Here is a 56,545-nt window from a genome sequence, read left to right on the forward strand (position 1 = left end):
TGGGGGGGGGGGGGGGGGGGGGGGGGGGTCGGGTGGCGCGCGCCCCCCCCCCCCCTGTCCCGGCGCGACCCGGCGGCTGGCGGTGTGGGCCAGGCTGGCGATGAAGCCGGGGCCGCCCAGCGCCCACTGGCCAGACACCGCCTGGTCGATGCGTTGGGATTCCTCGCGCGACAGGCCGTCCTGCAGGCGCTTGCGGTAGTTGGCCTGGCGGTCGAACGGCGTATTGCCGCAGGCCCAGTAATCGGCGTGGTCCGACTGCCATTGCGCGGGCGGCGCGCTGGTGTTGCCGGTATGGCTGCTGGCCGAGGACCAGGGCCAGGAATCGGGATCCTGCGACGCGCCGCTGCGCACCGGATAGGTTTCCAGCCAGACCTGCGAGGGCAGGACCCAGGCGCCGGGCTCGAGCAGCGCGGAGCGGTAGCGGCCCGCGAAGACGCGGCCGCCGCGCAGGCGCGCCGCGAGGTTGCGGCCCAGCGTCTGCATCAGGCGCGGCAAGCCTTCCTCGTCGGCGGGCGTGGCCAGCAGCAGGATGCGATCGTTGGCGAGCAGCCAGGCGTGCACCGACACCCGGTGGCGTTGGGCGGACTCGCCCAGCCAGGTGGCCAGCTGATTCAGGATATCGGCCGGCGCGGGTTGCGACGGCGCTGCCAGGGGCTGGATGAAATTGGCTTGCACCAATTGGGGCAGCCCGGGGGCGTACAGGCGGGGCAGACGTGCCATAGTGTCAGCGCTTGCGCATCCGGAAGAACGGGATGTCTTCTCTCACGTATATAAATAGTGCCACGGTGGCCGCCGGTCAAGCCCCCTGATCACAAACTGGGCACGGAAGCCGGGATTTTTTGCAATGGTTCGTACCCAGACCGCGCCGCCCGTTCCGGGCGGCAAGCCCGCGTAAACGAGCACAGCCTGGGGACAAACCAGATGCCGGTCGTCCGTGAGGCGCAGGTTAACATTTGGCGACGGAACGTCGTACCGTGGATATACCCTAATCCCTAAGGATGTCCACGCCGCTATCCGGCCCGTCCACTCCCCCCCTTCCCCGGCCCGCAAGTCAGGGCGCATCTTTCAACCCGATTCCGGAGGACTCCCGCATGGCCGCCGCCTTGGAACTCATTTCCCAGCATCGCTGCTTCGGCGGCTCGCAGCGCTATTACCGCCACGACTCGGCGGAGATCGGCCTGCCGATGCGCTTTTCCGTCTTCGTGCCGCCGCAGGCCGAACAAGGCCCGGTGCCGGTGCTGTTCTACCTGGCCGGGCTGACCTGCACCGAGGAAACCTTCATGATCAAGGCCGGCGCGCAGCGCGTCGCCGCCGAACTGGGCGTGATGCTGGTGGCGCCGGACACCAGTCCGCGCGGCGCCAACGTGCCGGGCGAGGACGAAAGCTGGGACTTGGGCACTGGCGCGGGCTTCTATCTGGACGCCACCATGCCCGCCTGGAGCCGCCACTACCGCATGGACAGCTACGTCACCCGCGAGCTGCACGCCATCGCCACGGGCGGCGAATTGCCCGGCGACGCCGGGCGCGCCGGCATCTTCGGCCATTCCATGGGCGGCCATGGCGCGCTGGTGCTGGCCTTGCGCAACCCGGGCAAGTACCGCTCGGTCTCGGCCTTCGCGCCGATCGCCGCGCCCAGCCGCTGCCCCTGGGGCAAGAAGGCGTTCGGCGCCTATCTGGGCGACGACGTCCCGGCCTGGGCCGCTTATGACGCGTCGGCGCTGATGGCGCGGCTGCGCCAGCCTTTCCCCGGCGGCATCCTGGTCGATCAGGGCCAGGCCGATCAGTTCCTGGCCGAACAGTTGTATCCCGAGGTGTTCGAAGCCGCCTGCGCCCAGGCCGGTCAGCCGTTGACGCTGCGCCGCCACGAGGGCTACGACCACGGCTATTACTTCATCTCCACCTTCATCGAGGATCACATCCGGTTTCACGTCGAGCAGCTTGGAAAGCCGGCGGCCTGAAACCGCGCTTCTATACTGGTCGGCCTGCCGCCGCAGGCCGGCGCCGCGCCCGGTGCGCGGCGTTCTTGTCCTGATGAGGAACGCCTGATTTGATCAACGGTTTCGCTCCCTTCGCCTGGATCCTGCTGGGCGCCGTCGTGGTCCTGCTGCCGGGCCTGTTCATGCTGCTGGGCCGGGGCGGCCCGAAAGATGAGCGCGGTCGCCGCCTCTTCCAGTTCCGGCCGGTGCGGCGCCTGTTCGGGCTGATGCTGGTGGCGCTGGGCTGCGTGTCGGGCCTGTTGGCCCTGTCGCTGGTGCAGTTCTTCCGCCTGACCACGGACGCGCCCGTCGCGCGTCTCGAAGTCCGCCAACAGGGTGACGGCCAGTTCCAGGTGCGCGCGAGCGCGCCTGGCATCGGCGAGAAGCAATATGTACTGTATGGCGATCAGTGGCAGATCGACGCCCGCGTGGTGCGCTGGAAGCTGCCTGCCCTGATGGCGGGCGTGCCGCCGTTGTACCGGCTGGAACGGCTGTCCGGCCGCTATGGCGACGCCGCGCGCGAAGCTGCCGCCACGCGCTCGGTCCACTCGCTGGACGACTGGCCGGCGCCCGACCTGGGCTCGTTGAAGAAGAGCTTCCCGAACTGGTTTCCGTTCGTCGATGTGCAGTTCGGCAGCGGCGCCTACATGCCCTTGTTCGACGGGGCCCGCTACCAGGTCTTCCTGGATCCCCGGGGCGCGCTGTTCGCCCGCCCGGACGGACAGGCCACGGAGGAAGGGCTCAAGCGCCTGGGCTGGTGAGACTGAGCTTGCCCCCGGTCGCCACGGGCGGGCGGACGTCCCTCGCGACGTTCGCCTGCAAAAATAAATGGGGTCGCGTCAACGGGAGCGAAACTTTGACGCGCCGCAATAGTCGAATTAGCACTCCCACAACCAGAGTGCTAAGATCGAATCCATGTCGCTTTCCCTGAGCTTTCCGGAGACCTCCGCCATGAAGCAACCCAGTACCTCGTTGGCCGCTTCCGGCAACGCCCTGGCGTTGGCCATCGCCAATCCGGGCGCGCTGGGCACGATCGACGCGTACATTTCGGCCGTGAACCGCCTGCCGGTGCTGTCGGCCGAGCGCGAAACCGAGCTGGGCCGTCGCCTGCGCGACCAGGAAGACCTGTCCGCCGCCCGCGAGCTGGTGCTGTCGCACCTGCGCCTGGTGGTTTCCGTGGCGCGCCAGTATCTCGGCTACGGCCTGCCGCATGCTGACCTGATCCAGGAAGGCAACGTCGGCTTGATGAAGGCCGTCAAGCGTTTCGACCCCGAGCGCGGCGTGCGCCTGGTGTCCTTCGCCGTGCACTGGATCAAGGCCGAGATCCACGAATACATCATTCGCAACTGGCGCCTGGTCAAGGTCGCCACCACCAAGGCGCAGCGCAAACTGTTCTTCAACCTGCGCAGCATGCGCCCGGACGGCCAGACGCTGGACCCGGAACAGGTCGACCATATCGCGCAGGAATTGAACGTTCGCCGCGAGGACGTCAGCGAAATGGAAGTGCGCATGTCCGGCCGCGACATGTCGCTCGAAAACCAGGACGATGACGATGACAGCTACGCGCCCATCGCCTATCTGTCCGACGAAGGCCGCCAGGAGCCGACCCGAGTGCTGGAACGCGCCGCGCGCGACCACATGCAGAGCGCTGGTCTGAATGGCGCGCTCGATGCGCTGGATCCGCGCTCGCGCCGCATCGTCGAGGCGCGCTGGCTGCAGGACGACGGCGGCGCCACGCTACATGAGCTGGCGCAGGAGTTCGGCGTGTCGGCCGAGCGCATCCGCCAGATCGAGGCCGCCGCGCTGAAGAAGATGCGCGGCACGCTGGCTGCCTGAAGCCGCAATGCCAGACAAGCCCGGGGCCGCGCAAGCGGCCCTTTGCTTTTGCGGCAAGCCGATAGCGAGCCATCGCGCGAGTCTGCGCCTGATATCTATGGTCATCGTTGCATCAATAAATTGATACAACTTCGCTAAGGAATTTCACCAGATTGCCGAAACTTAATCGGGTGGGTCGCGCCTAACTTCATGTAGACCGCGAACTCCGGTTAGCAGTCTTGTCATCCGTCTCGGCTTCTCCTCTTTCCCCTCCCCTATGAGACGGATGCTTGCGGGGCACCTGTATATACCGGTGCCCCGATTTTTTTTGCGCGCGTGATTCGCAGCCGCGCACGGATCGCCCCACCAGGCGGTGCGTCATGGGCGGCGGTCGGCGTTCTTCAGGCGGCCCGCGCAGCCTCGGCGGCGTTCACGGCAGGTTCCTGCACCCGCCGCACGCCGGTCGCCAGCGAACCATCCTTGTACAGCTTGATCCATCGGTAGCCCGGCGCCTTGCCGTCGACCACGTGCCGGCCGTCGCGCACGCTGAACTGGAAGCAGGTCGAGGGCGTGGCCAGGATGCGCAGATTGTGCCGGCGACGATCGAATTCATGATGCACGTGGCCCCACAGCAGCACGCGCGCCTGCGGCCAGCGCGCCAGCAGCTGGAACAGGCGTTGCGGGTTGTCGATCATCATGGTGTCGTGCCAGTGCGTGATCGGCATGGCGTTGTGATGCGTGGCGACCAGCGCGGGCCGTTCCGGCGCCTCGGCCAGCGCGCTTTCCAGCAGGTCGAGCTGGCTGTCGGGCAGGTGTCCGCCGTTGGAGCCGGGCACGGTGGTGTCCAGGCAGATGACGCGCCACGCGCCCACGTCGGTCACCGGCTCGCTCCAGGCGGGCAACGCGCGGCGCAGCGTGTCGGGCGCGTCATGGTTGCCGGGCAGGCAGCGGATGCGGGCGCCGGCCAGCGCCGGGCTGGCCTGCAGCATGCCGGCCAGGCGTTGGTAGGCCGCCACCTCGCCGTCCTGGGAAAGGTCGCCCGTGGCCAGGACCAGGTCGGGACGCTTGTGGTCGGCCTCGATCTGGCCGAGCACCGCGCGCAGGCTGGCGTCGGTGTTCACGCCGAGCATTGACGTTTCGGCCTCGCCGAACAGATGGCAGTCGGTGAGCTGCACAAGCAAGGCGGGCGCGCCGTCGCGCGGCGCTTGGGACTGAGTGCGGACCAAGGGCCGCTCCTGCGTAGTTGGCACGGCTCTACATTATCCAAAAACCGGCGTCCGCGCGCGCGATGGTGTCGCCTCCGGACCGCTCAATCGTGAGCAAGCGTGAACTGCCTGACGGAACGGCCCGGAAAAACCGCTATTCTTGTCAAACTTCGCACACGCCTCACGATCTGGACGCGGCTTTACATGGATGTCGGTTTTCTCGTATTCGGCCTGGCGGGCCTGCTCACGCTGGTCTGCTTCATGCCGCCGCTGGCCGGCCGCCTCAAGCTGCCCTATTCGGTGCTGCTGGCCATCGTCGGCTGTCTGCTCGGCATCGTCATCCACCTGCATGGCTGGGCGCCCAGCTGGATCGGCGATTTCCTGGATTCCCTGGAACGCTTCGAGATCTCGTCCGAGACCTTCCTGATGGTGTTCCTGCCGGTGCTGCTGTTCGAGACCGCGCTGTCCATGAACGTGCGCCGGTTGATGGACGACATCGGCCCCATTCTCATGATGGCCATCGTGGCCGTGGTGGTGTGCACGCTGGTGGTGGGCGTCACGCTCGATGCCATCTCGTCCTACGGGCTGGTGGTCTGCCTGCTGCTGGGCGCCATCGTCGCCACCACCGATCCGGTGGCCGTGGTGGGCATTTTCCGCGAAGTGGGCGCGCCCAAGCGCCTGACCACGCTGGTCGAAGGCGAGAGCCTGTTCAACGACGCCGCGTCCATCGCCCTGTACTCCGTGCTGGGCGGCCATGGCGAACTCAGCGTTAGCGGCGTGTTCAATGATTTCGTGGTGCACTTCATCGGTGGCGGCGTGGCCGGTTTCGCCATGGGGCGGCTGGCCTGTTTCCTGTTCGCCTGGCTGCGCGGCTTCCCCACCGCCGAGATCACGCTGACGCTGACGCTGGCCTATCTGTCCTTCTTCATCTCCGAGCACTATCTGAACGTTTCCGGCGTGGTGGCCACGGTGATCGCCGGGCTGGTGGTGGGGTCCACCGGCCGCACCCGCATGTCGCCGACCACCTTCGAGTACCTGTCCAGCGCCTGGGAACAGTTCGGCTTCTGGGCCAATTCGCTGATCTTCCTGTTCGCGGCCATGCTGATTCCCAAGCTGATGGCCGCGGCCGATTGGCAGGAACTGGCGCTGGTGGCGGTGCTGTTCGTGGCCACGCTGGCGGCGCGCGCCATCGTGGTGTTCGGCCTGCTGCCGCTATTGGGGCTGACGCGGCTGGGCACCAAGGTGAGCCGGCCCTACAAGGTCGTGATGCTGTGGGGCGGACTGCGCGGCGCCGTGTCGCTGGCGCTGGCGCTGGCCGTGACCGAGCAGACCGGCGTGCCCGAAGAGGCGCGCCAGTTCATCGCCGTGGCCACCACGGCCTTCGTGCTGATCACCCTGTTCGTCAACGGCATCAGCCTGCGCCCGCTGATCCGCATGCTGGGGCTGAACCAGCTGTCGCCCGTGGAGCGCACCATCCGCAATCAGGCGCTGGCCGTGGCGCTGGAAGACCTGCAGGGCAAGACCGACGATCTGGCCAAGACCGAGCACATCGGCAGCGAGGTGCGCGATCGCATCCGCGCGGTGTTCGACGCCAGCCTGGCCAGCGTGCACGACGGCCAGGTGGGCCAGATGAGCGACGAGCAGCGCGTGGCCGTCGGCCTGGCGATCGTGGCGCAGCGCGAAGAGGAAATGTTCTTCGACATCCTGAAGGCGCAGATCGTGGACTGGCGCATGGCCGAATCGCTGCTGGCGCGGGCCGAGCGGCTGGAGGACGCCATCCGCCTCGGCGGCGTGGAGGGCTTCGAGAATGCCATCGTGGCCGACGTGCGCTATTCGACCGGCTTCCGGCTGGCCCTGCGCGTGCACTATCTGTTCGGTTTCCAGGGCTGGCTGGCGCATGAACTGGGGCAGCGTTTCGCCAACCTGATGAGCAAGCGTTCAGTGGCGCAGCGCCTGATCCTGTTCACCCGCGAGCAGATCACGCCGCTGCTGGGCGAAGAGGCCACGCTGCGCATCGTATCGCTGCACCAGCGCCGGCTGGACCTGATCGAGAACGCCATGCAGGCGCTGAACCTGCAATATCCCCAGTACGCGCAATGGCTGCAGGAGAGCTACCTGGGCCGCGTGGCGCGCGAGCTCGAGCGCATCCGCTACCGCGACATGCTGGAGCAGTTCCTGATCAGCGGCGAGGTGTACGCCGACCTGATGTCGCAACTGCAGAGCCGCTGGTCGCACATCGACCGGCACCCGCCGCTGGACATCGAGCTGAGCGCGGCCGACCTGATCAAGCGCGTGCCCCTGTTCGAAGGCTTGTCGGCCGATTCGCTGCGCGCCATCAGCAAGCTGCTCAAGCCGAGGCTGGCGTTGCCGGACCAGCGCGTGCTGACCAAGGGCCGCCATGGCGAGGAAATGTGCTTCGTGGCTTCGGGCGCCGTGGCCGTGCACCTGCCGGACAACACCATGATCGAGCTGGGCAGCGGCGAGTTCTTCGGCGAACTCGGCCTGCTGGGCGAGCAGCAGATCGCGCCCGACGTGACCTCGCTGGGCTATTGCAAGCTGCTGATGCTGTCCTCGCGCGATTTCCATGCCCTGTTGGCGCGCGACGAACACCTGCGCGAGCGCATCCAGGTCGTGGCCAAGCAGCGCCTGCGCGCGATCGAGGTGTGGAAGCAGTTCTCGCAGGCCTCGCAGGCCGAGGCGGCGGCGACGCCCGTGGCCGCGCCCGTCCCGGCGCCCAGCGCGGCGGCGGCCGCCGAAGCCGCCGAGGCGGCGGGCGAGGAGCGGCGCGAGGAAGCGGCGGCGAAAGTCGCGACGAAGGACGAGGCAAAGGACGTGACAGCCAAGGACGCGCGCGCGATCGGAAGCGAGGCTGTCGTGGTTCGGCAGGTCGATGGCGCGGAAGACGCGCGGCAGGCCACCGACCGGTCCGCACAGAGTGGCGCGACGCCGGGCGAACCCGGCCTGCAATCACGCTGAGTCAGGGCCGGCCCCGGCGTCAGCCCCGGCTCAGGCCGGGATTTCGCCGGCCGCCTGGCGGCGCAGAATGTCCTCCGCGATGACCAGGGCCGCTTCCAGCGTGAACTCGCCTTCGGCCAGCAGGCGCACCGCCTCGGCCACTTCGATGGCGCGGATTTCCATCACCTCGCCGTCGCGGTTGACGGGGCTGGCGTCGGCCGCCAGCACGCAGGTGCTGGTCAGCACGTCTTCGACCTGATAGCCCTCGGGCAGGCGGCGGTGGATGCGCAGGATGGTGCGCAGCGGCGTGCGGTTGATCAGGTCCGGCTCGTCCAGGCCGGCTTCCTCGCCGCACTCGCGCACCAGCGCGGCTTCCAGGTCTTCGCCGCTGCCGGCCAGTCCGCCGACCAGGGTGTCCCACATACCGGGATCCGTTGATTTGCTCAGGGCGCGGCGCGCCACCCACAGCCGGCCGTCGGGCGTCCAGGCGTTCAGGTGCACGGCCTTGGTCGGCAGGCCGAAGGGCCGCAGCGCGGTGCGCTCCATCACGCCCAGCTTGTCTTCGCCGGCGACCACGTCCAGCAGTTCGTCGCGCCAGCCGCGCAGGCAGTTGGCATCGCGCAACAGTATCGCGGCCCGTTCCAGCACCGCGTCCAGCTCGGGGCCGGGGGTCATGCCCTCGCCGATCCGCACGCTGTCGTGGTCCGTTTCGACATGGTCGGCGCCTTGCAGCGCGTCGGCCGCGGCGTGCGTGGCCCAGCCGCAGCGACGCCCCGCTATATACAAGGCGTGCGCCCCGTCGGGCGGGAGTTCCTGCGCGCGGGCGCGCAGCGCGGCATACAGGTCGGGCAACTGCTTGTGCATCTCGGAACCGTCTTGGATGAAGGTGCGGCTGATTTTATGCCACTGGCCCGCGCGGCCTCGCGGCGCGGCCATGGGGGCGGGTCCAACGAAATCAAGGGGATTAAATTACATCTGTTTGCGCGTCCGCTATAATCCGCCAGTTTCTTTATGATTCGAGTGGGAACGCGGGGCCGCAGCATCTCTCCCTGCCGATCCTTGCCATCTAATAATCGCGCGTAGTCCTGTTGCAGTGACATTCGTGCCACGAGGCGACAGCGGCCCTTGCGCCGTGTTTCGAGGTAAGCATGAAGAAGTGGAGAGGGATACTGGGGGCTTGTGCCATGCTGATTGGCGGCATGGCGGGTGCTCAGGTGCAAGACATGCCCGGCGGCCCGAAGGTCAATCAGCTGAACCTGCACGAAGGCGTGACTCAGATCGCGCGCGATGTCATGTGGCTGCACTGGATGCTGCTCACGATCTGTATCGTGATCTTCATCGGCGTCTTCGGAGTGATGTTCTACTCCATCTGGGCGCACCGCAAATCCCGCGGCCACAAGGCCGCCACCTTCCACGAGCACCTCGGCGTGGAAGTCGCCTGGACCGTCATTCCCTTCATCATCGTCATTGCGATGGCCCTGCCGGCCACCAAGACGGTGGTCGCCATGAAAGACACATCCAGCGCCGACCTGACCGTCAAGGTCACCGGCTATCAATGGAAATGGGGCTACGAGTACCTCGACGGCTCCGCTGCCGGCGTCAAGTTCCTCTCCACGCTGTCGACGCCGCGCGCCCAGATCGAGAACCGCGAGCCCAAGGGCCAGTTCTACCTGATGGAAGTGGACAACCACATGGTTGTGCCCGTCGACAAGAAGGTCCGCGTCGTGCTGACCGCCGCCGACGTGATCCACTCCTGGATGATCCCCGACTTCGGCGTCAAGCAGGACGCCATCCCGGGCTTCCTGCGCGACGCCTGGTTCCGCGCCGAACAGCCCGGCATCTACCGTGGCCAGTGCGCCGAGCTGTGCGGCAAGGATCACGCCTTCATGCCCATCGTCGTGGAAGTCCTGGCGCAGGCGGACTACGATAAGTGGGTTGAAGACCAGAAAAAGAGGATGGCGGCCTCGGCCGACGATCCCAACAAGGAGTGGACGGAAGCCGAACTGGTTGCCCGTGGCGAAAAGGTTTTCGCCGCCAATTGCGTGGCCTGTCACCAGGCCAACGGCAAGGGCATCCCGGGCAGCTTCCCCGCGCTCGACGGAGACAAGGTTGTGCTGGGCCCCAAGGCGGCCCAGATCAACACCGTGCTGAAGGGCAAGCCGGGCACCGCCATGGCGGCGTTCGGCGGCCAGCTCAACGATGTCGAAATCGCAGCGGTCATCAGCTATACGCGCCATGCCTGGAGCAACGCCGGCAAGGGGCAGGACCCGACGGTTCAACCGAAGGACGTGACGGCCGGGCGCTGATGCGCGCGCCGTCGCTGTTTCCCTCGCGGTCTGAACCGCTTTCCGTTTAGTCGAGATACCCTGACGTCCCCGCCTGGCGGGGGCGGCACTCAGCAGGAAGGAGTCCATCATGAGCAGCGTCACTGTAGACCACGTGTCCCCGGGCCACGGTCACGATGACCACCACCACGCCATGCCGACGGGCTGGCGTCGCTGGCTTTTCGCCACGAACCACAAAGACATCGGGACGATGTACCTCATCTTCTCGTTCTTCATGTTGCTGGAGGGCGGGACGCTGGCCCTGCTGCTGCGCACCGAGCTGTTCGAGCCGGGCCTGCAGTTCTTCCGGCCCGAACTGTTCAACCAGTTCACCACCATGCATGGCCTCATCATGGTGTTCGGCGCCATCATGCCGGCCTTCGTGGGCTTCGCGAACTGGATGATCCCCATGCAGATCGGCGCCTCGGACATGGCGTTCGCCCGCATGAACAACTTCAGCTTCTGGCTGCTGCCCGTGGCCGCCATCATGCTGACGGCCTCGTTCTTCGTGCCGGGCGGCGCCACCGCCGCCGGCTGGACGCTGTACGCCCCGCTGTCGCTGCAGATGGGCCCGGGCATGGACTTGGCCATCTTCGCCATGCACATCATGGGCGCGTCCTCCATCATGGGCGCGATCAACATCATCGTCACCGTGCTGAACATGCGCGCGCCCGGCATGACGCTGATGAAGATGCCGCTGTTCTGCTGGACCTGGCTGATCACAGCCTTCCTGCTGCTGGCCGTGATGCCGGTGCTGGCCGCCGCCATCACCATGGTGCTGACCGACCGCCACTTCGGCACCGGCTTCTTCAACGCCGCCGCCGGCGGCGACCCGGTGCTGTACCAGCACGTGTTCTGGTTCTTCGGGCATCCCGAGGTCTACATCATGATCCTGCCGGGCTTTGGCATCGTGTCCGCCATCGTGCCCGCCTTCGCCCGCAAGAAGCTGTTCGGCTACGCCTCGATGGTGTACGCGACCGCCGCCATCGCCGTGCTGTCGTTCATCGTCTGGGCGCACCACATGTTCACCACCGGCATGCCGGTGACGGGCCAGCTGTACTTCATGTACGCCACCATGCTGATCTCGATCCCGACCGGCGTGAAGGTGTTCAACTGGGTCGCCACCATGTGGCGCGGCTCGATGACCTTCGAGACGCCGATGCTGTTCTCGATCGGCTTCATCTTCGTGTTCACCATGGGCGGCTTCACCGGCCTGATCCTGTCGGTGGCGCCCATCGACATCCAGGTGCACGATACCTATTACGTGGTGGCGCACTTCCACTACGTGCTGGTGGCTGGTTCACTGTTCGCCCTGTTCGCCGGCGCCTACTACTGGCTGCCCAAGTGGTCGGGCCGCATGTACAGCGAAAAGCTGGGCAAGCTGCACTTCTGGTCGACGCTGATCTCGTTCAACGTCACGTTCTTCCCGATGCACTTCCTGGGCCTGGCCGGCATGCCGCGCCGCTATGCCGACTACGCCGCGCAGTTCACGACCTTCCACCAGATCGCCACCATCGGCGCGTTCTGGTTCGGCCTGTCGCAGCTGATCTTCCTGTGGACGGTGATCCGTTGCTATCGCGGCCGCGGCGAGCCCGCGCCCGCCAGCCCCTGGGAAGGCGCCGAAGGCCTGGAATGGACGGTGCCGTCGCCGGCCCCCTTCCACACCTTCGAAACTCCGCCCGAAGTGAAGTAAGCCGCAACGTTTTCAGGTAGCAGAGCCATGACTCCAGAGCAGCGCCGTCGCAACCGGATCGCAGGACTGATATTGGTGGTGTTCGTCGCCGCCGTGTTCGCGTGGACCCTGTTGCGCGGCTCGTCGCTGCTCACGGGCGTGGCGCTGCGCTAGGCGGTCCCATGAGCGACGACCTGCGCGACGCCTCCCAACGCAAGCTGAGCTTTCTGCAGACGCTGAAAGCCGTGGGCTGGGGGTTGTTCGGCGTGCGCAAGGGCGCGGGCTACCAGGAAGACAGCGCCAGGCTCAACCCGGTACACGTGATCGTGGCCGGGTTGCTGGCCGGAGCGGTATTCGTGGGCGTACTGATATTGATCGTGCGTTGGGCAGTCTCGAGCCTGACCTGACGGCAACGATTCCTGAAGCAATTCGAACCATCTGATCTGTACCAGGGAGAAAACCATGAGTGCAAGCCACTCGGTTCACAAAGAGGCACCCTACTACTACGTGCCCGCAGATTCGGGTCACCCCGTGCGCACGGCCGCCGCGCTGCTGCTCATGGGCCTGGGCGCCGCCGCCTGGATCAATTCCGTCAGCTGGGGCAAGTGGCTGGTGCTGGCGGGTTTCCTGTCCCTGATCGTGATCCTGTACTACTGGTTCGGCGACGCCATCCGCGAGTCCGAGGCCGGCCTGAACAGCAAGCGCATCGACAATTCCTACCGCTGGGGGATGAGCTGGTTCATCTTCTCGGAGGTCATGTTCTTCGCCGGCTTCTTCGGCGCGTTGTGGTACGTGCGCACGATCACCACGCCATGGCTGGGCGACCTGGATCACAAGCTGATGCTGTGGCCGGACTTCCAGGCGGTCTGGCCGAATTTCGGCCCGGCTGGCGTGGTCGAGCACTTCCAGACCGTCGGCCCGTTCTGGTTGCCCACGATCAACACCGCGCTGCTGCTGAGTTCGGGCGTGACGCTGACCATCGCCCACCACGCGCTGCGTGAGAACCATCGCGGCAAGACCATCTTCTGGCTGCTGGCCACCGTGGTGCTGGGCTTCATCTTCGTGGCCTGCCAGGCGGCGGAATACCATCATGCCTATACCGAGCTGAACCTGAAGTTCAACTCGGGCGCCTACGGCTCGCTGTTCTACATGCTGACGGGCTTCCACGGCTTCCACGTGCTGCTGGGCGCCACCATGCTGACCGTGATCCTGATTCGCCTGATCCGCGGCCACTTCACGGCCGACCATCACTTCGGCTTCGAGGGCGCGGCCTGGTACTGGCACTTCGTCGACGTGGTGTGGCTGGGCCTGTACCTGTTCGTCTACTGGATGTGATCGCCGCGCGCGGGCTCCGGCCCGCGGCCGCGGGTCTTCAACGGCAAGGGCCCGGCCAGTCTGGCCGGGCCCTTGCGTTTTCAGGGGTCAGGGCCGGCGCGGGAACTCCTGCCGGCGGGGCCTATCTGATGCCGGTGCTTTCGATCCAGCCCATGTGATGGGCGAACAGCACGAACAGGAACAGCGCGACGGACAGCCCGATGCGCACGGTGAGCGCATTGACGGTGCGGTTGGTGGTACCTTTGTCCCGCATCAGATAGACCAGGGCGGACGCCAGGCTGGCGAGGATGCCGATAAAGGCCAGCACCACGAAAACACGCATTTGGGTCTCCGGACAAATCAGATTCAATCACGAACACATGGCTCGACCGCATTCCACCCGCTACACGGTAGCCGCCTTGCTGCTGCTGGGCATCTCCGTGGTCATACTCGTATCGCTGGGACAGTGGCAACTGCGCCGGGCCGACGAGCGACGCGCCATTCTGGCCGCGATCGAGGCCGGCCGCAAGCAGGCCCCGCTGCCCTTGAGCGCCGCGACGCCGGCGCACGAGATGGCGCCGTGGCGCGTGGCCGAGGCCAGCGGCCAGTGGCTGCCCCAGTTCAGTGTACTGCTGGACAACCGCAACCTGGACGGCAAGCCCGGTTACTGGCTGGCCACGCCCTTGCTGCTGGACGGCGGCTCGCGCCAGGCCCTGCTGGTGCTGCGCGGCTGGATCCCGCGCGTGATGCAGGGCCAGCCCGAGGTGCCGGCGACCCCGCCGGGCGAGCAGGCCGTGCGCGGCGAGCTGTCCGCGCGCGTGCCGCGCCTGTTCGAGCTGTGGTCGCTGGGCGGCGATGCGAAGTCCGGCCTGCCGGTGGCGCTGCCGGCGCCGGGCGGCGTTGTGCCGCAGGTGCAGAACCTGGAGCTGGACGCCTACGCGCGGGCCACCGGGCTCAAGCTGCTGCCCACGGTGCTGAGCCAGTTCGGCGACGGCCGCCACGACGACGGGCTGGTGCACGACTGGCCGCAACCTTCGGTGGATTTCCAGAAAAACACCTTCTACGCCGTGCAATGGTTTTCCTTCGCGCTGTTCGCGGCGATCGCCTGGCTGGTGGTGATGGCGGGCGCGCTCAAGCGCATGCGTCAGCGCCAGCGCGAGCAGGCCGGCCTCGGGGGCTGAGCCGCCGCGCGGACACGGCAAGCCCGCAGCAACGTCGTCTTGAATTCCCGCAACACCGCAAGCCCGCAGCAACGTTCCCGGCGCACCGCGCAACCGCATAACAGGATACATAGTGGCCCGCGAAACTTCCGCTACCTCCGTCCCCGCCGCCCGCAAGCGCTCCCGGCTGCCGCTGGTGCTGGTGTTCCTGTGCACGTTGGCGCCCATCGTGGCGGCCTTCGTCGTCTACTACAACCCGCAATGGTGGCCGGACGACGCCAGCCACTACGGCACGCTGGTGACGCCGCAGCGTCCCATGCCCGCCGCCGGTGAATTGACGCTGACCACGCTGGACGGCCAACCCTTCGACCTGCGGACACTGAAGGGTAAATGGCTGCTGGTGGCCGCCGATGGCGCGGCCTGCCCGGAAAGCTGCGCCCGCAAGCTCTACATCGCGCGCAACAGCCACGCCAGCCAGGGCAAGAACGTGGACCGGCTGGCCCGGGTCTGGTTCATCACCGACGACGCGCCGGTGCCGGACAAGGTGCTGGAGGCCTACAAGGGCACTATCATGTTGCGCGCCGACCCCGGCCAGCTCGCCCGCTTCCTGCTCGCCGGCCAGCAGCAACAGGCCGCGCCCGCGCTGGCCGCGCCCATCTGGATCATCGATCCGCTGGGCAACCTGATGATGCAGTACCCGGCCGACGCCGACGGCGTGAAGGTGCGCAAGGACGTCAGCAAGCTGGTCTACAACTCGCGGGTCGGCTGACCGGATTTTTCGACATGGATATGGATCGCATCAAGGCTCGCTACCGCAAGCTGGTTTTCTTCACCTGGTTCCTGACGCTGGACCTGATCATGTTCGGCGCCTTCGTGCGCCTGACCGATTCCGGATTGGGCTGCCCGGACTGGCCCGGCTGCTACGGCAAGGCCACGCCGTTGGGCGCGATGGGCGACATCCACGAGGCCACGCAGGCCATGCCCTTCGGGCCGGTCACGCTGTCCAAGGCCTGGATCGAGATGATCCATCGCTACGTCGGCGCCATCCTGGGCATGCTGATCATCGCCATCGTGGTCATGGCCTGGCGCTACCGCCGCCAGCTGGGCCGTTCGCCCGCGCTGGCCATCGTCACGCTGGTGGCCGTCTGCGTGCAGGGCGCCTTCGGCGCCTGGACCGTGACCCACAAGCTGATGCCCGCCGTGGTCACGGCGCATCTGGTGTTCGGCCTGTCGGTGCTGGCGCTGATGACCTGGCTGTCGGCGCGCGAGCGTCCGCACCTGGCCCTGTCCGCCGCCGCCGCGCGCTGGAAGCCTTGGGTCGCGGGCGGCTTCGCGCTGCTGCTGGCGCAGGTCACGCTGGGCGGCTGGGTCAGCACCAATTACGCGGCGCTGGCCTGCATGGACTTTCCCATGTGCCATGGCCAGTGGGTGCCCGAGATGGATTTCCACGGCGGCTATTCAGTGATCCGGGGGCTGGGCGAGCTGCCGTCCGGCGAAATGATCTCGCAGCCGGCGCTCACCGCGATCCACTGGGTCCATCGCAATTTCGCCTTCGTGGTGTTCGCCTACCTGGGCGTGCTGGCCTGGCGCCTGCGCGCCGAGGCCGGGCTGCGCGGACCGGCCACGCTGATGCTGGCGCTGCTGGGCGCGCAATTGCTGACCGGGCTGACCACCATCTTCTTCCAGTGGCCGCTTTTGATCGCGGTGCTGCACAATGGCGGGGCGGCCGGCCTGACGCTGGCGGCGGTGGTATTGATGGTGCGTCTGTCCACCGCCGGACGGGCGCCCGCGGGGGGCTACGGCCCCAATTCGGCGCGCGTTTAAAATAGGGGCCATCATGACCAGTCTTGCCGCTCCCCAATCCGGATTGCTCCGCCAGTATCTCGTGCTCACCAAGCCGCGCGTCACGCAGCTTGCGGTGTTCTGCGCCGTCATCGGCATGTTCCTGGCCGCGCCCGGCATTCCCGACATGCAACGCGTGCTGTTCGGCACGCTGGGCATCTGGCTGCTGGCCGCCGCCGCCTTCGCCATCAACTGTCTGATCGAGCAGGAGGTCGACGCCCGCATGCTGCGCACCGCAAGGCGAGCGACCGCGCGCGGCACCATCTCCGCCTACCAGGTGCTGAGCCTGTCGGGCCTGTTGGGCGGCGCCGGCATGTTCGTGCTGTACCACATGGTCAATCCGCTCACCATGTGGCTGACCTTCGCCACCTTCGTCGGCTACGCCGTCATCTATACCGTCATCCTCAAGCCGCGCACGCCGCAGAACATTGTCATCGGCGGCCTGTCGGGCGCCATGCCGCCCGCGCTGGGCTGGGCCGCCGTGGCGGATTCCGTGCCGGCCGAGGCCTGGGTGCTGGTGCTGATCATCTTCATCTGGACGCCGCCGCATTTCTGGGCGCTGGCGCTTTACCGCAACCACGACTACGCCAAGGCCGGCCTGCCCATGCTGCCGGTCACGCATGGCCAGCAGTTCACGCGCCTGCACATCCTGCTCTACAGCGTGGCGCTGCTGGCCACCACGCTGCTGCCCTACATCATCCTGATGAGCGGCGTGCTCTACCTGACCGCCGCGCTGGTGCTGGGCGGCATGTTCCTGTCCTATGCATGGCGCCTGTATCGCGAATACAGCGACGAACTGGCGCGCAGCATGTTCCGTTTCTCGATCCTGTACCTGGCGCTGCTGTTCGGCGCGCTGCTGGTGGATCACTGGGTCGGCCTGTTGCGCTGACCGTTGCCGGAGGTTGTCCATGTCCGTGTTTTCCGCCACCCGCCGCCTGGCCCTGCGCCTGGGCGCGGCCGCCGCATTCGCCGCCGCGCTGGCCGCCTGCGGTGAAAGCGCGCCCCAGTTCAAGGGCAGCGACATCAGCGGCACCAGGCTCGGCCAGGGCATGGAGCTGGTGGACTACAACGGCAAGACCCGCAAGCTGTCGGATTTCTCGGGCAAGGTGGTGGTGGCGTTCTTCGGCTTCACGCAGTGTCCCGACGTCTGCCCGACCTCGCTGGCCGAGCTGGCCGAGGCCATGAAGAAGCTGGGCGCGGATGCCGACCGCGTGCAGGTGCTGCTGATCACGGTGGATCCCGAGCGCGACACGCCCGATATCCTCAAACAATACGTGACCGCGTTCGACCCGCGCTTCCTGGGCCTGACCGGCACGCCGGACCAGGTGAAGAAGGCGGCGGCCTCGTTCAAGGCCTATTACGCCAAGGCGCCCACCAAAGACGGCGGCTATTCCATGGATCACACGGCCGCGTTCTATCTGCTGGACGGCAAGGGCGAATCGCGCGTGCTGGCCAACAACAACATCGGGGTGGACGCCCTGGTGCACGACATTCAGGCGCTGCTCAAGGGCTGATCAGGCCAGTGCCGGGCGACGGCCCCGGGCGCGGCTATCCGATCGCCGCGCGCGGCGGCGGCCCGCGCCATTCACGTTCACTTCAGGGCGGCTGCCCAGGTCTGCAGCGCCGCGCGGGCGCGCTCGTCGAGTTCCACGGTGGGAAGCTCGCGGCGATGGGACATGATCATCAGCGCATAGGGCGTGGCCAACGCCGACGCCTCCGGGCAGAGCCGGTGGTCCTCGCCGGCGGACGGCGTGAGGTTGCGCCAATAGTTGATGGCCTGTTCGAGCTGGGGCAAGGTGACGGAATCCATGCCCCTATTGTCCATCAATGGCGGACCCTGTCCAGCAGGCCCGTTCTGCAATGAAGCGTCACCATCGCAATACGCCGATACGGCGCCAGGGTGCTATACCACAGCCGGTTAGTAATTTCGGAGACCTGTGATGAATACTCCCCTCCAGACCGGCGTTGCGCGCCGTGGCCTGCATCCCCTGGTCGCCGCCGCCGCCGTCGCCGTGATCGTCATGTGTACGGTGGGCGTGGCGGCCGTGATGGGCTGGCTGCCCACGCCGTCGGCCAATACCAATCCCAACGCCCTGAGCGCCGAGAGCGCGGCCCTGGCCGGCCCGGAAGGCGGCAACCTGGCGCCCGCGCCCCAGATTCCCGCCCAGCCGCTGGCGCCCGCGCCTGGCCAGCAGCCTGCGGCTCGGCAGCCCGCCGCGCCGCGTCCCCAGGCGGCCGCGCCGGCGCAGCCTCGCCCCGCCGCGCCGGTCGTCTGCCAAAGTTGCGGCGTGGTCGAGAGCGTGCGCCAGGTCCAGGCGCCGGTGCGCGACAATAGCGACCATCTGATCGGCACCATCGCCGGCGGCGTCGCGGGCGGCGTGGTCGGCAACCAGTTCGGCGGCGGCAACGGCAAGACCGCGCTGACCGTGCTGGGCGCCGTGGGCGGCGCTTTGGCAGGCCGTGAAGTTGAGCGTAATATCAGACAGCAACAAACCGTGACGCACTACGAGCTGACCGTGCGCATGAGCGACGGCAGCGCCCGTCAATTCCGCAGCGCCCAGCCGTTCGCGTTTGCGTCCGGCGACCGCGTCCGCGTGGAAAACAATCAACTGCTGCCCGGCTGAGCCTGGCGGCCGGTGGCAACCATCTGTTTAGGGGGAAACCAGGTATGAGCGATCAACACGGCAATCCGTTCGTCCTGCCGGGCTTGGGCCAGCATTCCGATCTGTCCGGCAATCCCCTGCTGGCCAGCATGGAAATGATGCGCCAGGCCTGGGCCGGCCTGACCGGGCCGGGCGGGCTGGCCAGCAGCCTGCCGATGGCTCCGCCCATGAACGTCGAGGACCTGGAGCGCCGCATCGCCGAGCTGCGCTCGGTCGAAAACTGGCTGCGCATGAACCTGTCCATGCTCAGCAGCACCATCCAGGGCATGGAAGTGCAGCGCTCCACCATCAACACGCTGCGCGCCTTCGTCGACAGCGCGGCCAGCATGGACCTGGGCGCCTTGCGCGACAGCGGCGCGGCCTCGCCGCTGGAAGTGGTGCTGGGCCTGAAACCGGCGCCGGGCAAGGCCAAGGCGGCCGCGCCGTCAGGCGACGCGGCCAGGGACGGCGGCAAAGGTCCGGCTCAGGATCACGCCGGCGACGCTGCCCCGGCGGAGGCAGCCGCCCAGGACGCCGCGCCGCCCTTTGCCGGCATGAGCGAACAGATGGGCGCCGCGGCGCAGTCGGCGTCCAAGGCCTGGTGGGACCTGCTGCAGCAACAATTCGGCCAGATCGCCGCCGCCACCGCCGCGACCATGCCGGCCGCCGCGCCGTCCAAGGTGGAATCCGAAGCCGACAAGCCGGCGCCCAAGGCCGCCGCCAAGACCGCGGCCAAGTCCACGGCCAAGGCGCCGGGCAAGCCGGCCTCGAAGGCCGCCGCCCGCGCCAAGCCCGCCGCTCGCAAGACGGCACCCAAGCCGTCCGCCTAGCGCCGGCTCCCTGACCTCAATCGCAACGCGCAACGGCTCCTCGGGGCCGTTGCGTTTTCCAACACAGTAGACCTCTATGCTCAATGTAGTGATTCTCGCCGCCGGACTGGGCAAGCGCATGCAGTCCGACCTTCCCAAAGTGCTGCACACGCTGGCCGGCAAGCCCATGTTGGCGCACGTGCTGGCCAGTGCGCGCGAACTCGCGCCCGCCCGCATCACGGTGGTGGTCGGCCACGGCGCCGACCGCGTCAAGCAGGCGTTTGGCGGCCAGGAAGGCCTGCACTTCGCGTTGCAGCAGCCGCAGCAGGGCACAGGCCACGCCGTGCAGCAAGCCGTGCCGCTGCTGCTCGAGGGCGACGGCAAGGACGATGTGACGCTGGTGCTGTACGGCGACGTGCCGCTGGTGCAGCCCGACACGCTGCGCCGCCTGCTGGCCGCGCGCGGCGATGGCGCCGCCGTGCTCACCGAGGTGCTGGACGATTCCACCGGCTACGGCCGCATCGTGCGCGACGCCGCCGGCCAGGTCTGCCGCATCGTCGAGCACAAGGACGCCTCCGAGGCCGAGCGCGCCATCAAGGAAGTCAACACCGGCATCCTGGCCGCGCCGACCGCCCGGCTCAAGGACTGGCTGTCCCGCATCGACAACAACAACGCCCAGGGCGAGTACTACCTGACCGACGTGATCGGTCTGGCCGTGATCGACGGCGTGCCGGTGGGCGCGGCCCAGCCGGCGGCTTCCTGGGAAACGCTGGGCGTGAACAGCCGCGTGCAACAGGCCGAGCTGGAACGCCGCTGGCAGGCCGAGCAGGCCCGCCGCCAGCTGGAAGCCGGCGTCACGCTGGCCGACCCCGCGCGCTTCGACCTGCGCGGCACGCTGCGCTGCGGCCGCGACGTGTTCATCGACGTGGGTTGCGTGTTCGAAGGCGAGGTCACGCTGGCCGACGGCGTGCGCGTGGGCCCGCATTGCGTGTTGCGCGACGTCAGCGTCGGCGCCGGCACGCAGATCGAGGCCTACAGCCATCTGCAGGACGCCCAGGTGGGCCGCGACGCGCGCGTCGGCCCCTATGCCCGCCTGCGTCCTGGCGCCGAGCTGGGCGACCGCAGCCACGTCGGCAACTTCGTCGAGATCAAGAAGAGCGTGCTGGGCGCCGACAGCAAGGCCAATCACCTGGCCTACATCGGCGACGCCGAGATCGGCGCGCGCGTGAACGTGGGCGCGGGCACCATCACCTGCAACTACGACGGCGTCAACAAGCACCGCACCGTGATCGAGGACGACGCCTTCATCGGCTCGGACACGCAGCTGGTCGCGCCGGTGCGGGTGGGCCAGGGCGCCACGCTGGGCGCCGGCACCACGCTGACGCGCGACGCGCCGGCCGGCAAACTGACGGTCTCGCGCGCCAAGCAGCTCACCGTCGATGGTTGGCAACGCCCGACCAAGAAGTCGTGACCACCGAGGGGCCGACCGGCACGCCGGGCGCTTCGCCGCAGGACGGCCTGCCGGCGCCCCGGCGCTACTGGGCAGCGGCCACGGTGATGACGGGCATCAGCCTGTCGGTGCTGGACACCACCATCGCCAACGTGGCCCTGCCCACCATCGCGGCCGATCTGCAATCCTCGCCGGCCCAGGCGGTCTGGGTCGTCAACGCCTACAACCTGGCGGTGGTGACGATGCTGCTGCCGCTGTCGGCGCTGGCCGAGCGCATCGGTTTCCGGCGCATGTTCACCTTCGGACTGGTGCTGTTCACGCTGGCCTCGCTCGGTTGCGCGCTGGCCGGCACGCTCGTGCAGCTGACGCTGGCGCGCGTGTTCCAGGGCGTGGGCGCGGCCACGCTGATGTGCCTGTTCGGCGGCCTGGTGCGCAATATCTATCCGCTAAAGATGCTGGGGCGTGGCATCAGCATCAACGCCACCACCGTGGCGGTGATGTCAGTGCTGGGGCCGACCATCGGCTCGGCCATCCTGTCGGTGGCGCCGTGGCCGTGGATCTTCGCGGTCAACCTGCCCGTCTGCGTGCTGGCCATGCTGGGGCTGCGGCACCTGCCGGAGGTGCCGCGCAACAACGTCGCCTTCGATGGCATCAGCGCGCTGCTCAGCATGGCCACGCTGGGCGTGTTCATCTCGGGCGTGGACATGATGGGCGCGGACCTGCTGCGCGGCATCGGCCTGGTGGCCATCGCCGCCGTGCTGGGCATCGTGCTGATGCGCCGCGCCAGCGGCCAGACCGCGCCGCTGGTGCCGGTGGACCTGCTGCGCATTCGCCCGCTGGCCTATGCCGTGGCCGCGTCCGCCTGCACCTTCGCCGCGCAGATGGCGTCCTACGTGTCGCTGCCCTTCTATTTCCAGCAGGTGCTGGGCCGGCCGTACCTGGAAGTCGGCATGCTGATGGGCGCCTGGCCGGTCGGCACGGCGCTGGTCGCGCCGTTGGCGGGCCGGCTGTCCGACCGCTATTCGCCCGCGACCATGAGCGGCATCGGCGCCGCCACCATGGTGGCTGGCATGCTGTGGCTGGCGCTGCTGCCCACGCATGTGTCCAATGCCCCCATTCTGGCGGGCATGTTCGTGGCGGGCCTGGGCTTCGGCTTCTTCCAGACGCCGAACAACCGCGCCATGCTGTCTGCCGCGCCGCGCGCGCGCAGCGGCGCCGCCGGCGGCCTGCAAGCCACTACCCGGGTGTTCGGCCAGAGCTTCGGCACCGCCCTGGTCGCCATCGCCTTCAGCCTGAGCGCGGCCCATGGCCCCGGCCTGGCGCTGGTGCTGGGCACGGTCTGCGCCGCGCTGGCGGTGGCGGTGAACGCCATCCGCTTCAACCGGCTGCGGACGCCCTAGCGGCCCTGCCCGCGGCGACCTAGCCCCGGGGGGCGCGCCGGGCCGGCGTCCCGGCCGGCCGCGCTTCTATAATGGCGGCCGGCGCCGGCTTGTCCACCGCGGCGCCGGTTTTCCAATTCTTGAAGGGCGTTCGGGCATGAAGATCACGGTCGTGGGTACCGGTTACGTAGGGTTGGTGTCGGGGGCATGCCTGGCCGACATGGGCAACGACGTCATGTGCCTGGACGTGGATTCCGCCAAGATCGCGCTGTTGCGCCAGGGCGGCATCCCCATCTACGAGCCCGGCCTGGAAGATCTGGTGCGCCGCAACGTGCAGGCCGGCCGGCTGCATTTCACCGACGACGTGGCGCAGAGCGTGGCCTTCGGCGACGTGCAGTTCATCGCCGTCGGCACGCCGCCGGGCGAGGACGGTTCTGCCGACCTGAAATACGTGCTGGCCGCCGCCCTCAACATTGCGCGCCACATGACCTCGCGCAAGCTCATCGTGGACAAGTCCACCGTGCCCGTCGGCACCGCCGACAAGGTGCGCGCGGTGATCGCCAAGGAGCTGGCCGCGCGCGGCGTGGACCTGCCCTTCACGGTCGCGTCCAATCCGGAATTCCTCAAGGAAGGCGCGGCCATCAACGACTTCATGAGTCCGGACCGCGTCATCGTCGGCGCCGACGACGACTACACCGTCGGCGTCATGCGCCGCATCTACGAGCCCTTCCAGCGCACCCACGACCGCCTCATGGTGATGGACGTGCGCTCGGCCGAGCTGACCAAGTACGCCGCCAACGCCATGCTGGCCACGCGCATCTCCTTCATGAACGAGATGGCCAATCTGGCCGAGACGCTGGGCGCGGACGTCGAGCAGGTGCGGCGCGGCATCGGCGCGGATCCGCGCATCGGCTATCACTTCCTCTATCCCGGCGCGGGCTACGGCGGCTCCTGCTTTCCCAAGGACGTGCAGGCGCTGGTCAACACCGCCGCCGAGCACGGCCTGCCCATGCGCGTCATCGAGGCCGCCGAGGCCGCCAACCACGCGCAGAAATTCCGCCTGTCCGAGAAGCTGACGCAGCGCTACGGCGAAGACCTGCGCGGCCGCAAGATCGCGCTGTGGGGCCTGGCCTTCAAGCCCAATACCGACGACATGCGCGAAGCGCCCAGCCTGACCGCCATCGCGGAATTGACCCGTCGCGGCGCCGAAGTGCGCGCCTATGACCCGGTGGCCATGCACGAAGCCGCGCGCGTGCTGGTGGGCCAGCCCGGCGTGACCTTCGCCAAGGACATGTACGACGCGCTGGACGGCGCCGACGCGCTGCTGATCGCCACCGAATGGAAGGTCTTCCGCGCGCCCGACTTCGATCGCGTCAAGGCCCTGCTTAAGACGCCGCTGATCATCGACGGCCGCAACCTCTACACGCCGGCCGACGTGCGCGCCCTGGGCTTCGATTACTCGGGCATCGGCCGCGCATGAAGATCCTGCAGCTGAACTTCGAGAAGGGCTGGCGCGGCGGCGAGCGGCAGACGCTCTACTGCATGCGCGCCTTCCGCAAGGCCGGCCACGAGGTCGAACTGATGTGCCGCCTGGGCGGCCCGCTGGCCGAGCGCGCGCGCCAGGAAGGATTCACCGTCCACGAATGCCGCAACGTGCCCGCGCAGCTGCGTTTCCTGGCCGGCGCCGGCCGCTACGACATCATCCATGCCCAGACGGCCAATACCGTCACCTGGGCCGTGCTGACCAAATGGCTGCACCGCCGGCCGGTGGCCTTCTCGCGCCGCACCTCCTTCGTGGTCAAGCCGAACGAGGAATGGAAGACCGGCTTCAAGTGGCGCCACGTCGATCTGTTCGTGGCCATCAGCGAGATGGCCGCGAGCGAGCCGCGCCGGCTCGGCATCGAGCCCGCCATCATCCGCAGCGCCGTCGAACCGCATGCGATCAACGCCGACAACGTCGCCGCGCTGGTCAGCGAGTTCCAGCTGGATGGTCGCAAGGTCATGGCGACCTCGGCCGCGCTGATCCAGGACAAGGACCCGGTCACGCTGGTGCGCGCCGTCGCCGAGCTGGCGCGCACGCGCCGCGACTTCATCTTTCTGCACTTCGGCGCCGGCGGCGGCCAGGAGCAGGCCGCCAAGGACGAGGCCCGCAAGCTGGGCATCGAGGACGTCTACCGCTTCGCCGGCTTTCGCAAGGGCGTGGAAGACTTCTACAGCGTGCTGGACGTGTTCGTCATGAGCTCCGAGGAAGAAGCCTTGGGCAGCAGCGTGCTGGACGCCTTCCTGCAGCGCGTGCCGGTGGTGTCCACCGACGCCGGCGGCCTCAAGGAAAGCCTGGCCGACGGCCGCGGCGTGCTCTGCGCCGTGGGCGACCACCAGGCCCTGGCCGCCGGCATGGCGCGCTGCCTGGACGACGCCGCTTTCCGCCAGGAAGTCACCGAGCGCGCCTATGCCTACGTGCGCGACGAGCACGACGTGCAGAAGATGGGGAACCGGTATCTGGCGCAGTTCGAGCGGGTGCTATCCCTGCGTCGCTAGTCGCGCACCGCTACTCGCGCACCGCGATCCGCGTCTCGAACTTGGCGCGGTGCACCGAGAAGAACGTGCGCACATTGCGCACATTGGCCTGCGCCGTGAAGGCGCGGTGCACCAGCGCGTGGTAGGCCGGCATGTCCCGCACCTGCGCGATCACCACGAAATCCGGACCGGGCGACACCCGGTAGCACTGCAGCACGGCGGGCTCGGCCAGCATGCTCTGCTCGAATGCATCCAGGCTTTCGGCGGCCTGCACGTCCAGCGTGATCTCGACGATGGCTGTCAGCGTGCTGCCCAGCTTGTCGGCGGCCAGGATCGCCACCTGCCGGTCGATCACGCCGATGTCGACCAGCCGCCGCACCCGCCGCAGGCAGGTCGGGGGCGAGGCGTGCACGCGTTCGGCCAGATCCTGGTTGGTCAGCGCGCAGTCGATCTGCAGCTGTTCCAGGATGCGGCGGTCCAGATCGTCCAGTTCGGGCAGCACAGGAGCGGTGTTTTGCGCCATATATTTCACTCTGGCGTATAAAATGAAATATTATTTAATCACAATCCGGTAAGTAAATAAACTTCCAAAAAACTTCACATAAAGAAATCAAATTTCTTTGTGGCGCGCGCACAATGCGTTCCGTACCCGAACCCTTACAGGAGTTTCTCCTATGTGCGGCATTGTTGGCGCCGTCGCCCAGCGCGACATCACCCCGATCCTCGTTGAAGGCCTGAAGCGGCTGGAATACCGCGGCTACGACTCCTGCGGCGTCGCGGTCTACGCCGACGGCCACCTGCGCCGCACGCGCAGCACGCAGCGCGTGGCCGAACTGAGCGACCAGATCGCCCAGGACCATGTGACCGGCTTCACCGGCATCGCCCACACCCGCTGGGCCACCCACGGCGTGCCGGCCACGCACAACGCCCACCCGCACTTCTCGCACCTGGGCAATGACGAGCCGCGCATCGCGCTGGTCCACAACGGCATCATCGAGAACCACGACGAACTGCGCGCCGAGCTGCAGGCCGCCGGCTACGTCTTCGAAAGCCAGACCGACACCGAGGTCATCGCCCACCTGGTCAACCACCTGTACGCCGGCGACCTGTTCGAGGCCGTGCAGCAGGCCGTGCGCCGCCTGCATGGCGCCTACGCCATCGCCGTGTTCTGCCGCGATGAGCCGCACCGCGTGGTCGGCGCCCGCCAGGGCTCGCCGCTGGTGGTGGGCGTGGGCCAGAACGAGAACTTCCTGGCGTCCGATGCGCTGGCCCTGGCTGGCACCACCGACCAGATCATCTACCTGGAAGACGGCGACGTCGTCGACCTGCAGCTGACCCGCGTCTGGATCGTGGACGCCGAAGGCCGCGCCGCCGATCGCGCCGTGCACACCGTGCACGTGCACACCGGCGCCGCCGAGCTGGGTCCGTACCGCCACTACATGCAGAAGGAAATCTTCGAGCAGCCGCGCGCGGTCGGCGATACCCTGCAGGACATCGAGTCCGTCACGCCCGAGCTGTTCGGCGACGACGCCTACAAGATCTTCAAGGACATCGATTCGGTGCTGGTCCTGGCCTGCGGCACCAGCTATTACGCCGGCCTGACCGCCAAGTACTGGATCGAGTCCGTCGCCAAGATCCCGGTGAATGTCGAAATCGCCAGCGAATACCGCTACCGCGACAGCGTGCCGAACCCGCGCGCGCTGGTGGTGACGATCTCGCAGTCCGGCGAAACGGCCGACACGCTGGCCGCGCTCAAGCACGCGCGCTCGCTGGGCATGCAGCACACGCTGACCATCTGCAACGTGGCCACCAGCGCCATGGTGCGCGAGTGCAAGCTGTCCTACATCACGCGCGCCGGCGTGGAGATCGGCGTGGCCTCGACCAAGGCCTTCACCACCCAGCTGACCGGCCTGTTCCTGCTGACGCTGGCGCTGGCGCAGGTGCGCGGCAATCTGACCGCCGAGCAGGAAGCCGCGCACATCAAGTCGCTGCGCCACCTGCCCGCCGCCATCGGTTCGGTGCTGGCGCTGGAACCGCAAATCATGGCCTGGGCGGACCGCTTCGCCTCCAAGGAAAACGCGCTGTTCCTGGGTCGCGGCATGCACTATCCGATCGCGCTGGAAGGCGCGCTCAAGCTCAAGGAAATCAGCTACATCCACGCCGAAGCCTACCCGGCAGGCGAACTCAAGCACGGCCCGCTGGCCCTGGTGACCGAGCACATGCCCGTGGTCACCATCGCGCCCAAGGACGGCCTGCTGGAAAAGCTGAAGTCCAACATGCAGGAAGTGCGCGCGCGCGGCGGCGAGCTGTATGTGTTCGCCGACGCCGACAGCAAGATCGTCAGCGCCGAGGGCATGCACGTGATCCGCATGCCCGAGCACTACGGCATGCTGTCGCCGATCCTGCACACGGTGCCGCTGCAACTGCTGTCGTATCACACGGCTTGCGCGCGCGGCACGGACGTGGACAAGCCGCGCAATCTGGCCAAGAGCGTGACGGTGGAGTGAGGCGGGCGCGCCCGGTGCGCGCTTTCTTCAGAATGGCCGCTCATGCGGCCATTTTTTTTGGACTCTAAACGACGGCAAAGGCGCTGACGGAGGCGGTGCGTTGTCGCGCCAATCAGCCGGTCCGGTTATATGAGTTTGACTAATAATATTATGAGACCAACTCATTTATACAGACTATGAGTCTGGCTAATGGTGTTTTGAAATCATTTCATTTTTATTTATGCGCAGCGCAGCATAGAATTCGGCCCTGATTCCGGGGATGTCAAGGCTGCCAGGTCAAGAGAATCAAAAATAATACTGGCAAGCATTGTGGCAGCAAGCGGGTTTTATTTCAGGGTCCTGGGCGCCAGATAGCAATGAGCAGAGATTTCAAGTTTTCCATCAAGAGTATTAATTTCGATGAGGATTATCGTCCCTCGGATAATACGCGCATCACCACCAATTTCGCCAATCTGGCCAGAGGGACAAGTCGCCAGGAGAACCTGCGCAACACCTTCCGCATGATAGACAATCGTTTCAATGCCCTGGCGCATTGGGACAACCCCAAGGGCGATCGCTATACGGTCGAACTTGAAATCATCTCGGTCGAATTGAATATCGATGGGGAAACCAGCGGCAATGCCCTTCCCTTGATCGAGATATTGAAGACCAATATCGTCGACCGCAAAACCGGCGAGCGCATCGACGGCATCGTGGGGAATAATTTCTCCTCCTACGTGCGGGATTATGACTTCAGCGTACTGCTGCTGGAGCACAACAAGGATCAGGCCAAGTTCAGCACGCCGGAAGATTTCGGCGATCTGCACGGCAAGCTTTTCAGGCTTTTTGTGAATTCCAGCACTTACAAGGAATATTTCAAGAAGCCGCCCGTCATCTGCCTGAGCGTTTCCAGCAGCAAGGTCTACCACCGCACGGAAAACCAGCATCCGGTGCTGGGCGTTGAATACCTGCAGGACGAATATTCCCTGACCGATGAATATTTCAAGAAAATGGGCATGAAGGTTCGCTACTTCATGCCGCCGAACAGCGCCGCGCCCCTGGCCTTCTATTTCACGGGCGATCTGCTGGGCGACTACACCAATCTCGAGCTGATCGGCACCATCAGCACGATGGATACCTTCCAGAAGATCTATCGGCCCGAGATCTACAACGCGAATTCCGCGGCGGGGAAATCCTATCAGCCCAGCCTGAAGCACCAGGATTATTCGCTGACCCGCATCGTCTATGACCGAGAGGAACGCAGCCGGCTGGCTGTCGAGCAGGGACGGTTTGTCGAAGAGCACTTCATCAAGCCCTACCAATCGGTTCTTGCGCAGTGGTCCGCCACCGCCCGTTTTGATCAATAAAAAGCTACCAGGTCATTCATCGTGAAAAAACTGCTCCCCACTTCCACCGCCGGCAGCCTGCCCAAACCCTCCTGGCTGGCGCAACCCGAGACGCTCTGGTCGCCCTGGAAACTGCAGGACGAGGGCTTGCTCGAAGGCAAGCAAGACGCGCTGCGCCTGTCCCTGCAGGAACAGCAACACGCGGGCATCGACATCGTCAGCGATGGCGAACAGACGCGCCAGCACTTCGTGACCACCTTCATCGAGCACCTGGAAGGCGTTGATTTCGAGAATCGCAAGACGGTGCGGATCCGCGATCGCTATGACGCCAGCGTGCCCTCCGTCGTCGGCGCCGTGGCGCGCCGCAAGCCGGTCTTCGTCGAGGACGCCAAGTTCCTGCGCCAGCAGACCAGGCAGCCGATCAAATGGGCGCTGCCCGGTCCCATGACCATGATCGATACGCTGTATGACGATCACTACAAGAGCCGCGAAAAGCTGGCCTGGGAATTCGCCAAGATCCTGAATCAGGAAGCCAAGGAACTGGAAGCGGCCGGCGTCGACATCATCCAGTTCGACGAGCCCGCGTTCAATGTCTTCTTCGACGAGGTGAATGACTGGGGCGTGGCCACGCTGGAACGGGCCATCGAAGGCCTGAAGTGCGAGACGGCCGTCCACATCTGCTACGGCTATGGCATCAAGGCCAACACGGATTGGAAGAAGACGCTGGGCTCCGAATGGCGCCAGTATGAAGAGGCCTTCCCCAAGCTGCAGAAGTCCAGCATCGATATCGTTTCGCTGGAATGCCAGAATTCCCGCGTGCCGATGGATCTCATCGAGCTGATTCGCGGCAAGAAGGTGATGGTCGGGGCCATCGATGTGGCCACCAACACCATCGAAACGCCCGAGGAAGTCGCCAATACCCTGCGCAAGGCCCTGCAGTTCGTGGATGCCGACAAGCTCTATCCCTGCACCAACTGCGGCATGGCGCCCCTGCCCCGCGCCGTCGCGCGCGGCAAGCTGAGCGCGCTGAGCGCCGGCGCGGAAATCGTCCGCCAGGAACTCTCGAACTAAGCCTGGGGCAGAGCCTGCCACCGCATTCGTTTGCGGCGGCAGGCTCGCCGTCGAGCAGTCCGTCGTACTTCGCAGCTACCATGTCACTCCCCAGCACCGCCATCGAACCATTGCGCTTTCGCGAAGCGCTCGGACACTATGCGTCCGGCATCACGGTGGTCACATCGCACATCGCGGGCGAGCCGGTGGGTTTCACCTGCCAGTCGTTCTACAGCGTGTCGATGAACCCGCCGCTGGTGTCATTCAGCGTGATGTCCGGTTCGGCCAGCTATCCCAAGATCCGCCAGGCAGGCCGATTCGCGGTCAATATCCTGTCGGATGAGCAGGTCGATATTTCCAATCAGTTCGCCCGTCGCGGCACGGACAAGTGGCACGGCATCGAGTGGCGGGAATCGCCGCTGGGCAATCCGCTCATCGCCGGCAGCCTGCACTGGCTGGATTGCGACATCTACGCCGAACACGCCGCCGGCGATCACGTGATCGTCATCGGCGAGGTGAAGGCGCTGAACCTGCAGCAAACCGCCGCCACGCAGCCATTGCTGTATTTCAAAGGGCAGTACCGCAACATCGCCGCGCACTGCGAGGCTTGAGCGTGTGACCGCCGCCGCCCCATCCGCATGACGTTGCCAGGTATCGAATCGTCTTGAGCGCATTGAAGCAGGCGCTGGACGACGGGCGCTTTGTCTGCGTGTTGGAGATCATCCCCCAGCAGTCCCCCGCGCGCCTGGCGGGGCTCGGGCGGATCGTGCAGCGCGGACATCTGGCGGGCTGGCCCTTGCTGCCGGCCTTCGCCGATCGCGTCGGCGCGCATTCCGATCTGAGTCCGCTGGAAGGCGCGGGCGCGTTGGGCGATCCGGCCGCATCCCTGCTGCATTTTTCAGGCAAGGACCGCGAGCGCGCGGATCTGCTGCGTCAGATGGCGGCGATGAAGACCCGTGGCCTGAATCAATTGCTGCTGCTCAGCGGGGACCGCCTGCCGGGCCATGATCCCGGCGGGGCCGCCGTGCGTTATCTGGAGTCGGTGTCCGCGCTGCAGATTGCCCGCGAGCACGGACCGGACTGGCTGCTGGGCGCGGCGTTGAACCCGTTCAAGTACCGCGAGGAAGAAGGCGGCGCGCAGTATCTGAAGGCGCGGAAGAAGCTGCTGGCGGGCGCGGATTTCCTGACCCTGCAATTGGGTTTCGACGCCGCCAAGCATGTCGAGGCCCAGACCTGGATGCGCGCGCAGCACGGCATGAAACCCATGCTGGCCTGCGTCATGAGCTTGACCGACAAGCGCGCCGCCGCGCTGCGGGCCGTGCCCGGCGTCGTCATCACCGACACCATGCGCGAGCTGTTGGCCAGGGAGCAGGACGTCTCCCAGGCCCTTGCGGCCAGACGCGGCATCGAGCGCCTGGCCTTGCAGATCGTGGGCTTGCGGTTGATGGGCTATGCCGGCGCGCATGTGTCCGGGGTGCACACGCTGGACGAACTGCTGCTGCTGGAGCAGGCGCTCATCGCGCAACGGGATCGGATCACATCGCTGGCCGAATGGCTCGAACAATGGCATGCCAGCTGGCGGATGCCGGGGGCGCCGCAGGTAGGTTTCACCCCCGACGCCAGCGCATGGGAACTGGGGCGGTCCGACGTCACCGCCACCCGTCGGGAACGCCTTCGCTACGCGCTGTTCTCGACAATGCATCGCCAATTCTTCAGCCGCAGGGGATGGCTCGGCAAAGCCTTTGGCTGGAGCATGACGCGGCCGATCTGGCAGGCCGCCGTGGCGGCGCATGCGCTGCATGCCGTCGAACGCATGGTCAAGCGGCCGCTGGTCGGCTGCGATACCTGCGGCAGCTGCCGCCTGCAGGAGACGCTTTACGTCTGTCCCGAGACCTGCCCCAAGGGCCTGGCGAACGGTCCCTGTGGCGGCACCCGGCTCAATCGTTGCGAATTCGACGACCGGGAGTGCGTGCACAGCGTCAAATACCGGATCGCCAAATCGGCCGATCAATTGCCCGTGCTGGAACAGGTGCTGATTCCCTGCATCGAAGCGGCTGACAGGCACCGCAGCTCCTGGCCCGCATGGTTCACGCAGAGGCGCGAGGAAACGCGCGTCCGGCCGTCGGCTTGCGGCTCGCCGGAGCTGCCGCCGTAGAGGGATAATGGCGGCTCCCCGACGATCCTCCCGCTGCGCCGCCATCCATGAACGCTTCGTCCCGTTTCGCGACCCGTCATTTCGTAGCGCCCCAGGATGCGGAAACGCAGTTGGCGGATCGGCTGCCCATGCACATCCTTCTGCCATATCTGTTGGCCGCCATGTCGCTGGCGCTGGCCTACGGCGCGAGTTTCCTGCTGGCGGATGCGCTGGTCGCCGCCGGCTACGCGGCGTCCCGCGCCGGCACCGTCATCGGCGTCGGCATCGTGGCGACGCTGGTCGGCTCCGTCTTCGCCGGACGCTGGGCCGAGCGCATGGGCATCCTGCCCTTGATCGCCTGCGCGGCGGGCGCGATGGCCATGGCGATGGCCTGTTTCGCCTTGATGGGCGCAGGCGGCTTGCCGATGGCCTACGCGGGCGGCCTGCTGCTGGGCCTGGGGTGGGCCGTGTTCTACATGCTGGCGCCGATCCTGCTTATCCATTGCCTGAAACCGAACGCGCGCCTGGAGGCGCTGACCCTGCTGTCGGGATCGCAGATGCTGGGCATGGGGCTGGCCGCGCCGCTCGGCCATTTCCTGGCGCGGCAGTCCGGCAGGGTGTCCGCTGCTTTCGCGGCCTATGCCGCGTGCTGCGTGATCGCGGCGGGCTTTGCCTGGCTGCTGCGGCGCAGCCTGGCCCGCCAGCCGCAGTTGCCGCTCAAGACGGTGGCGCTGTCGCTGTCCGCCGTGGCCTGCGTGCTGCGCGCGAAGACCGTGCTGCCGGTCGCGCTGATGGGCATCGCCGCCTGCACCTTCGCCGGACTGTCGACCTTCCAAAGCCTCTATGCGCAGTCACGGGGACTGAGCGCCGACACGTTCTTCCTGACCTTCACCATCACCACCGTGCTGCTGCGCTTCACCGTCGCCTCATGGATCGGCAAGCTGCCATTGGGGCGCCTGGCCCTGGCCCTGTTCGCGATCACGCTGGGCGGCATCCTGCTGCTGGCCGTGAATGCAGGCAGCGCGCCGCTCTATGTCGCCGCCACCATCCTGTTCGCCACCGGATATGGCCTGACCTATTCCACGCTCAACGCCATGGCGGTCAATCTGGCCGACGGCCTGGGCATCTCCATTCCCGCCGCGTCGCAGGTGTTCACCCTGGGCTATTTCGCCGGCGCCTTCGGATTTCCGTATGTCGCGGGCAGCCTGATCGCGGCCTCGGGCATCGATGCCGCGCTGTGGATGATGCTGGGCCTGGTCGGATGCAATCTCGCCGTGGCCGCCGTCACGCCGGCATTCCGGTCCTATCGGCTGACGCGCGGCCGGCCTTGAGGAGAGGGCGCGGCGTCGCCGTCTCCAGGCGTCGCGCGTTTCCATAACATGTGAATAAGTCCATGGCCTGACAGCGCAGGCTGTGGCTTCCCGTCCGCAGTATGGCCATCGTCATGGCTACGTCATTCGTCCTGCCTAGACTGCCTAGCTTTTCCAGGTTGCATTCATGAAGCACGGCAGCAAGACCCCCTCCCAGACCCCAGTCATCACCGCGCAGCAAAGCGCCGACCTGCCCATCGCGCTCAACACCACGCGGCGCAGCCTGCTGCGCGCCGGCATCGGGGCGACCTTGCTGCCCATCGGCGGCAGCCTGTTGCTGGCGGGCTGCAACAGCAGCAGCGACGATGACGATGATGCGGTCCCGGCCAAGCCGCAACCGCAGCCGCAGCCCGCGCTCGCGTCGACCTTCGCCCTGGCGGTGCTGCCGGACACGCAGTTCTACTCGCGCTACGCCACCGATGCCGAGAACCAGCAGTTCATGCGCAAGTACGGCAGCGAGCCGTTCCAGGCCCAGACCCGCTGGGTGGCGCAGCATGCCGCCGCCTTGAACATCCCGTTCCTGGCGCACCTGGGCGACGTGGTCGACCAGCAAGGCAAGCCGGACCAATGGAAGGTGGCCAGCGCCGCGATGAAGGTGCTGGAGGACGCCAAGGTGCCCTACTCCATCCTGGCGGGCAACCATGACGTGATCATGGATCGCGACTATGTGGACGAGAGCAGCCAGAAGAACGGGAAGGAAACCGACGAGCTGCGGGACCGGGCGCTCGAACCCTATCTGAAGAACTTCGGCCGCGACCGCGCGAAACAGCAGGCCACGTTCGGCGGCCGTGATGCCAGCGGCTTCCACGAATACCATGTGTTCGAAGCCGAGGGGCAGAAGTTCATGGTGCTGTCGCTGTCGTGGCGCGTGTCGGACGCGGCGCTGGAATGGGCCAACCTGGTCATCCGCGCCAATCCCACGCTGCCGGTCATCCTGGTCAATCACCAGCTGCTGAACATCGACAAGGACGGCGTGTCGCCGCTGGAAGTGCCCTACGGCAAAATGCTGTGGGAAAAGCTGATCCGCAAGAACGACCAGATCTTCATGACGCTCAACGGCCACTACCACGGCGCGGCGCGGCTGACGAAGACCAATGACTTCGGCAATCCCGTCGAGGAGATGGTGGTCGACTACCAGATGGCCTACCAGGGCGGCAACGGCCTGATGCGCCTGTACGAATTCGACCTGACCCACAACGAGATCAAGGTTCTGTCCTTCTCGCCCTGGGTGCCGCAAAAACCCAAGGAAACGCTGAACGCCTTCGACCAGGCGGTGCTGACGGCGCCGAACGAGCAGTTCACGATCAAGATGGACTTCGCCCAGCGTTTCTCGGGCTTCAACAAGACCTTCAAGCCGGGCGCCGCCACGCGCGGCTCGCTGGTCGAGCAGGCGCGCGCGCTGATCCTGGCGAACTACACCGATCCCGCCACGATCGTGCAGAAGCCGGCCGTCGACTCCGAGGACTATCCCAAGGTCGCCAACACGCTGGCGCACTGGCGCTTCTTCGGCGGCGTTGCCGGGCAGCCCGTGAAGGTGGGCGAGACCGTGGCCGACGTGACGGGCGCGAACCCGATCCGCCGCGCGCCGCTGAACATCGATGGCGTGGCCGGGGCGCAGGAAGCCGATCTGGTGTGGTCGGGCGACCATCACTACCTGTCGGCCGCGCCCGGCTCGGTGCGCTTCCTGAACACGGACAAGAACACGGCCCGCATGAGCTATTTCACGACCGACGTGGCCGCGCCGATCAATCCGGCGACGGTGCCGTCGGGCTATACCGTCGAGGCCTTCCTCAAGATCGACAAGGACTGGACGGCGCAGAAGCACGCGTGGATGAACGTCATGACGCGCGACGGCAAGCGCGGCGACCTGGCCGGCTTCTCGGACGGCGATCCGGAGTCGCCGCCGCTGCTGTTCGCCTTGTCCAGCCTGCGCGAAGTCCAGTGGGAAGTCGTGCCCGAAGTGTCGGGCACGCGCGGCGCCAAGACCAACTGGTCCGGCGAGATCATCGCCGACAAGTGGATGCACGTGGCCATCGTCAACGACGAGGTCACGCATGAAACCGTGCTGTACATCGAGGGCGCGCCGGTGCTGCGCAACGCCAGCAACGCGCCCGGCCTGGCCGCGCTGGCGGCCAACATGCCCTGGATCATCGGCGCGGGCTCATGGGATGGCCGACGCGCCGACGGCTTCTTCGGCAGCATCGGCGAGATCCGCATCGTGGGCAAGGCGCTCAAGCCGGCGCAGTGGCTGACGGCGCGCCGCGCCTAAGTCCGCAGGCCGGCCTGTTTCATCAGCGGCAGGATCCTGTCGCCGAAGAATTCCAGGTCCGGCTTGAAGTCGAAGAAGCTCAGCTGCAGGCCGTCGATGCCGGCCTGCCTGAGCCGCACGAACTGTTCGACGATCTGTTCGGGCGTGCCCACCACTTCGATATTGCCGCCGATGGCGCGGCGGCTGGGCGGGTCCACGCCCTCCCGGCCACGCCAGGCATGGGCATCGCTCTTCAGGCTCTGGAAGCCGTCGGGCGTGCGGAAATCCTGCCTGGCGACGATGGCCTCGTAATAGGCGCGCGTCTCGCTCTCGGTCTCGCGGCTGATCACCATGGGATTGAGCAGCGTGCGCACGCGCCGGCCGATGCCGCGCGCGGCGGCCTTCACGCGTTCGGCGTGGGCGGGCAGGACCTCGATCGCGCTGGCGAAGTCCGACGCGCCTGGACTGGTGATGAAGACCACATCCGAATGGCGCGCCGCGTAGGCGATGCCAGCATCCGAGCCGGTGGCGCTGACCAGCAGCGGCCGCGCATAGCGCGGCTTGGGCGTGACATAGGCATCCTGCAGTTTCCATGACGAGCGGCCGCTGAAGGACAGCGGCTCGTCCTCGCGCCACAGCCGTTGCAGCACGTCGACGAATTCCGCCGCCAATTCATAGCGCCGGTCGTGCTCGATCTGTTCAGTGCCGAAGGCGCGGTGCTCGACTTCCCGGTGGCCCGTGACCACGTTGATGCCCCAGCGGCCGCCGGAGATATGGTCCAGCGTCGCGCCCCACTTGGCCAGGTGCAGCGGATGCAGCGGGCCGTAGAGCACGTGGATCGTCGAGATCAGCAGGATGCGGCGGGTGATGGAGGTGAGCGCGGCGGTGGTCTGGAACGAGTCCAGCGCGTTGCCGTCGAACACGCCGCCATAGCCGCCCTTGGGCAGCCATTGCGACAGCGCGAACACCAGGTCGAAGCCCAGCGCTTCGGCCTTCAGCACCAGGTCGCGGTTGTACTCCCAGCGCCAGTCGGTGGTCCGCTCCAGCGTGGAGGCGCTCCAGCCGCCGGCCTGGATCGGCAGGAACAGGCCCAGCAGGATGGGCTGGCGCAGCGCCTGTGCGAACGGACTGCCGGGCAGATCGGCGGGAGATGGATGATGCTCGATGACGGCGGCTGGATCGGCCGCGAGTAGTGTGCTCATGGAACGTGCGCCAGGGCTGGGGGAATCCTGCATTGTCGGTAAGCGGCGAAAGGCGCGTCAAAGAACCAATTTCCATTTGCTAAGGCGCCATTTCCATAGGCGTGGCGGCGCGCGCCACGGCTCCACTGGGTCGGTCGGGCGCGTCGGGATGCGGATATTTGCTCATGATTCATCAGTCGTAGCGATGGCGCGAGGGTCTTTCTAATATCGACGCTTTCCGTAGATTGGTGGAACGCAAGCAATGCAGAGCATCCGAGAAAATTCGCACCCGCGCGGGCTGGCCCGGCTGCTGGGCCTGCTGGCGCTGATCGGCGCGGCGACGCTGGCGTCGCCGGCCTGGAGCCAGGCGACGCCGCCGCGCGGTGGCACGCTCACCTGGATCATTCCGCAGGAGCCGGCCGCGTTCGTGCCGCTGACCACCTCGGCCGGCGGCAGCACGGAACTCGGGCCCAAGGTGATCGAAGGGTTGCTCGCCTATGACCGGGAGCTCAAGCCCATCGCCCAGCTCGCCACTGGCTGGCAGGTGTCGGCCGATGGCCTGCGCTATGAGTTCACGCTGCGCCAGGGCGTCAAGTGGCACGACGGCCAGCCCTTCACGGCCGCCGACGCGGCCTATTCCATCGCCACCATCAAGGCCGTGCATCCGCGCGGACGCGTGACCTTCGCCAACGTCGGCGCCATCGAGACGCCGGACGACCACACGCTGGTGCTCAAGCTGGAAAAGCCCGCGCCCTACCTGCTGACGGCGCTGTCGGCCTCGGAATCGCCGATCGTGCCCAAGCATCTGTACGAGGGCAAGGACGTGGCCACCAATCCGCGCAATAACAGTCCGGTGGGCACCGGGCCGTTCATCTTCAAGGAATGGGTGCGTGGCAGTCATGTGCGGCTGGAGCGCAATCCGAACTATTGGAACGCGCCCAAGCCCTACCTGGATGTCGCGGTCGCCCGATTCATTCCGGAGGCCGCCGCGCGCGCGGCGGCGCTGGAGTCCGGCGAAGCGCAGCTGGCGAACAAGTCCATCGCGCTGTCGGACATCGACCGCTTCGAGAAGCTGAAGCACGTCGTGGTGGACGTGACGCCATGGCCTTATGTGGGCGATCACCAGCAGATCTATTTCAACTTCGATTCCGAGCCGTTCCGCAAGCGCGAGGTGCGCCAGGCGGTGGCCCAGTCGCTGAACGTCGAGGTCTTCGCGCGTACCGTGTGGTACGGGCGCGGGGTAGTGTCGGCCAGCCCCATCGGCAAGGCCCTGACACGCTTTCACGACGACCAGATCCGGCACTATCCCTATGACGTGAAGGCGGCCGAGGCGGCGCTAGACGGCGCCGGCTATCCGCGCAAGGCGGATGGCAAGCGCTTCAAGGTCCGGCTGCTCTACAACCCGTTCCAGGATCGCCGCGCGGCCGAGTTCGTGCGCCAGGCGCTGCTGCGCATCGGCCTGGACGCCGAGCTGGAAAGCCTGGACTTCGCCACCTACGTGACGCGCGTGTACACGGACAGGGCCTTCGATATCACGCTGGAGAACCTGACCAACACCTTCGATCCCACCATTGGCGTGCAGCGGGTGTTCTGGTCGCGTAATTTCAAGATCGGACTGCCCTTCTCCAACGCCTCGCACTACCAGAACCCCGAGGTAGACCGTCTGCTGGAGGCGGCCGCGGTGGAGCCGGACGAAGCGCGGCGCCGCCAGTTGTTCGTCGAGTTTCAGCGCGCGGTGCGCGATGACGCCGCGTCCATCGAGCTGGGCGCCAATCCTAACGTCACCATCGTAGGCCGCAAGGTGAAGGACTGGGACACGAGCGCCGAAGGCACGCGCGGCAATTTCGCCGACGTGTACTTCGCCGGATCTTGAGCCAGGGGCGCATGACATGAGCGTCTTTCGCCGCCATGGCCTGGCCCGCATCGCCGGCGTCCTGCGGCGCAACGCCTGGCAGGCCGTGCCCACGGTGATCGGCATCGTGGCGCTGAACTTCGTCCTGCTGGAGCTGGTGCCCGGCGACGCGGCGGACGTGATCGCCGCCGAATCCGGCAGCGCCACCGAGGAAGGCATGGCGCAGCTGCGGCGCCACTTCGGGCTGGACCTGCCGATGCTGGAACGGCTGTGGCGCTACCTGACCGGCATCGCGCAGTTCGACCTGGGCATGTCGCCGCGCCACAACGCGCCGGTGGCGCAGCTGATCCTGGACCGGCTGGGCAACACGCTGCTGCTGATGGGCACGGCGCTGGGCATTGCCGTCTGCGCCGGCGTGCTGCTGGGCGTGCTGATGTCGGCGCGCGCCGGCAAGTGGCAGGACCGGCTGTTGTCCGTCGTCGCCTTGCTGCTGTATTCCACGCCCTCGTTCTGGCTGGGACTGATGGCCATCGTGCTGTTCTCGGTCAAGCTGGGCTGGCTGCCCACCGGCGGCAGCTACACGATAGGCGCGGGCCTGACGGGCTGGGCCGCGTTCGTCGACGGCGCGCGCCATCTGGTCCTGCCGGCCCTGGCCACGTCCGGCTTTTTCATCGCGATCTTCGCGCGCCTGACGCGCGCGTCCATGCTGGAGGTCAGCCGCCAGGACTATGTGCGGACCGCCGAGTCCAAGGGCCTGGGGCCGGGCGCGGTCACGTTCCGGCATGTGCTGCGCAACGCGCTGATCCCGGTCACGACGGTGGCGGGCATGCACTTCGGCGCGCTGCTGGGCGGCGCGACCGTGATCGAGACCGTGTTCAGCTGGCCCGGCCTGGGAAGGCTGGCGCTGGAATCGGTGCTGGCGCGCGACTACGCCGTGCTGCTGGGCATCCTGTTCCTGTCCTCGCTGCTGGTGATCGTGGCCAACATGCTGGTGGACCTGCTGCAGGCCTGGCTCGACCCGCGCATCCGGCTGCGCTGACCCAATGACCCCGCACAGGAGGGCCGGCTGGCCATGACCTTGAAAGCCCTGTTGATTCCGACGCGCAAGCCCGCCCCGGCCCAGGCGGCCGATGCGGCCGGCCTGGCGGCGCGCGCATCGGCCTGGCGCGCTTTCCTGCGCAATCCCTCCGCCCTGGCTGGCGTGCTGCTGCTTATGGCCGTGGCCTTGTCGGCGGTGTTCGCCGGCGTGCTGTTCCCCGGCGATCCGCTGGACATGGTCGCGCAGCCGCTGCTCGGTCCCGGCCAGGATGCCGCTTTCTTCCTGGGCAGCGACTCGCTCGGCCGTGACGTGGCCGCCGGCCTGGCGCATGGCGCGCGCGTGTCGCTGGCCGTGGGCGCGGCCGCCGCTGGCATCAGCCTGGGCATCGGCGTGCTGGTCGGCGCGGCGGCCGGCTATTTCGGCGGCTGGCTGGACGATGTGCTGGTGCGCCTTACCGAGCTGGTGCAGACCATCCCGACCTTTTTGCTGGTCATCGTCATCGTGGCCATCGGCCAGCCGTCCGCGCGCATGATCGTGCTGGCCATCGGCGCGGCGTCCTGGCCCGTGATCGCGCGGCTGGTGCGCGCCGAGTTCCGCGCGCTGCGCGAGGCGGAGTTCGTTCAGGCCGCGCGCAGCCAGGGCTTCGGCGACGCCTGGATCATCTTCCGCGAGATCCTGCCCAATGCCCTGCCGCCGGTGGTGGTGACGAGTTCGGTGCTGGTGGCCACCGCGATCCTGATGGAGTCGGCCCTGTCCTTCCTGGGCATGGGCGATCCCAACGTGGTCAGCTGGGGCAGCATGATCGGCGAAGGACGCGAGCATCTGCGCACCGCCTGGTATCTGGCCGCCGCGCCCGGCGTCGCCATCATCCTGACCGTGCTGTCGCTCAATCTGGTGGGCGACGGCATCAACGACGCGTTCAATCCGCGCTTGAGAGGCCGCGCATGACCCCTGTACCCCATCTTCCGCCCGCGCTGCTGGACGTGCGCGGCCTGGACGTCCGGTTCCGTGGCCGCGACGGCGGCCATCACGCCGTCAAGCAGCTGGATTTCACGCTGGGCCAGGGCGAGACGCTGGCGCTGGTGGGCGAATCGGGTTGCGGCAAATCGACCACCGCTCTGGCCCTGCTGCGCCTGCTGGCGCCGCAGGCCAGCATCGCCGGGGAAGTCCGCTTTCGCGGGCAGGACCTGGTCCGCCTGCCGTTGCCGCAGCTGCGCGCGATCCGGGGCGGCGAGATCTCGATGATCTTCCAGGAGCCGATGACTTCGCTCAATCCGGTGCATACCGTGGGCGCGCAGATCGTCGAGTCGTTGCGCCTGCACCAGGGCCTGTCGCGCGAGGCCGCGCACCGGCGGGCGGTGGAGATGCTGGCGCTGGTGAAGATCCCGGAGCCGCAGCGCCGCATCGAGGACTATCCGCACAACCTGTCCGGCGGCCAGCGCCAGCGCGTCATGATCGCCATGGCCGTCGCCTGCCAGCCCCGGCTGCTGATCGCCGACGAGCCGACCACGGCGCTGGATGTCACCGTGCAGGCGCGCATCCTGGAGTTGCTGGACGAGCTACGGCGCGAACTGTCCATGGGCCTCCTGCTCATCACGCACGACCTGGGCGTGGTGTCGCAATGGGCCGACCGGGTGCTGGTCATGCTGGACGGCGAGAAAGTTGAAGAGGCGTCCGCCATGGAATTGCTGGCGCGGCCGCGCCATGCGTATACGCAGGGCCTGCTGGGCGCTTCGCTGCACGGGGGCAAGGCGCTGCACTACAGCAGCGCGCGCCTGCCCGAGGTCCGGCGCGCGCATGGCGGCGCGGCGGGACTGCAGGCGCAGGATTCCGTCCGGGTCCACACGCCCGCGCCGCGCGGCCCCACGCTGCTGTCGGTGCAGTCCCTGCGCACGACGTACCGCCGGCGCGACGGGGACCTGCTGCATGCGGTGGACGACCTATCGTTCGATATCGCGCGCGGCGAGACCCTGGGGCTGGTGGGCGAGTCCGGCTGCGGCAAGTCCACGCTGTCGCGCACGCTGCTCAGGCTGACCGACCCGGCATCCGGCCGCATCGAGCTGGACGGCGCGGACCTAGCGTCCCTGCGGCCGCGCCAGGTGCGGCCGTGGCGCAAGCGCATCCAGATGGTGTTCCAGGATCCGTATGCCTCGCTCAATCCCCGGCGCAGCGTGTACGACACGCTGGACGCGGCGCTGGCGCTGCATGGCGAACGCGACCGCCACGCCCGGCGCGCGCGCATCGCCGCCATGCTGGACCGGGTCGGGCTGCCGGCCTCGGCCGCCGGCCGCTACCCGCACGAGTTCTCCGGCGGACAGCGCCAGCGCATCGGCATCGCCCGCGCGCTGATCCTGCGCCCGGACCTGGTGGTGCTGGACGAGCCGGTGTCGGCGCTGGACGTGTCCATTCAGGCCCAGATCCTGAACCTGCTGGTGGACCTGAAGCAGGACTTCGGCCTGTCGTACCTGTTCATCTCGCACGACCTGTCGGTGGTGCGCTACCTGTCGGACCGCGTCATCGTCATGCACCAGGGCAGGATCGTGGAGGAAGGGCTGCCGGACGAGATTTGGCGCGCGCCGCGCCATCCCTACACCCAGGCGCTGATCGCCGCCGCGCCCAGGCCGGGCTTGCGGCGGGGCGTGCAGGAACCGCCGCCGCGCAGCGCGCGCGCGGCATGAAAAATACCCCCCACGCCGCGCGCACTACGTGCGCTTGCTGTCCCCCCGAGGGGGGCGCTTTTCATCTTGAGGCGGCCCGGCAATGAAAAATGGCGCCGCGAGGCGCCATTTTGCTTTGTCAGCCACGCGGGCGGCGCATTGCCTGCGCCGCCGCACGTCCGTTCAGAACACCCGTCCCTGCTCGAACTCGGTGGTCGTGCCGTTCAGGTGATAGTCGCCCAGCACGCGCGCCTTGTGGCTCAACGGGTTGTGGCTGAAGATCGTGCGCAGGTTGCGCCAGTGCCGGTCCAGTTGCAAGGCGGACGAGGTGGCCGACGCGCCGCCCGCCTCGAACAGCTGCTGGCCGGCGTGCAGCGCGAGCTTGCTGACGATGAGCTGCGTCTTGGCCGTGGCCAGCCCGCCCTGCAGCACGATGGCCTGGGCGTCGGGCGCGCGCCGCCGGATGGCTTGCGCGCCGCGTTCCAGCTCGCGGGCCGTGTCGCGCACCAGCGCGTCGATGGCATGGCTGTGCGCCGCGATATCGCCGATGGCCTGCTGGATGAAGGGATCGTCGCGGGCCGCGTCCGCGCTGCTGTGCAGGGCCGCGCGGCCCTTGCTGCGCACGTAGTCCCGGGTTTCCCGCACCAGCGCGCGCACGATGCCGGCGGCCGTCGCCACCAGCACCAGCTGGCGCCAGGCGGAAATGTGATGGCTGGGCAGTCCCAGCTCGCGCAGGGACACGCGCTGCAGTTCGGATTCCTCGACGCGGGCATCGTGCAGCAGCAGGCTGCCGCTGGCCGTCAGGCGCTGGCCGAAGCCGTCCCAGTCGTCCACGATCTCCAGGCCCGGGCGGTCCAGCGGCAGGATCACGGTGACGGGCTGGTCCTGCTCGTCGATGGCGGCGATGTAGGCGTAGTCGGCGTACAGGGTGCCGGTCGAGTAGTACTTGCGGCCGTTCAGGCGGTAGTGGCCGTCCTGGCGCGTCAGCCGCGTGGTGATGAGGCCGGGTTTGGGCGTGCCCTGTTCCGTCGAGGCGCCGCCGAACAGCTTGCCGGCCAGGATGCGGCCGAACTGCTGCCGCACGTGTTCGTCCGCCGGCAGCACGCGCCACAGCGCGGACACGTTGTAGTGCAGGCGCAGCGCGTGTGGCACGTTGGAGTCGGCGGCGGCCAGCGTGATGATGGCCTCGGCCACGTCCTCCAGCGTGCCGTCCGGCCCGCCATGCTCGGCCGGCACCAGCAGCGCGCCCAGGCCCGACGCGCGCACGGCGTCGAAGGCGTCGAAGGGCAGGCGCCGCTCGCGTTCGCGCGCCACGGCGCCGGCGAGCAGGGCCTCGGCCTGGCCCGGCAGGCTGGCGAGGATATCGTCGCGGCGCCAGGCGGGGCGGCCCGCCGTCCTGTCCTGCGCGCTGGCCGAGGGGCGGTCTGTCGTCGATGTCGCGGTCATGCTGTCATTCCTCCGTTGCGGCGCGTGTGGCCGGTGCGGCGTAAGGCACGCGGCCTTCCACCGGGTGTCCAGGATCGGTGAAGCCGGGCGTGGACGGATGGCCGGCGGCCACCAGGCTGTCCACCAGCGCCTCGTCCTCGGCGGTGAAGACGTAGTCGAGCGCGTTGGCGTAGGACTCCCATTGCTCGATGGTGCGCGGGCCGGCGATGGCGCTGGTCACCAGCCGGTTGTTGAGCACCCAGCCCAGCGCGAACTGCACGGGATCGATGCCCCGGGTGTCGAGGTAGTCGCGGATGCGGCGGGCGATGCGCAGCGATTCCGGTCGCCACTCCGTTTCCAGCAGCCGCCTGTCCTGGCGCGCCGCGCGCGTGCCTTCGGCCGGCGGCTGGTCGGGGTCGTACTTGGCCGTGAGCACGCCGCGCGCCAGCGGGCTGTAGGACACCACGCCCACGCCATAGGCCGCCGCGGCCGGAAGCTGCTCGGCCTCGGCGCTGCGGTTGACCAGGTTGTACAGCGGCTGGCTGGCCACGGGCCGGTCGATGCCCTCGGCGTCGGCCAGGTGCGCCGCTTCGGCGATGCGCCACCCACGGAAATTCGACACGCCGAAATAGCGCAGCTTGCCGGCGCGGACCAGGTCGCCGATGGCGCGCACGGCCTCGCCCAGCGGGGCGTTGAAGTCGGCGCGGTGGAAGTACAGGATGTCGAGGTAATCGGTGCCCAGCCGGCGCAGACTGCCTTCCACGGCCTGGATGATCCACTTGCGGGAGGTGCCCCGGTCGTTGGGGCCCTCGCCCAGCGGGTTGGCGAACTTGGTGGCCAGCACCCATTCGTCGCGGTCGTGCCGGATGGCGCGGCCCACGACTTCCTCGGTGCGGCCCTTCTGGTAGACGTCGGCGGTGTCGATGAAGTTGACGCCCCGGGCCTTGGCCCGCGCGATGATCTCGTGGGAAGTGGGTTCGTCCGTGGGGCCGCCGAACATCATGGTGCCCAATGCCAGGCGGGATACTTTCAGGCCGCTGCGGCCCAGGTAGCGATAGCTCATGTTCTCAGGTCGGGAAGGATTTTGACGTGGTGTGCGCAACCCCTCGAGGCTAGGCAGCGAGGCCGCGCGCGTCAAAGACCGAGTGCTCATTAGCAATCTGCTCATTAGCAACCAACCCGGCGCATGTGGCCGTTGCCCCGCGAGCGTTGCCGCGCGAACGTTACCGCCGCAGCCGCTGCGGGAAATACAACAGCCGCGCATCCGCTTCTTGAGCAATGCCGCCATCGGGTCTTAGAATTGCGGCTTCCTCCTGGCGCTGCTGCTGGGGGTACCAGAGCCTTCCGGAACACGGAGGCATGTGTGTACCTGCAAGGTAGCAGCGAAAGTGAAGAACATTTCCCGACTTCAATCCGCCCTGAAACGTCAGGGCATCCTGGTGGAACGCCGGCATGGCGCGTACCACCTCAGCAATCAACACGCGCAGGCGTCCGTCCTGCTTCCCGAGGCCCTTCCGCTGGAAGAAAAGGCCGTGGACCAGCTATTGGCCTTCGCCTCGGTGCGCTCGCCCGACGCGCACCATGGCGTCTGCAAGGCCTGCGCCACGCCGGACTTCCATCCGGGCAGCGTGGCGCCGGTGGGCACCATCGTGGCCACGGACGCCGAATTCGTCATCCCCGCCGCCATCGGCACGGACATCAATTGCGGTATGCGCCTGCTGACCACCGGCCTGAAGCAGGCCGCCGTCGAGGCGCGCAAGCCGGAACTGCTGCGCGGACTGACTCGCGTGCTGCTGGAGAACGGCCGCAACGTGCCGGTCCCCGGCCGCGCGTTCCGCGCCCTGTTCGATGACGGTCCGCAGGCCTTCATCGAGCGGCTGTCGTCCGAGGGCCTGTGGGCGCGCGCGGACCGCGACCAGCTGCAGGCCGAACTCGCGCAGTGCGTGAGCCTGGCCGATTTCGGCGGCGCGGCCCGCTACGCGCCGGAAGGCATGGTGGGCAGCCGCGAGACGATCCGCGATCCCGGCCTGGGCACGCCCGGCGGCGGCAATCACTTCGTCGAGTTGCAGGTCGTCGACGAGATCCTGGACCGCCATGCGGCCTACGCGGCCGGGCTGGTAAAGGGCGAGGTGGTCGTGATGATCCACACCGGCTCGCGCGACGTGGGCTTTCACGTCGGCAGCCGCTGGATGGATCGTGCGCGCGCCGCCTGGCCCAAGGGCCTGAAGCATCCGGACAGCAAGCTTTACGGGTTGGCCGGCGAACTGGCGGACGAGTACCTGACCGCCATGGGCACGGCGGCCCGATATGCCTGGGCCAACCGCATGGTGCTGGGCGAGATGGTCAGGCAGGAAATGGAGGCCGCCGTCGGCGGCCTGCGCGCCCGCCTGGTGGTCGACGTGCCGCACAACGTGGTGCTGCGCGAGCAGGGGCTGAACATCCATCGCAAGGGTGCGACGCCGGCGCGCGCGGGCGACCTGGCGCTGATTCCCGGCTCCATGGGCGACTTCAGCTTCGTGGTCAGCGGCCTGGGCAATGCCGACTGGCTCTGGTCGTGCAGCCACGGCGCGGGCCGCAGCGTGCGGCGGCAGGCCGTGCGCCGCATGAAGCAGGAATCCGCGTCGGGCACCTGGCAGTGCGTGACCCTGCGCGAAGAGCGCAGGATCGAGGAGGCGCCGCAGGCCTACAAGCCGATCGGCCCCGTGCTGGAAGCGCAGGAGCAGGCGGGACTGATCCGATCCGTCGCGCGGCTGCGGCCGTGGGTGACGTTCAAGGCATGAGACAGGACGAAGGCGCGGCGGCCTACAGCGGCCGCTTGCGCGTCGGTATCTCTTCCACGTCGCTGCACACCGCCAGCACCTCGGCGGGCTGCTTGCTCAAGGTCAGGTACACGTGGCCGATGCCGCTGTCGAAGTAGGCCGATTCGAGCTTGCCCAGCACCACGCTGTCGCCGTTCTCGAACTGGATGCGGACCTTGCCGGCCAGCACCAGCACGAATTCCTGGCCAGGGTGGCGGATGTAGTCGTCGAATTCCACCACTTCGCGGGAAGTGATGGTGGCCCAGATCGGGATCATCTTCTTGCCCGGATACTCGCCCATGAGCAGGCGGTGGTGGTAGTTGGGCGTGATGTAGTCGCGCGCCTCGATCAGGCTGTTCTTCACATAGGTGGGCGCGACCTGCGCGGGCGAGGCGTCGCCGGGCATGAACAGGCGCGTCATGTCGATGCGCAGCGCGCGCGCCAGGGCGGCGAACTTCTCGTAGCTGAGCGCGATCTGGCCGAGTTCGGCCTTGGACAGCGTGGACACCGCGATGCCCGAGGCGCGCGACAGCGCCTGCAGGGTCATCTTCTGGGCCTTGCGCTCGGCGCGCAGGCGGGCGCCCATTTCTTCCTTGCCTACGATGGCGGGGGGAGCGGGTTTGGCAGCTGCCATGGGCGGTTGGGCGTATCAGGTTCTTGGGGCGGCCGGGCCCGCAGGCCCTGCCGCGTGTAAGCGGATTGTAGCGTCGCGGGGTCCGGTCTCCGGGGCCCGCCGCCCGTGGAGAGGGCGGCGGCCTTCGTCTACGCCTCGGGGCCCCGGCCCAGCACGCGGCCCGGATGCCGGCCGGTGAAGGCATGCTCGCGCCAGACCGGCGCGCCGTTGACGTACACCGAATGGATGCCGGCGGCGCGTTCGGTGGGGCGCTCGAACGAGGCGGCGTCGGCTATGCGGGCCGGATCGAACACCGTCAGATCGGCGTAGCAGCCGGGCTGGACCTGGCCGCGTCCGGCCAGGCCGAACTTGGCGGCGGTCAGGCCGGTCATTTTCCAGACGGCGGTCTCCAGCGGGAACAGGCCCAGGTCGCGGGAATAATGGCCGAGCACGCGCGGGAAGGTGCCCCACAGGCGCGGATGCGGCCGCTCGTCATGCGGCAGGCCGTCGGAGCCAATCATGGTGGGCGGGAAGGACAGGATGCGCTGCACGTCGCCCTCGTCCATCATGAAATAGATGGCGCCGGCGGGCTGCAGTTCGTCGACCACGTCGTACTTGGACTTGCCGCGCTCGGCCGCCACCTCGTCCAGCTCGCGCCCGGTCAGTTCGGGGCAGGGCTTGCACCAGGTGATGATCACGCGGCCAGCCAGCAGCACGCGGTCTTTCTTGAGCATGGTTGAGCCGGCCACGTAGGGATAGGCGTCCAGCGACACGTCCTGCGCGGCCATGGCGCGCTCGATCAGCGCCAGCGTTTCCGTGGAGCGGCCGAAGTTGGGCTGGCCGGCCAGCTTGTGGTGCGAGATCACCACGGGCACGTCCAGCTCGCGGCCGATGCGGAAGGTCTCTTCCAGCGCCGGCACGATGTGCTCGCCCTCGTCGCGCATATGGGTGGCGTAGATGCCGCCGTGCGTGGCCAGCGGCCGGCAGACCTCGATGATCTCCTCGGTGGTGGCGTGGGCGGCGGGCGGGTAGAAGGTGCCGGTGGAGACGCCGATGGCGCCGCTGGCCATCGCTTCCTCGGCCAGCGCGCGCATGGCGTCGATCTCGGCCGGCGTGGCCGGGCGATGCAGGTCCGGCATGACGGCGGCGCGCAGCGTCGAGTGGCCGACCATGCAGGCTGCATTGACGGCGGCGGGCGTGGCGCGCAGCGCGTCCAGGTAGTCGGCGAAGCGGGTGAACTTGTACGAGCCGCCCTCGTCCAGCAGGTCCAGCGGCGCCGGCGGCGCGGGATGCGCGAGCGGCGCCAGGCTGATGCCGCAGTTGCCGGTGACCACGGTGGTGACGCCCTGCGAGATCTTGGGCGTCATGTCGCGCCGGCGCAGCAGGTAGTTGTCGTCGTGCGTGTGCGAGTCGATGAAGCCGGGCGCGACCACCAGGCCGGACACGTCGATGCGTTCGCGCGCGGCCGCGCCGCTCAGGTCGCCCACGGCGGCCACGCGGTCGCCGCGCACGCCCACGTCGGCCTTGACGCCGGGCGTGTTGCTGCCGTCGATGACGGTGCCGCCGGCGAGGATGTAGTCATAGGGGTGGGTATCTGGCATGGCGGGCTCCGGCGGAATTGGCGATAGGTGATGCGGATGCGGGTTCAGACGAAATGACAGGCCACCTGCTGGCCCGGCGCGATCTCGCGCTGCGCCGGCGCTTCCTCGGCGCAGCGCGGCGCGGCCTGCGGGCAGCGGGTGCGGAAGGCGCAGCCGGACGGCGGCGACAGCGGGCTGGGGATCTCGCCCTTGAGCACCTGCGCGGGCCGGCGTTCGCCCTGGCGCGCCGACGGCACCGAGGCCATCAGCGCGCGCGTGTACGGATGCGCCGGCCGGCTGAAGACGGCGTCGCGCGGACCGGTCTCGACGATCCTGCCCAGGTACATGACGGCGACGTGATGGCTGATGTGCCGCACCACGCTCAGGTCGTGCGAGATGAAGACATAGGTCAGGCCCAGGTCGCGCTGCAGGTCCATCAGCAGGTTGATGACCTGCGCCTGCACCGACACGTCCAGCGCCGACACCGGCTCGTCGCAGACGATCAGCGCAGGTTCCAGCGCCAGCGCGCGCGCGATCACGATGCGCTGGCGCTGGCCGCCGGAGAACTCGTGCGGATAGCGCTCGGCGGCGTCGACGGCCGGCGGAATTTCCTCGGTACAGCGCGGCATCGCCTGCGGGCAGCGCGCGGCGAAGGCGCAGCCGCGCGACTCGGGCGTGATCACCGGCACGATGCCGGGCAGCTCGGCCAGCCGGACGTCGTGCCCCTGGCCGTCGGCGAAGGCCGGCAGCGAGCGGATCAGGGCCTGCGTGTAGGGATGCTGCGGACGGTCCAGCACGTCGTCCACGCTGCCTTCCTCGACCTTGCGGCCGGCGTACATCACGATGACGCGCTGGCACATCTGCGCCACCACGCCCAGGTCGTGCGTGATCAGCACGATGGCCGTGCCCAGCCGCGCCTGGATGTCGCGCAGCAGGTGCAGGATCTGGGCCTGGATGGTCACGTCCAGCGCCGTGGTGGGCTCGTCGGCGATCAGCACCTTGGGCTGGCAGGCCAGCGCCATCGCGATCATGGCGCGCTGGCGCATGCCGCCGGACAGCTGGTACGGGTATTCATGCACGCGGCGGGCCGGATCGGAGATCTGCACCAGGTCCAGCAGCCGCTCGGCCTGCGCCAGCGCCTCGCGCCGCGACAGGCCCTGGTGCAGCGTCAGCGATTCGGCGATCTGGCGGCCGATGGTGAGTACGGGGTTGAGCGAGGTCATCGGCTCCTGGAAGATCATCGACAGCTGGTTGCCGCGGATGGCGCGCATGGCCTTCTCGGGCAGCGCCAGCAGATCCTGGCCCGCGAATTCGATGGCGCCGCCGGCGACGCGGCCGGGCGCGCGCAGCAGCCGCATGATGGACAGCGAGGTGACGCTCTTGCCGCAGCCGGATTCGCCGACCAGGCCCAGCGTCTCGCCGGGCAGCAGATCGAACGACAGGCCGTTGACGGCCACCGTGGTGGTCTCGTCGCCATCGAAACAGGTGGTCAGGTCGCGCACGCGCAACACGGGTTCGGTTCGCATGGGCGCTCCTAGAGTTTCTTGGCCAGGCGCGGATCCAGCATGTCGCGCAGCCCGTCGCCCACCAGGTTGACGGCCAGCACGGTCACGCCCAGGAACAGGCCGGGGTAGAGGATGATGTGGAACGCCACCGCCACGAAGTTGCGGCCCTCGGCCATGATGTTGCCCCAGCTGGGCGTGTGCGGCGGAATGCCCACGCCCAGGAAGCTCAGCACCGCCTCGGTCAGGATGGCTGAGGCCGCGATGAAGGTGGCCTGCACCATCAGCGGCGCGAACAGGTTGGGCAGGATGTGGCGCAGCAGGATGGCCGGCACGCGCGTGCCGGACGCCACCGCCGCCTCGATGTAGGGCTGCTCGCGGATGGTCAGCACCAGCGCGCGCACCAGCCGCACCACGCGCGGGATTTCCGGGATCACGATGGCGATGACGACGGTGCCCAGGCCGCCCTTGAGCGTGGCCATCAGCGCGATCGCCAGCAGCACGCCGGGGATGGCCATCAGCCCGTCCATGACGCGCATGATCAGCGCGTCGACGCGGCGGAAGTAGCCGGCCAGCATGCCCAGCGCCACGCCGATCACGGTGGACGCCAGCGCCACCGCCGCGCCGACCAGCAGCGAGACCCGCGCGCCCCTGATGGTGCGCGAGTACACATCGCGGCCCAGCGCGTCGGTGCCGAACAGGTGCTCGGCCGAGGGCGGTTTCATGCGCGCCAGCGGGTCGATGTCCTGCGGATCGATGGTGGCCAGCCAGGGCGCGGCCAGCGCCGCCAGCGCCAGCAGGATCAGGATGGCGCAGCCCAGGTACAGCGTCGGATGGCGCCGCAGCGAACGCAGCGCGCGGCGGCCGGCGGGCTTGCGCGCCGGCAGCGGGATTGAGGTCGTGGTCATGGCGGCCCCGTTCAGTAGCGGATGCGCGGATCGAAGAGCCGGTAGCTCAGGTCGACCAGCAGATTGATGAACACATAGATGCCAGAGGCCACCAGCAGCACGCCCTGGATCACCGGATAGTCGTGGCGCAGCACGGCGTCCACGGTCAGGCGGCCCAGGCCGGGAATGGCGAAAACGGTCTCGGTCACGACCACGCCGCCGATCAGCAGCGCCACGCCCACGCCGATGGTGGTGACGATGGGATTGGCCGCGTTCTTGAGCGCGTGCCATACCACCGGGCCGGCCGCCAGGCCCTTGGCGCGGGCGGTGCGGATGTAGTCCTCGGACAGCGCTTCGAGCATGGTGGCGCGGGTCATGCGCGTGAGCAGCGCCATGTAGACCAGGCCCAGCGACAGACAGGGTAGCACCAGGTGGCGCAGGTACTGGACCAGGCCTTGGTCGGGCGGCTTGTAGCCCTGCACCGGCAGCCAGCCCAGCTTGATCGAAAAGCCATACACCAGGCTGTAGCCGATCAGGAACACCGGCACCGAGAAGGCGCAGACCGAGCCCACCATCACCAGCCGGTCCAGCCAGCGGCCGGCATGCCAGGCCGCCAGCACGCCCAGCGGGATCGCCAGCAGCACCGCGAACAGCATGGTGAAGGCGGCGATCGAGAAGGTCGGCCCCAGGCGCTGCCCGATCAGCTGTGACACCGGCATCTGCGTGGCGATCGAGGTGCCCAGATCGCCGGTGGCGATATTGCCGACCCAGATGCCGAACTGCTGCAGCAGCGGCTTGTCCAGGCCCAGGTTCTGGCGGATCTTCTCCACGTCCTCGGCGGTGGCGTTGTCGCCCGCGATGACCGCCGCCGGATCGCCGTCCGACAGGTGGATGAGCATAAAGACCACGACCGCCACCACCGCCATGACCGGAATAACCGCCGCGATGCGGCGCAGGATGTATTTCATGCTGCGTTCCCCCCGGAACCTGGGCCGGGCGCCGTGGCGCCCGGCGCCCGCCTTACGGCTTCTCGATGTTCCACGTGACCGGGACGCCGGCCTTGATCAGCTCGGTGCCCTTCAGGCCGCGCGTGGCGTACACGGGCTTGAACTCGCCCCACATCACGTAGGGCACGGTCTGGTAGGCGCGTTCCTGGATGCGGGCCGCCAGCTCCTTGCGCTTGCCCGCGTCGGTCTCGCGGATCCAGGCGGTGCGCAGTTCGTCCAGCTCCTTGTCGCAGGGCCAGCCCGGCAGGCTGTTGCCGCAGGCGGCCGACAGCCAGGGGTTGGTGACCGGCGTGCTGGCGTCGTAGTAGCCGCCCCAGGTCAGGAACAGGTTCCAGCCGCCCTGCGCGGGCGGATCCTTCTTCAGCCGGCGCGCGGCCAGCGAGGCCCAGTCCATGGATTGCAGGTCGACGTTGACGCCGGCCTTCTTCAGGTTCTGCGACAGCACCATCACGGCGGGCGCGCTCAGGTGGTCGGTGGGGTACAGCAGCACCACCTTCTCGCCCTTGTAGCCGGCTTCCTGCAGCAGCTGCCTGGCGCGCGCCGGGTCCGGTTTGGCGTAGGGCGCGGCGCCGGCGTCGGTGGCCAGGGGCGAACCGCAGATGTACAGCGTGGCGCAGTAGTCGACGCGGTACTTGTCGGGGTAGCCCATGGCGGCCAGCATCTGCTTCTGGTTCACCAGGTAGTACAGCGCCTGGCGCGCGCGGGCGTCGTTGAAGGGCGGATGCAGCGCGTTCAGCACCACCATGCCCTGCGAGGCCACCGAGGTGTCCAGCTTGATGTCGGGATTGCTTTCCAGCACCGGCAGGAAGTCGGGCGTGACCTGCTCGATCATGTCCACCTCGCCGTTCATCAGCGCGGCGGTGGCGGTGTTGCCGTCGGGAATGTAGACCCATTCGACGCGGTCCACCTTGACGATCTTGCCGCCAGCCAGGCCGTCCGCCGGCTCGGCGCGCGGCACGTAGGCCGGGTTCTTCACGTACACGACCTTGTTGCCGGGCACCCATTCATCGCGTTTGAACAGGAACGGACCGGAGCCCACCATTTCCGTGATCTGCGTGCTCGGGTCCGTGGCGGCGATGCGCTTGGGCATGATGAAGGGCGGCAGGCCGGACGGTTTGGACAAGGCCTCCAGCACCAGGCCGAAGGGTTCCTTGAGCGTCAGCGTGAAGGTCTCCGGACCGGTGGCGGCCAGCTCGGCGCCGGCCGCGAACATGGCCTGGCCCAGCGTGTCCTTCTTGCCCCAGCGCTGGATGGAAGCCACGCAGTCCTCGGCCGTGACCGGCGCGCCGTCGCTGAACTTCAGGCCCGGGCGCAGCGTGAAGCTCCAGCGCTTGCCGTCTTCCGAGGCCTGCCAGCTGTCCACCATCTGCGGCTTGACCTGGCCCTTGCTGTCCTGCGCGAACAGCATGTCGAACACCATGTAGCCGTGGTTGCGCGTGATGTAGGCGGTGTTGAAGAGCGGGTCCAGCGTCTTCAGGTCGGCGTGCGGCACCAGCCGCAGGGTCTTGCCCTGGGCGTGCGCGCCGGTGACGGCGCCCAGCGCCAGCAGCGCCGCCGTGGCCAGCAGGCTGAAACGTTTGATCATGGTCATCCCCTTGTATTGTGTGTCGTGGTCTTGCTTGCGGCGCGGTCTCTGCGGACCGCGCCGTCATGTCATGTCAGGCCGTCAGCGGCCATTTCGGCCGCCGCACCTTGCGGTAGGGCAGACTGTTGTAGTCCTGCGTGATGGCGCCGGGCGTCGCGACGTAGATGACGTGCTTGGCCACCTGCGAGTACGAGGCGTAGAAGTGCTGCGAGGACTTGACCACGATGAGCTTCATCGCGGCCAGGTCGATGCCGAACTGCGTGAACATGTCCGTGCCCATGGCCTGGGTGCGCAGCGAGGTCAGCGCCAGCACCACGCCGCCCGTGCGCAGGATGGCCACGTCGCCCAGCAGCGCCGGCGTGTTGGACAGCCCCGTCATGACGGCCTCGCGCTTGAGCGCCAGCACCGTGCAGCGCAGGTCCAGCGGCTGGCCCGACACGGGCGCGACCTTGCCGCCCACGCGCAGCTGCACCTCGGCGCCCTCGCCCGCCTCGAAACAGAGCTGCACGGAGACCGGATCCCAGAACGGACCCATCGCCACGTCTTCGATGCCGCGCGCCAGCACGCGTTCCAGGATGAACGTGGCGTCGCTGGGCGCGCCGCCGCCGGCGTTGTCCGCCGAATCGGCCAGCACCACCGGGAAGGCGCCGTGCGCCAGGGCCTGGTCCAGCGCCTCGTCGGTGGGCGGATAGGCCGGCGACAGCTGTTCGCGAAAACCGATGATCTCCTGGCCCAGCTCGCGCGCCAGCGCCTCGGCCCGCCCCGGATCGCCATCGGTATAGACCAGCACCTTGGCGCCCATGTCGGCGGTGTCGCCCCAGGGGAAGCCATGGGCGATCGAGATCGACAGCACGCCGTTCTTGCCTTCCATCGCCATCAGCTTGTCGACGAAGCCGCGCATCGGTTCGCGGCTGGTGTGCATGACCGAGATGAGCTGGCAATCGAACACGCCGCGCGTCGGCCGGATGCGACCCTCGGCCTTGGCCACGCACAGGTCGACCAGCTCATAGGCGCGGTCCAGGATGTCGGTATGGGGGTATTCCTTGTAGCAGACGATGAGGTCGGCGGATTCCATCATGGTCGCGGTCAGATGGCAGTGCGGATCCAGTTCCGCGCCGATCACCGTGTCCGGGCCGACGATCTCGCGCGCGCGGCGCAGCAGGTCGCCTTCGCAATCGTCGTAGCCGTCGGCCACCATCGCGCCGTGCAGGCCGAACAGCGCCACGTCCACGGGGCCGGCGTTGCGCAGGTCCTGCAGCAGCTCGTCGCGCAGCGTTTCATAGGCGTGGCGAGTGGTGATGCCGGCCGGCATGGCGGCGGCGGTCAGGCCTTCGACCAGCGTCCAGTCCTTGCCCTTGGCGCGCTGCCGCGCCGCCCACAGCGGACCGGCATACATCTGCATGCGGTCCGGATGCTGGCCGGCCGGGTAATAGCCGCGCGCGCGGTAGGCGCCCAGGCCGGTGGGGATGGGGGAAAAGGTATTGGTTTCGGTTGCCAGGGAACCGGAAAAGATCTTCATGCTGCCACTCCATGTCGAGCGTTTGCAGGGTGCGCGAGGCCGGCGCGCGTGGGATTGCTTGCGGGGAAATCAGGTCCGGTCGCCGACCCAGGCCTGCACTTCGATCTCCACGTCCACTTCCAGCGCCAGCCGTGCCTCCACCGTGGAGCGCGTCGGGAAGTCGGCCGGGAAATGCTCTCGGTAGGCTTCGTTGAAATCGGCGAATTGCGCCAGGTCGGCCAGCCAGACGGTCACGCGCACCACGTCGGCCAGGCTGGCATTGGCCAGCGCCAGCGTGTCCTTGATGCGGGCGATGGCCGCGTGGGTCTGTTCGCGGATGTCGCCGCGCACGACCTTGCCGTCGGCATCCATCGGGATCTGGCCAGACAGGAACAGGAAGCCGCCGGCGCGGGTGGCGCGCGAGAACGGCAGCGGCAGGGTGCTGGGATAACGGGTGATGGCGGTCATGGGGACTTCCGGAAAACGGGTGGAATGAAAGAGGATCAGCGCAGGCGGCCCGGGCGCATGGCCCGGGCGTCGACGCCATGCGCGCGCAGCGCGTCGGGCACTGGCTGGCGCTCGACCAGCGCGGCCGCCAGTTCCGAGGCCGCGGCGGCGGTCTGGATGCCGTAGCCGCCCTGCGCCGCCAGCCAGAAGAAGGCCGGCGCGGCCTCGTCCCAGCCAACCACGAAGTCGCCGTCGCGCACGAAGGAGCGCAGGCCGGCCCAGGTGTGCTTGGGGCGCCGTATCGTCAGCGAGGTAGCTTCCTCGATGCGGTAGATGCCGGTGGCCACGTCCAGTTCCTCCGGCGCCACGTCGTGCGCCTCGACCGGATCCGCGTTGGCCGGCGAGCCCAGCAGCTGACCGGCGTCGGGCTTGAAGTAATAGCTTTCGTCGACGCCCACCACCGCCGGCCAGGCGGAGAAATCCACGTCGGGCGGACCGTTGAAGGTGAAGGCGGTGCGGCGGCAGGGCTGCAGGCCGACCGGCGCGGCGGCGCACAGCGCGGCCACGTGATCGGCCCAGGCGCCGGCCGCGTTGATGATGGCGCGCGCGCGCAGCGTGGCGCCGTCGGCCAGCGTCAGCGTCCAGACGCCGTCGGCATGGCTGGCCGCGCGCAGCTCGGCATTGGCGCGCAGGGTGGCGCCGCGCGCCCGCATGCCGCGCAGGAAGCCCTGGTGCAGGCCGTGCACGTCGATGTCGCGCGCGTCCGGCTCCTCCAGCGCG

At 67.8% G+C, this 56,545-nt stretch carries 50 protein-coding genes (1 of these 50 cut by a window edge); 32 read left to right on the forward strand and 18 right to left on the reverse strand.

What is annotated here, in order from left to right:
- On the reverse strand, positions 1-720 hold a 720-nt coding region (locus ACEU5R_RS13160; RefSeq protein WP_392410471.1), incomplete at its 3' end, for a hypothetical protein.
- A gap of 371 nt (positions 721-1,091) precedes the next feature.
- On the opposite strand from ACEU5R_RS13160, the gene fghA reads away from it, so the two are divergent.
- The 3 genes from fghA (at position 1,092) to rpoH (ending at position 3,812) form a co-directional block, all read left to right on the forward strand.
- Positions 1,092-1,958, forward strand: coding sequence for an S-formylglutathione hydrolase (gene fghA, locus ACEU5R_RS13165; RefSeq protein ID WP_392410472.1), 867 nt, complete (start codon positions 1,092-1,094; stop codon positions 1,956-1,958).
- 89 nt (positions 1,959-2,047) lie between these two features.
- Positions 2,048-2,737: a hypothetical protein gene (locus ACEU5R_RS13170; protein ID WP_103272008.1), complete on the forward strand. Its 690-nt coding sequence runs from the start codon at positions 2,048-2,050 to the stop codon at positions 2,735-2,737.
- 154 nt (positions 2,738-2,891) lie between these two features.
- Positions 2,892-3,812 (forward strand): RNA polymerase sigma factor RpoH, encoded by a 921-nt coding sequence (gene rpoH, locus ACEU5R_RS13175; RefSeq protein WP_199770959.1) that lies wholly within the window; start codon positions 2,892-2,894, stop codon positions 3,810-3,812.
- A gap of 380 nt (positions 3,813-4,192) precedes the next feature.
- Here rpoH and ACEU5R_RS13180 read toward each other — a convergent pair whose 3' ends face one another.
- On the reverse strand, positions 4,193-5,017 hold the full coding sequence (locus ACEU5R_RS13180; protein ID WP_369869746.1) for a phosphodiesterase: 825 nt from the start codon (positions 5,015-5,017) through the stop codon (positions 4,193-4,195).
- 183 nt (positions 5,018-5,200) lie between these two features.
- Here ACEU5R_RS13180 and ACEU5R_RS13185 point away from each other — a divergent pair, with 183 nt between their 5' ends.
- A complete protein-coding gene (locus tag ACEU5R_RS13185; RefSeq protein ID WP_392410473.1) occupies positions 5,201-7,972 on the forward strand; it encodes a cation:proton antiporter in 2,772 nt (923 codons plus the stop codon).
- A 30-nt stretch (positions 7,973-8,002) separates the two neighbouring features.
- Here the strand turns inward: ACEU5R_RS13185 and ACEU5R_RS13190 are convergent, their stop codons facing one another.
- Positions 8,003-8,815, reverse strand: a complete 813-nt coding sequence (locus ACEU5R_RS13190) for an NUDIX domain-containing protein (RefSeq protein WP_392410505.1) — start codon at positions 8,813-8,815, stop codon at positions 8,003-8,005.
- Positions 8,816-9,099: 284 nt separating this feature from the next.
- On the opposite strand from ACEU5R_RS13190, the gene coxB reads away from it, so the two are divergent.
- The 5 genes from coxB to ACEU5R_RS13215 all read left to right on the forward strand — a co-directional run bounded on the left by coxB (position 9,100) and on the right by ACEU5R_RS13215 (position 13,282).
- A complete protein-coding gene (gene coxB / locus ACEU5R_RS13195) occupies positions 9,100-10,257 on the forward strand; it encodes a cytochrome c oxidase subunit II (RefSeq protein ID WP_103272010.1) in 1,158 nt (385 codons plus the stop codon).
- Between the two features lie 109 nt (positions 10,258-10,366).
- A complete protein-coding gene (gene ctaD, locus ACEU5R_RS13200) occupies positions 10,367-11,968 on the forward strand; it encodes a cytochrome c oxidase subunit I (protein ID WP_103272011.1) in 1,602 nt (533 codons plus the stop codon).
- Positions 11,969-11,995: 27 nt separating this feature from the next.
- On the forward strand, positions 11,996-12,121 hold the full coding sequence (locus tag ACEU5R_RS13205; protein ID WP_212319326.1) for a cytochrome oxidase small assembly protein: 126 nt from the start codon (positions 11,996-11,998) through the stop codon (positions 12,119-12,121).
- A gap of 8 nt (positions 12,122-12,129) precedes the next feature.
- Complete coding sequence (locus ACEU5R_RS13210; RefSeq protein ID WP_103272012.1) at positions 12,130-12,354, forward strand: DUF2970 domain-containing protein; 225 nt, start codon at positions 12,130-12,132, stop codon at positions 12,352-12,354.
- A gap of 55 nt (positions 12,355-12,409) precedes the next feature.
- Positions 12,410-13,282, forward strand: coding sequence for a cytochrome c oxidase subunit 3 (locus ACEU5R_RS13215; protein ID WP_103272013.1), 873 nt, complete (start codon positions 12,410-12,412; stop codon positions 13,280-13,282).
- 121 nt (positions 13,283-13,403) lie between these two features.
- Here ACEU5R_RS13215 and ACEU5R_RS13220 read toward each other — a convergent pair whose 3' ends face one another.
- Positions 13,404-13,604, reverse strand: a complete 201-nt coding sequence (locus ACEU5R_RS13220; protein ID WP_103272014.1) for a twin transmembrane helix small protein — start codon at positions 13,602-13,604, stop codon at positions 13,404-13,406.
- 37 nt (positions 13,605-13,641) lie between these two features.
- Here ACEU5R_RS13220 and ACEU5R_RS13225 point away from each other — a divergent pair, with 37 nt between their 5' ends.
- From ACEU5R_RS13225 to ACEU5R_RS13245, 5 genes are all read left to right on the forward strand, one after another.
- Positions 13,642-14,442, forward strand: a complete 801-nt coding sequence (locus tag ACEU5R_RS13225) for an SURF1 family protein (RefSeq protein WP_392410474.1) — start codon at positions 13,642-13,644, stop codon at positions 14,440-14,442.
- Between the two features lie 112 nt (positions 14,443-14,554).
- Positions 14,555-15,190, forward strand: a complete 636-nt coding sequence (locus tag ACEU5R_RS13230) for an SCO family protein (RefSeq protein WP_392410475.1) — start codon at positions 14,555-14,557, stop codon at positions 15,188-15,190.
- A 20-nt stretch (positions 15,191-15,210) separates the two neighbouring features.
- Positions 15,211-16,245, forward strand: a complete 1,035-nt coding sequence (locus ACEU5R_RS13235) for a heme A synthase (protein ID WP_392410506.1) — start codon at positions 15,211-15,213, stop codon at positions 16,243-16,245.
- 13 nt (positions 16,246-16,258) lie between these two features.
- Positions 16,259-17,152: a heme o synthase gene (gene cyoE / locus ACEU5R_RS13240; protein WP_103272016.1), complete on the forward strand. Its 894-nt coding sequence runs from the start codon at positions 16,259-16,261 to the stop codon at positions 17,150-17,152.
- A 19-nt stretch (positions 17,153-17,171) separates the two neighbouring features.
- Entirely contained in the window at positions 17,172-17,777 is a 606-nt protein-coding gene (locus ACEU5R_RS13245) for an SCO family protein (RefSeq protein WP_103272017.1), read from the forward strand.
- Positions 17,778-17,854: 77 nt separating this feature from the next.
- Here the strand turns inward: ACEU5R_RS13245 and ACEU5R_RS13250 are convergent, their stop codons facing one another.
- Entirely contained in the window at positions 17,855-18,073 is a 219-nt protein-coding gene (locus tag ACEU5R_RS13250) for a DUF3717 domain-containing protein (RefSeq protein WP_103272018.1), read from the reverse strand.
- A 130-nt stretch (positions 18,074-18,203) separates the two neighbouring features.
- On the opposite strand from ACEU5R_RS13250, the gene ACEU5R_RS13255 reads away from it, so the two are divergent.
- The 6 genes from ACEU5R_RS13255 to ACEU5R_RS13280 all read left to right on the forward strand — a co-directional run bounded on the left by ACEU5R_RS13255 (position 18,204) and on the right by ACEU5R_RS13280 (position 25,081).
- Positions 18,204-18,887, forward strand: a complete 684-nt coding sequence (locus ACEU5R_RS13255) for a glycine zipper 2TM domain-containing protein (RefSeq protein WP_103272019.1) — start codon at positions 18,204-18,206, stop codon at positions 18,885-18,887.
- 44 nt (positions 18,888-18,931) lie between these two features.
- The gene (locus ACEU5R_RS13260; RefSeq protein ID WP_392410476.1) at positions 18,932-19,735 is read left to right on the forward strand and encodes a PhaM family polyhydroxyalkanoate granule multifunctional regulatory protein; all 804 of its coding nucleotides are present in this window, start codon (positions 18,932-18,934) and stop codon (positions 19,733-19,735) included.
- A 76-nt stretch (positions 19,736-19,811) separates the two neighbouring features.
- Positions 19,812-21,185: a bifunctional UDP-N-acetylglucosamine diphosphorylase/glucosamine-1-phosphate N-acetyltransferase GlmU gene (glmU, locus tag ACEU5R_RS13265; RefSeq protein WP_392410477.1), complete on the forward strand. Its 1,374-nt coding sequence runs from the start codon at positions 19,812-19,814 to the stop codon at positions 21,183-21,185.
- Complete coding sequence (locus ACEU5R_RS13270; protein WP_103272022.1) at positions 21,182-22,564, forward strand: MFS transporter; 1,383 nt, start codon at positions 21,182-21,184, stop codon at positions 22,562-22,564. Before glmU ends, ACEU5R_RS13270 begins: the two co-directional genes overlap by 4 nt.
- 136 nt (positions 22,565-22,700) lie before the next feature.
- Positions 22,701-24,023, forward strand: a complete 1,323-nt coding sequence (locus tag ACEU5R_RS13275) for a UDP-glucose dehydrogenase family protein (RefSeq protein ID WP_392410478.1) — start codon at positions 22,701-22,703, stop codon at positions 24,021-24,023.
- Positions 24,020-25,081, forward strand: a complete 1,062-nt coding sequence (locus ACEU5R_RS13280) for a glycosyltransferase family 4 protein (RefSeq protein WP_392410479.1) — start codon at positions 24,020-24,022, stop codon at positions 25,079-25,081. The genes ACEU5R_RS13275 and ACEU5R_RS13280 overlap by 4 nt, the downstream gene beginning before the upstream one ends.
- A gap of 10 nt (positions 25,082-25,091) precedes the next feature.
- On the opposite strand, the gene ACEU5R_RS13285 is transcribed toward ACEU5R_RS13280, so the two are convergent.
- Positions 25,092-25,583, reverse strand: coding sequence for an Lrp/AsnC family transcriptional regulator (locus tag ACEU5R_RS13285; protein ID WP_392410480.1), 492 nt, complete (start codon positions 25,581-25,583; stop codon positions 25,092-25,094).
- Positions 25,584-25,734: 151 nt separating this feature from the next.
- Here ACEU5R_RS13285 and glmS point away from each other — a divergent pair, with 151 nt between their 5' ends.
- The 7 genes from glmS (at position 25,735) to ACEU5R_RS13320 (ending at position 35,715) form a co-directional block, all read left to right on the forward strand.
- Complete coding sequence (gene glmS / locus ACEU5R_RS13290) at positions 25,735-27,567, forward strand: glutamine--fructose-6-phosphate transaminase (isomerizing) (RefSeq protein WP_103272027.1); 1,833 nt, start codon at positions 25,735-25,737, stop codon at positions 27,565-27,567.
- Between the two features lie 356 nt (positions 27,568-27,923).
- On the forward strand, positions 27,924-28,913 hold the full coding sequence (locus ACEU5R_RS13295) for a DUF1852 domain-containing protein (RefSeq protein WP_392410481.1): 990 nt from the start codon (positions 27,924-27,926) through the stop codon (positions 28,911-28,913).
- Between the two features lie 21 nt (positions 28,914-28,934).
- On the forward strand, positions 28,935-29,963 hold the full coding sequence (locus ACEU5R_RS13300; RefSeq protein ID WP_199770961.1) for a methionine synthase: 1,029 nt from the start codon (positions 28,935-28,937) through the stop codon (positions 29,961-29,963).
- Between the two features lie 80 nt (positions 29,964-30,043).
- On the forward strand, positions 30,044-30,553 hold the full coding sequence (locus tag ACEU5R_RS13305; protein ID WP_103272031.1) for a flavin reductase family protein: 510 nt from the start codon (positions 30,044-30,046) through the stop codon (positions 30,551-30,553).
- Between the two features lie 53 nt (positions 30,554-30,606).
- Positions 30,607-32,097, forward strand: a complete 1,491-nt coding sequence (locus ACEU5R_RS13310) for a methylenetetrahydrofolate reductase C-terminal domain-containing protein (RefSeq protein ID WP_392410482.1) — start codon at positions 30,607-30,609, stop codon at positions 32,095-32,097.
- A 128-nt stretch (positions 32,098-32,225) separates the two neighbouring features.
- Positions 32,226-33,407, forward strand: a complete 1,182-nt coding sequence (locus ACEU5R_RS13315; protein WP_392410483.1) for an MFS transporter — start codon at positions 32,226-32,228, stop codon at positions 33,405-33,407.
- Between the two features lie 166 nt (positions 33,408-33,573).
- Positions 33,574-35,715 carry a LamG-like jellyroll fold domain-containing protein gene (locus tag ACEU5R_RS13320; RefSeq protein ID WP_103272034.1) on the forward strand — a complete coding sequence of 714 codons (2,142 nt, stop codon included), beginning with the start codon at positions 33,574-33,576 and terminating at the stop codon, positions 35,713-35,715.
- Here the strand turns inward: ACEU5R_RS13320 and ACEU5R_RS13325 are convergent.
- Positions 35,712-36,896, reverse strand: a complete 1,185-nt coding sequence (locus ACEU5R_RS13325; RefSeq protein WP_392410484.1) for an LLM class flavin-dependent oxidoreductase — start codon at positions 36,894-36,896, stop codon at positions 35,712-35,714. The two genes, ACEU5R_RS13320 and ACEU5R_RS13325, sit on opposite strands and share 4 nt — an antisense overlap.
- Positions 36,897-37,137: 241 nt before the next feature.
- Between ACEU5R_RS13325 and ACEU5R_RS13330 the strand changes: the two genes are divergently transcribed.
- The 4 genes from ACEU5R_RS13330 to ACEU5R_RS13345 are packed head-to-tail and all read left to right on the forward strand — an operon-like array spanning position 37,138 to position 42,444.
- The gene (locus tag ACEU5R_RS13330; protein ID WP_392410485.1) at positions 37,138-38,748 is read left to right on the forward strand and encodes an ABC transporter substrate-binding protein; all 1,611 of its coding nucleotides are present in this window, start codon (positions 37,138-37,140) and stop codon (positions 38,746-38,748) included.
- Between the two features lie 16 nt (positions 38,749-38,764).
- A complete protein-coding gene (locus ACEU5R_RS13335; protein WP_392410486.1) occupies positions 38,765-39,766 on the forward strand; it encodes an ABC transporter permease in 1,002 nt (333 codons plus the stop codon).
- Between the two features lie 33 nt (positions 39,767-39,799).
- Positions 39,800-40,714, forward strand: a complete 915-nt coding sequence (locus ACEU5R_RS13340) for an ABC transporter permease (protein WP_392410487.1) — start codon at positions 39,800-39,802, stop codon at positions 40,712-40,714.
- Entirely contained in the window at positions 40,711-42,444 is a 1,734-nt protein-coding gene (locus ACEU5R_RS13345; RefSeq protein WP_392410488.1) for an ABC transporter ATP-binding protein, read from the forward strand. The genes ACEU5R_RS13340 and ACEU5R_RS13345 overlap by 4 nt, the downstream gene beginning before the upstream one ends.
- A 162-nt stretch (positions 42,445-42,606) precedes the next feature.
- Here ACEU5R_RS13345 and ACEU5R_RS13350 read toward each other — a convergent pair whose 3' ends face one another.
- Both ACEU5R_RS13350 and ACEU5R_RS13355 read right to left on the reverse strand, forming a co-directional pair.
- Positions 42,607-43,869 (reverse strand): acyl-CoA dehydrogenase, encoded by a 1,263-nt coding sequence (locus tag ACEU5R_RS13350; RefSeq protein ID WP_392410489.1) that lies wholly within the window; start codon positions 43,867-43,869, stop codon positions 42,607-42,609.
- 4 nt (positions 43,870-43,873) lie between these two features.
- Positions 43,874-44,911 (reverse strand): aldo/keto reductase, encoded by a 1,038-nt coding sequence (locus tag ACEU5R_RS13355; RefSeq protein WP_392410490.1) that lies wholly within the window; start codon positions 44,909-44,911, stop codon positions 43,874-43,876.
- Between the two features lie 325 nt (positions 44,912-45,236).
- On the opposite strand from ACEU5R_RS13355, the gene ACEU5R_RS13360 reads away from it, so the two are divergent.
- On the forward strand, positions 45,237-46,628 hold the full coding sequence (locus tag ACEU5R_RS13360) for an RtcB family protein (protein WP_392410491.1): 1,392 nt from the start codon (positions 45,237-45,239) through the stop codon (positions 46,626-46,628).
- Positions 46,629-46,650: 22 nt separating this feature from the next.
- Here ACEU5R_RS13360 and ACEU5R_RS13365 read toward each other — a convergent pair whose 3' ends face one another.
- The 9 genes from ACEU5R_RS13365 to ACEU5R_RS13405 all read right to left on the reverse strand — a co-directional run.
- A complete protein-coding gene (locus ACEU5R_RS13365; protein WP_392410492.1) occupies positions 46,651-47,280 on the reverse strand; it encodes a helix-turn-helix domain-containing protein in 630 nt (209 codons plus the stop codon).
- A gap of 128 nt (positions 47,281-47,408) precedes the next feature.
- The gene (locus ACEU5R_RS13370; protein ID WP_103272044.1) at positions 47,409-48,860 is read right to left on the reverse strand and encodes an amidohydrolase family protein; all 1,452 of its coding nucleotides are present in this window, start codon (positions 48,858-48,860) and stop codon (positions 47,409-47,411) included.
- A 44-nt stretch (positions 48,861-48,904) separates the two neighbouring features.
- Positions 48,905-50,365, reverse strand: a complete 1,461-nt coding sequence (locus tag ACEU5R_RS13375) for a dipeptide ABC transporter ATP-binding protein (RefSeq protein ID WP_392410493.1) — start codon at positions 50,363-50,365, stop codon at positions 48,905-48,907.
- A gap of 8 nt (positions 50,366-50,373) precedes the next feature.
- Complete coding sequence (locus ACEU5R_RS13380) at positions 50,374-51,249, reverse strand: ABC transporter permease (RefSeq protein ID WP_392410494.1); 876 nt, start codon at positions 51,247-51,249, stop codon at positions 50,374-50,376.
- Between the two features lie 11 nt (positions 51,250-51,260).
- Complete coding sequence (locus ACEU5R_RS13385; protein WP_212321665.1) at positions 51,261-52,196, reverse strand: ABC transporter permease; 936 nt, start codon at positions 52,194-52,196, stop codon at positions 51,261-51,263.
- Between the two features lie 52 nt (positions 52,197-52,248).
- The gene (locus ACEU5R_RS13390) at positions 52,249-53,820 is read right to left on the reverse strand and encodes an ABC transporter substrate-binding protein (protein ID WP_392410495.1); all 1,572 of its coding nucleotides are present in this window, start codon (positions 53,818-53,820) and stop codon (positions 52,249-52,251) included.
- 73 nt (positions 53,821-53,893) lie between these two features.
- The gene (locus tag ACEU5R_RS13395; RefSeq protein WP_103272049.1) at positions 53,894-55,339 is read right to left on the reverse strand and encodes a M81 family metallopeptidase; all 1,446 of its coding nucleotides are present in this window, start codon (positions 55,337-55,339) and stop codon (positions 53,894-53,896) included.
- A 69-nt stretch (positions 55,340-55,408) separates the two neighbouring features.
- Positions 55,409-55,786 (reverse strand): RidA family protein, encoded by a 378-nt coding sequence (locus ACEU5R_RS13400; RefSeq protein ID WP_103272050.1) that lies wholly within the window; start codon positions 55,784-55,786, stop codon positions 55,409-55,411.
- Positions 55,787-55,821: 35 nt separating this feature from the next.
- Positions 55,822-56,545: the 3' portion of an FAD-binding oxidoreductase gene (locus tag ACEU5R_RS13405; RefSeq protein ID WP_103272051.1), read on the reverse strand. It continues 413 nt past the right edge of the window; the window shows 724 of its 1,137 coding nt (coding positions 414-1,137); its start codon lies beyond the right edge, outside the window — the gene reads right to left on this strand; its stop codon occupies positions 55,822-55,824.

This window comes from Achromobacter sp. 413638, assembly GCF_043119405.1.
In the GTDB taxonomy this organism is placed as follows: Bacteria; Pseudomonadota; Gammaproteobacteria; order Burkholderiales; family Burkholderiaceae_B; genus Achromobacter.

What these genes read in the sequence shown, in the direction of transcription:
- fghA (WP_392410472.1), top strand. Translation starts at nt 1,092, where the DNA reads ATGGCCGCCGCCTTGGAACTCATTTCCCAGCATCGCTGCTTCGGCGGC.
- rpoH (WP_199770959.1), top strand. Translation starts at nt 2,892, where the DNA reads ATGTCGCTTTCCCTGAGCTTTCCGGAGACCTCCGCCATGAAGCAACCC.
- ACEU5R_RS13185 (WP_392410473.1), top strand. Translation starts at nt 5,201, where the DNA reads ATGGATGTCGGTTTTCTCGTATTCGGCCTGGCGGGCCTGCTCACGCTG.
- ACEU5R_RS13190 (WP_392410505.1), bottom strand. Translation starts at nt 8,815, where the DNA reads ATGCACAAGCAGTTGCCCGACCTGTATGCCGCGCTGCGCGCCCGCGCG.
- coxB (WP_103272010.1), top strand. Translation starts at nt 9,100, where the DNA reads ATGAAGAAGTGGAGAGGGATACTGGGGGCTTGTGCCATGCTGATTGGC.
- ctaD (WP_103272011.1), top strand. Translation starts at nt 10,367, where the DNA reads ATGAGCAGCGTCACTGTAGACCACGTGTCCCCGGGCCACGGTCACGAT.
- ACEU5R_RS13205 (WP_212319326.1), top strand. Translation starts at nt 11,996, where the DNA reads ATGACTCCAGAGCAGCGCCGTCGCAACCGGATCGCAGGACTGATATTG.
- ACEU5R_RS13210 (WP_103272012.1), top strand. Translation starts at nt 12,130, where the DNA reads ATGAGCGACGACCTGCGCGACGCCTCCCAACGCAAGCTGAGCTTTCTG.
- ACEU5R_RS13215 (WP_103272013.1), top strand. Translation starts at nt 12,410, where the DNA reads ATGAGTGCAAGCCACTCGGTTCACAAAGAGGCACCCTACTACTACGTG.
- ACEU5R_RS13220 (WP_103272014.1), bottom strand. Translation starts at nt 13,604, where the DNA reads ATGCGTGTTTTCGTGGTGCTGGCCTTTATCGGCATCCTCGCCAGCCTG.
- ACEU5R_RS13225 (WP_392410474.1), top strand. Translation starts at nt 13,642, where the DNA reads ATGGCTCGACCGCATTCCACCCGCTACACGGTAGCCGCCTTGCTGCTG.
- ACEU5R_RS13235 (WP_392410506.1), top strand. Translation starts at nt 15,211, where the DNA reads ATGGATCGCATCAAGGCTCGCTACCGCAAGCTGGTTTTCTTCACCTGG.
- cyoE (WP_103272016.1), top strand. Translation starts at nt 16,259, where the DNA reads ATGACCAGTCTTGCCGCTCCCCAATCCGGATTGCTCCGCCAGTATCTC.
- ACEU5R_RS13245 (WP_103272017.1), top strand. Translation starts at nt 17,172, where the DNA reads ATGTCCGTGTTTTCCGCCACCCGCCGCCTGGCCCTGCGCCTGGGCGCG.
- ACEU5R_RS13250 (WP_103272018.1), bottom strand. Translation starts at nt 18,073, where the DNA reads ATGGATTCCGTCACCTTGCCCCAGCTCGAACAGGCCATCAACTATTGG.
- ACEU5R_RS13255 (WP_103272019.1), top strand. Translation starts at nt 18,204, where the DNA reads ATGAATACTCCCCTCCAGACCGGCGTTGCGCGCCGTGGCCTGCATCCC.
- ACEU5R_RS13260 (WP_392410476.1), top strand. Translation starts at nt 18,932, where the DNA reads ATGAGCGATCAACACGGCAATCCGTTCGTCCTGCCGGGCTTGGGCCAG.
- glmU (WP_392410477.1), top strand. Translation starts at nt 19,812, where the DNA reads ATGCTCAATGTAGTGATTCTCGCCGCCGGACTGGGCAAGCGCATGCAG.
- ACEU5R_RS13275 (WP_392410478.1), top strand. Translation starts at nt 22,701, where the DNA reads ATGAAGATCACGGTCGTGGGTACCGGTTACGTAGGGTTGGTGTCGGGG.
- ACEU5R_RS13280 (WP_392410479.1), top strand. Translation starts at nt 24,020, where the DNA reads ATGAAGATCCTGCAGCTGAACTTCGAGAAGGGCTGGCGCGGCGGCGAG.
- ACEU5R_RS13285 (WP_392410480.1), bottom strand. Translation starts at nt 25,583, where the DNA reads ATGGCGCAAAACACCGCTCCTGTGCTGCCCGAACTGGACGATCTGGAC.
- glmS (WP_103272027.1), top strand. Translation starts at nt 25,735, where the DNA reads ATGTGCGGCATTGTTGGCGCCGTCGCCCAGCGCGACATCACCCCGATC.
- ACEU5R_RS13295 (WP_392410481.1), top strand. Translation starts at nt 27,924, where the DNA reads ATGAGCAGAGATTTCAAGTTTTCCATCAAGAGTATTAATTTCGATGAG.
- ACEU5R_RS13305 (WP_103272031.1), top strand. Translation starts at nt 30,044, where the DNA reads ATGTCACTCCCCAGCACCGCCATCGAACCATTGCGCTTTCGCGAAGCG.
- ACEU5R_RS13315 (WP_392410483.1), top strand. Translation starts at nt 32,226, where the DNA reads ATGCACATCCTTCTGCCATATCTGTTGGCCGCCATGTCGCTGGCGCTG.
- ACEU5R_RS13320 (WP_103272034.1), top strand. Translation starts at nt 33,574, where the DNA reads ATGAAGCACGGCAGCAAGACCCCCTCCCAGACCCCAGTCATCACCGCG.
- ACEU5R_RS13325 (WP_392410484.1), bottom strand. Translation starts at nt 36,896, where the DNA reads ATGAGCACACTACTCGCGGCCGATCCAGCCGCCGTCATCGAGCATCAT.
- ACEU5R_RS13330 (WP_392410485.1), top strand. Translation starts at nt 37,138, where the DNA reads ATGCAGAGCATCCGAGAAAATTCGCACCCGCGCGGGCTGGCCCGGCTG.
- ACEU5R_RS13335 (WP_392410486.1), top strand. Translation starts at nt 38,765, where the DNA reads ATGAGCGTCTTTCGCCGCCATGGCCTGGCCCGCATCGCCGGCGTCCTG.
- ACEU5R_RS13340 (WP_392410487.1), top strand. Translation starts at nt 39,800, where the DNA reads ATGACCTTGAAAGCCCTGTTGATTCCGACGCGCAAGCCCGCCCCGGCC.
- ACEU5R_RS13345 (WP_392410488.1), top strand. Translation starts at nt 40,711, where the DNA reads ATGACCCCTGTACCCCATCTTCCGCCCGCGCTGCTGGACGTGCGCGGC.
- ACEU5R_RS13350 (WP_392410489.1), bottom strand. Translation starts at nt 43,869, where the DNA reads ATGACCGCGACATCGACGACAGACCGCCCCTCGGCCAGCGCGCAGGAC.
- ACEU5R_RS13355 (WP_392410490.1), bottom strand. Translation starts at nt 44,911, where the DNA reads ATGAGCTATCGCTACCTGGGCCGCAGCGGCCTGAAAGTATCCCGCCTG.
- ACEU5R_RS13365 (WP_392410492.1), bottom strand. Translation starts at nt 47,280, where the DNA reads ATGGCAGCTGCCAAACCCGCTCCCCCCGCCATCGTAGGCAAGGAAGAA.
- ACEU5R_RS13370 (WP_103272044.1), bottom strand. Translation starts at nt 48,860, where the DNA reads ATGCCAGATACCCACCCCTATGACTACATCCTCGCCGGCGGCACCGTC.
- ACEU5R_RS13375 (WP_392410493.1), bottom strand. Translation starts at nt 50,365, where the DNA reads ATGCGAACCGAACCCGTGTTGCGCGTGCGCGACCTGACCACCTGTTTC.
- ACEU5R_RS13380 (WP_392410494.1), bottom strand. Translation starts at nt 51,249, where the DNA reads ATGACCACGACCTCAATCCCGCTGCCGGCGCGCAAGCCCGCCGGCCGC.
- ACEU5R_RS13385 (WP_212321665.1), bottom strand. Translation starts at nt 52,196, where the DNA reads ATGAAATACATCCTGCGCCGCATCGCGGCGGTTATTCCGGTCATGGCG.
- ACEU5R_RS13390 (WP_392410495.1), bottom strand. Translation starts at nt 53,820, where the DNA reads ATGATCAAACGTTTCAGCCTGCTGGCCACGGCGGCGCTGCTGGCGCTG.
- ACEU5R_RS13395 (WP_103272049.1), bottom strand. Translation starts at nt 55,339, where the DNA reads ATGAAGATCTTTTCCGGTTCCCTGGCAACCGAAACCAATACCTTTTCC.
- ACEU5R_RS13400 (WP_103272050.1), bottom strand. Translation starts at nt 55,786, where the DNA reads ATGACCGCCATCACCCGTTATCCCAGCACCCTGCCGCTGCCGTTCTCG.